46 protein-coding genes, 1 tRNA gene and 1 pseudogene (2 of these 48 only partly in view) are annotated in these 57,671 nt (G+C 33.7%); 42 read left to right on the top strand and 6 right to left on the bottom strand.

The window, feature by feature from the left end:
• On the bottom strand, nucleotides 1-362 hold the 5' portion of the coding sequence (locus C8C84_RS13475) for an RNA polymerase sigma factor (RefSeq protein WP_199717174.1). It extends 235 nt beyond the left edge of the window; the window shows 362 of its 597 coding nt (coding positions 1-362); the start codon lies at nucleotides 360-362; its stop codon lies beyond the left edge, outside the window.
• Nucleotides 363-473: 111 nt separating this feature from the next.
• Between C8C84_RS13475 and C8C84_RS13470 the strand changes: the two genes are divergently transcribed.
• The 13 genes from C8C84_RS13470 to C8C84_RS13410 all read left to right on the top strand — a co-directional run bounded on the left by C8C84_RS13470 (nucleotide 474) and on the right by C8C84_RS13410 (nucleotide 17,859).
• Nucleotides 474-1,625: a FecR family protein gene (locus tag C8C84_RS13470; protein WP_121314139.1), complete on the top strand. Its 1,152-nt coding sequence runs from the start codon at nucleotides 474-476 to the stop codon at nucleotides 1,623-1,625.
• Nucleotides 1,626-1,829: 204 nt separating this feature from the next.
• Nucleotides 1,830-5,084, top strand: a complete 3,255-nt coding sequence (locus C8C84_RS13465; protein WP_233549814.1) for a SusC/RagA family TonB-linked outer membrane protein — start codon at nucleotides 1,830-1,832, stop codon at nucleotides 5,082-5,084.
• A gap of 11 nt (nucleotides 5,085-5,095) precedes the next feature.
• Nucleotides 5,096-6,484: a RagB/SusD family nutrient uptake outer membrane protein gene (locus C8C84_RS13460; RefSeq protein WP_121314138.1), complete on the top strand. Its 1,389-nt coding sequence runs from the start codon at nucleotides 5,096-5,098 to the stop codon at nucleotides 6,482-6,484.
• Nucleotide 6,485: 1 nt separating this feature from the next.
• On the top strand, nucleotides 6,486-9,089 hold the full coding sequence (locus C8C84_RS13455; protein ID WP_121314137.1) for a prolyl oligopeptidase family serine peptidase: 2,604 nt from the start codon (nucleotides 6,486-6,488) through the stop codon (nucleotides 9,087-9,089).
• 754 nt (nucleotides 9,090-9,843) lie between these two features.
• Nucleotides 9,844-10,134, top strand: a complete 291-nt coding sequence (locus C8C84_RS13450; RefSeq protein WP_121314136.1) for a GIY-YIG nuclease family protein — start codon at nucleotides 9,844-9,846, stop codon at nucleotides 10,132-10,134.
• Nucleotides 10,135-10,686: 552 nt separating this feature from the next.
• Nucleotides 10,687-11,805 carry a VWA domain-containing protein gene (locus tag C8C84_RS13445; protein ID WP_121314135.1) on the top strand — a complete coding sequence of 373 codons (1,119 nt, stop codon included), beginning with the start codon at nucleotides 10,687-10,689 and terminating at the stop codon, nucleotides 11,803-11,805.
• Nucleotides 11,806-11,916: 111 nt separating this feature from the next.
• Nucleotides 11,917-13,380, top strand: coding sequence for an AAA family ATPase (locus C8C84_RS13440; RefSeq protein ID WP_121315073.1), 1,464 nt, complete (start codon nucleotides 11,917-11,919; stop codon nucleotides 13,378-13,380).
• Nucleotides 13,381-13,541: 161 nt separating this feature from the next.
• Nucleotides 13,542-13,626 (top strand) — tRNA-Ser (locus C8C84_RS13435).
• A 251-nt stretch (nucleotides 13,627-13,877) separates the two neighbouring features.
• The gene (locus C8C84_RS13430; RefSeq protein WP_121314134.1) at nucleotides 13,878-15,116 is read left to right on the top strand and encodes a site-specific integrase; all 1,239 of its coding nucleotides are present in this window, start codon (nucleotides 13,878-13,880) and stop codon (nucleotides 15,114-15,116) included.
• A gap of 233 nt (nucleotides 15,117-15,349) precedes the next feature.
• Nucleotides 15,350-15,856: a helix-turn-helix domain-containing protein gene (locus C8C84_RS13425; protein ID WP_158592576.1), complete on the top strand. Its 507-nt coding sequence runs from the start codon at nucleotides 15,350-15,352 to the stop codon at nucleotides 15,854-15,856.
• A gap of 100 nt (nucleotides 15,857-15,956) precedes the next feature.
• The gene (locus C8C84_RS13420) at nucleotides 15,957-16,400 is read left to right on the top strand and encodes a MauE/DoxX family redox-associated membrane protein (protein ID WP_121314132.1); all 444 of its coding nucleotides are present in this window, start codon (nucleotides 15,957-15,959) and stop codon (nucleotides 16,398-16,400) included.
• A 4-nt stretch (nucleotides 16,401-16,404) separates the two neighbouring features.
• Entirely contained in the window at nucleotides 16,405-17,505 is a 1,101-nt protein-coding gene (locus tag C8C84_RS13415) for a hypothetical protein (protein WP_121314131.1), read from the top strand.
• 81 nt (nucleotides 17,506-17,586) lie between these two features.
• The gene (locus tag C8C84_RS13410; RefSeq protein ID WP_121314130.1) at nucleotides 17,587-17,859 is read left to right on the top strand and encodes a DUF6520 family protein; all 273 of its coding nucleotides are present in this window, start codon (nucleotides 17,587-17,589) and stop codon (nucleotides 17,857-17,859) included.
• Nucleotides 17,860-17,913: 54 nt separating this feature from the next.
• On the opposite strand, the gene C8C84_RS13405 is transcribed toward C8C84_RS13410, so the two are convergent.
• The 3 genes from C8C84_RS13405 to C8C84_RS13395 are packed head-to-tail and all read right to left on the bottom strand — an operon-like array spanning nucleotide 17,914 to nucleotide 25,093.
• Nucleotides 17,914-20,529, bottom strand: a complete 2,616-nt coding sequence (locus C8C84_RS13405; protein WP_121314129.1) for a S9 family peptidase — start codon at nucleotides 20,527-20,529, stop codon at nucleotides 17,914-17,916.
• Nucleotides 20,529-21,956: a RagB/SusD family nutrient uptake outer membrane protein gene (locus C8C84_RS13400; protein ID WP_121314128.1), complete on the bottom strand. Its 1,428-nt coding sequence runs from the start codon at nucleotides 21,954-21,956 to the stop codon at nucleotides 20,529-20,531. The genes C8C84_RS13405 and C8C84_RS13400 overlap by 1 nt, the downstream gene beginning before the upstream one ends.
• A 17-nt stretch (nucleotides 21,957-21,973) precedes the next feature.
• The gene (locus tag C8C84_RS13395; protein WP_233549808.1) at nucleotides 21,974-25,093 is read right to left on the bottom strand and encodes a SusC/RagA family TonB-linked outer membrane protein; all 3,120 of its coding nucleotides are present in this window, start codon (nucleotides 25,091-25,093) and stop codon (nucleotides 21,974-21,976) included.
• 627 nt (nucleotides 25,094-25,720) lie between these two features.
• Between C8C84_RS13395 and C8C84_RS13390 the strand changes: the two genes are divergently transcribed.
• The 4 genes from C8C84_RS13390 (at nucleotide 25,721) to C8C84_RS13375 (ending at nucleotide 29,363) form a co-directional block, all read left to right on the top strand.
• Nucleotides 25,721-26,044, top strand: coding sequence for a hypothetical protein (locus C8C84_RS13390; protein ID WP_121314127.1), 324 nt, complete (start codon nucleotides 25,721-25,723; stop codon nucleotides 26,042-26,044).
• Between the two features lie 479 nt (nucleotides 26,045-26,523).
• Nucleotides 26,524-27,855 carry a hypothetical protein gene (locus C8C84_RS13385; RefSeq protein WP_121314126.1) on the top strand — a complete coding sequence of 444 codons (1,332 nt, stop codon included), beginning with the start codon at nucleotides 26,524-26,526 and terminating at the stop codon, nucleotides 27,853-27,855.
• 40 nt (nucleotides 27,856-27,895) lie between these two features.
• On the top strand, nucleotides 27,896-28,495 hold the full coding sequence (locus C8C84_RS13380) for a hypothetical protein (RefSeq protein ID WP_121314125.1): 600 nt from the start codon (nucleotides 27,896-27,898) through the stop codon (nucleotides 28,493-28,495).
• A gap of 10 nt (nucleotides 28,496-28,505) precedes the next feature.
• Nucleotides 28,506-29,363: a hypothetical protein gene (locus C8C84_RS13375; protein WP_121314124.1), complete on the top strand. Its 858-nt coding sequence runs from the start codon at nucleotides 28,506-28,508 to the stop codon at nucleotides 29,361-29,363.
• A 19-nt stretch (nucleotides 29,364-29,382) separates the two neighbouring features.
• On the opposite strand, the gene C8C84_RS13370 is transcribed toward C8C84_RS13375, so the two are convergent.
• The gene (locus C8C84_RS13370) at nucleotides 29,383-30,147 is read right to left on the bottom strand and encodes a J domain-containing protein (RefSeq protein WP_121314123.1); all 765 of its coding nucleotides are present in this window, start codon (nucleotides 30,145-30,147) and stop codon (nucleotides 29,383-29,385) included.
• A gap of 141 nt (nucleotides 30,148-30,288) precedes the next feature.
• Between C8C84_RS13370 and C8C84_RS13365 the strand changes: the two genes are divergently transcribed.
• The 8 genes from C8C84_RS13365 to C8C84_RS13325 all read left to right on the top strand — a co-directional run bounded on the left by C8C84_RS13365 (nucleotide 30,289) and on the right by C8C84_RS13325 (nucleotide 40,851).
• On the top strand, nucleotides 30,289-31,932 hold the full coding sequence (locus C8C84_RS13365) for a hypothetical protein (protein ID WP_121314122.1): 1,644 nt from the start codon (nucleotides 30,289-30,291) through the stop codon (nucleotides 31,930-31,932).
• 42 nt (nucleotides 31,933-31,974) lie between these two features.
• Nucleotides 31,975-33,159 carry a Shedu immune nuclease family protein gene (locus C8C84_RS13360; RefSeq protein ID WP_121314121.1) on the top strand — a complete coding sequence of 395 codons (1,185 nt, stop codon included), beginning with the start codon at nucleotides 31,975-31,977 and terminating at the stop codon, nucleotides 33,157-33,159.
• A gap of 23 nt (nucleotides 33,160-33,182) precedes the next feature.
• A complete protein-coding gene (locus C8C84_RS13355) occupies nucleotides 33,183-35,057 on the top strand; it encodes an ATP-dependent endonuclease (protein ID WP_121314120.1) in 1,875 nt (624 codons plus the stop codon).
• A gap of 10 nt (nucleotides 35,058-35,067) precedes the next feature.
• Nucleotides 35,068-36,642, top strand: a complete 1,575-nt coding sequence (locus tag C8C84_RS13350) for a UvrD-helicase domain-containing protein (protein ID WP_121314119.1) — start codon at nucleotides 35,068-35,070, stop codon at nucleotides 36,640-36,642.
• 11 nt (nucleotides 36,643-36,653) lie between these two features.
• Complete coding sequence (locus tag C8C84_RS13345) at nucleotides 36,654-37,538, top strand: DUF5677 domain-containing protein (protein ID WP_121314118.1); 885 nt, start codon at nucleotides 36,654-36,656, stop codon at nucleotides 37,536-37,538.
• A 291-nt stretch (nucleotides 37,539-37,829) separates the two neighbouring features.
• Nucleotides 37,830-38,555 (top strand): DUF6088 family protein, encoded by a 726-nt coding sequence (locus tag C8C84_RS13335; RefSeq protein ID WP_121314116.1) that lies wholly within the window; start codon nucleotides 37,830-37,832, stop codon nucleotides 38,553-38,555.
• Nucleotides 38,552-39,541, top strand: coding sequence for a nucleotidyl transferase AbiEii/AbiGii toxin family protein (locus tag C8C84_RS13330; protein ID WP_121314115.1), 990 nt, complete (start codon nucleotides 38,552-38,554; stop codon nucleotides 39,539-39,541). The genes C8C84_RS13335 and C8C84_RS13330 overlap by 4 nt, the downstream gene beginning before the upstream one ends.
• A gap of 464 nt (nucleotides 39,542-40,005) precedes the next feature.
• Nucleotides 40,006-40,851 (top strand): RteC domain-containing protein, encoded by an 846-nt coding sequence (locus tag C8C84_RS13325; RefSeq protein ID WP_121314114.1) that lies wholly within the window; start codon nucleotides 40,006-40,008, stop codon nucleotides 40,849-40,851.
• An 88-nt stretch (nucleotides 40,852-40,939) separates the two neighbouring features.
• Here C8C84_RS13325 and C8C84_RS13320 read toward each other — a convergent pair whose 3' ends face one another.
• A complete protein-coding gene (locus tag C8C84_RS13320; RefSeq protein WP_121314113.1) occupies nucleotides 40,940-41,656 on the bottom strand; it encodes a hypothetical protein in 717 nt (238 codons plus the stop codon).
• 379 nt (nucleotides 41,657-42,035) lie between these two features.
• Between C8C84_RS13320 and C8C84_RS13315 the strand changes: the two genes are divergently transcribed.
• The 17 genes and pseudogenes from C8C84_RS13315 to C8C84_RS13235 form a co-directional block, all read left to right on the top strand.
• Complete coding sequence (locus C8C84_RS13315) at nucleotides 42,036-43,775, top strand: AraC family transcriptional regulator (RefSeq protein ID WP_121314112.1); 1,740 nt, start codon at nucleotides 42,036-42,038, stop codon at nucleotides 43,773-43,775.
• Nucleotides 43,776-43,870: 95 nt separating this feature from the next.
• The gene (locus tag C8C84_RS13310) at nucleotides 43,871-44,164 is read left to right on the top strand and encodes a helix-turn-helix domain-containing protein (protein WP_121314111.1); all 294 of its coding nucleotides are present in this window, start codon (nucleotides 43,871-43,873) and stop codon (nucleotides 44,162-44,164) included.
• 8 nt (nucleotides 44,165-44,172) lie between these two features.
• Entirely contained in the window at nucleotides 44,173-44,997 is an 825-nt protein-coding gene (locus tag C8C84_RS13305) for a transcriptional regulator (protein ID WP_121314110.1), read from the top strand.
• A 105-nt stretch (nucleotides 44,998-45,102) separates the two neighbouring features.
• Nucleotides 45,103-45,726 carry an AAA family ATPase gene (locus C8C84_RS13300; RefSeq protein WP_121314109.1) on the top strand — a complete coding sequence of 208 codons (624 nt, stop codon included), beginning with the start codon at nucleotides 45,103-45,105 and terminating at the stop codon, nucleotides 45,724-45,726.
• Nucleotides 45,727-45,828: 102 nt separating this feature from the next.
• The gene (locus tag C8C84_RS13295; protein ID WP_121314108.1) at nucleotides 45,829-46,458 is read left to right on the top strand and encodes a hypothetical protein; all 630 of its coding nucleotides are present in this window, start codon (nucleotides 45,829-45,831) and stop codon (nucleotides 46,456-46,458) included.
• A gap of 372 nt (nucleotides 46,459-46,830) precedes the next feature.
• Nucleotides 46,831-47,086: pseudogene (locus C8C84_RS17190) on the top strand (tyrosine-type recombinase/integrase); the annotation flags it as partial.
• 140 nt (nucleotides 47,087-47,226) lie between these two features.
• Nucleotides 47,227-48,123 carry an AraC family transcriptional regulator gene (locus C8C84_RS13285; protein WP_121314107.1) on the top strand — a complete coding sequence of 299 codons (897 nt, stop codon included), beginning with the start codon at nucleotides 47,227-47,229 and terminating at the stop codon, nucleotides 48,121-48,123.
• Nucleotides 48,124-48,232: 109 nt separating this feature from the next.
• Complete coding sequence (locus C8C84_RS13280; RefSeq protein WP_121314106.1) at nucleotides 48,233-48,802, top strand: phosphatase PAP2 family protein; 570 nt, start codon at nucleotides 48,233-48,235, stop codon at nucleotides 48,800-48,802.
• A gap of 362 nt (nucleotides 48,803-49,164) precedes the next feature.
• Nucleotides 49,165-50,217 (top strand): glycosyltransferase family 9 protein, encoded by a 1,053-nt coding sequence (locus tag C8C84_RS13275; RefSeq protein ID WP_121314105.1) that lies wholly within the window; start codon nucleotides 49,165-49,167, stop codon nucleotides 50,215-50,217.
• A gap of 105 nt (nucleotides 50,218-50,322) precedes the next feature.
• Nucleotides 50,323-50,985, top strand: a complete 663-nt coding sequence (locus tag C8C84_RS13270; protein ID WP_121314104.1) for an SDR family NAD(P)-dependent oxidoreductase — start codon at nucleotides 50,323-50,325, stop codon at nucleotides 50,983-50,985.
• Nucleotides 50,986-51,042: 57 nt separating this feature from the next.
• Nucleotides 51,043-51,654 carry a hypothetical protein gene (locus C8C84_RS13265; protein ID WP_121314103.1) on the top strand — a complete coding sequence of 204 codons (612 nt, stop codon included), beginning with the start codon at nucleotides 51,043-51,045 and terminating at the stop codon, nucleotides 51,652-51,654.
• 354 nt (nucleotides 51,655-52,008) lie between these two features.
• Entirely contained in the window at nucleotides 52,009-52,773 is a 765-nt protein-coding gene (locus C8C84_RS13260; RefSeq protein WP_121314102.1) for a patatin-like phospholipase family protein, read from the top strand.
• A 63-nt stretch (nucleotides 52,774-52,836) separates the two neighbouring features.
• Nucleotides 52,837-53,721, top strand: coding sequence for a lysophospholipid acyltransferase family protein (locus tag C8C84_RS13255; protein ID WP_121314101.1), 885 nt, complete (start codon nucleotides 52,837-52,839; stop codon nucleotides 53,719-53,721).
• Nucleotides 53,722-53,976: 255 nt separating this feature from the next.
• Complete coding sequence (locus tag C8C84_RS13250; protein ID WP_158592574.1) at nucleotides 53,977-54,795, top strand: phospholipase A; 819 nt, start codon at nucleotides 53,977-53,979, stop codon at nucleotides 54,793-54,795.
• Between the two features lie 140 nt (nucleotides 54,796-54,935).
• Nucleotides 54,936-55,793, top strand: a complete 858-nt coding sequence (locus C8C84_RS13245) for a helix-turn-helix domain-containing protein (RefSeq protein WP_121314099.1) — start codon at nucleotides 54,936-54,938, stop codon at nucleotides 55,791-55,793.
• Between the two features lie 85 nt (nucleotides 55,794-55,878).
• Nucleotides 55,879-57,201: a TolC family protein gene (locus tag C8C84_RS13240; protein ID WP_121314098.1), complete on the top strand. Its 1,323-nt coding sequence runs from the start codon at nucleotides 55,879-55,881 to the stop codon at nucleotides 57,199-57,201.
• 35 nt (nucleotides 57,202-57,236) lie between these two features.
• On the top strand, nucleotides 57,237-57,671 hold the start of the coding sequence (locus tag C8C84_RS13235) for an HlyD family secretion protein (RefSeq protein ID WP_121314097.1). It continues 708 nt past the right edge of the window; the window shows 435 of its 1,143 coding nt (coding positions 1-435); its start codon is at nucleotides 57,237-57,239; its stop codon lies beyond the right edge, outside the window.

The raw sequence follows: 57,671 nt of genomic DNA, 5'->3' as shown, positions 1-57,671 counted from the left end.
TCGATTACTTCGTTTAATGATTCAGAATCATCGTCGAGTAAAATTTCATTTAGAGTTTTAAAGTGTTTTTTTTCAAGTGACAATAAAGAAATGTTTTTACGATAGTGGTCGATGAATTCATTATATACTGATTTGTATAGGAAGCTTTTTATTGCATAATCAGGATTTAGTCGGTTTCGTTTCTCCCAGACTTTTGCAAAGACATTTTGTACTATGTCTTCAGCACAGTAAACGTCTTTGACTAATGTATTGGCGTAAACACAAAGTTTGTGATGGTAAGTATCTACAAGATATGCAAATGCTTCTTCATTCCCATTTTTGAGGGATTCAGTTAGTATAGTATTATCTGAGTAGTTTTTCATTTTCACAATGACAAATAAAGCAATAATTATTTAGATTTTTTACAGAAAAAAAAAGTTATCAAATTGTTAGGGTATTGTTTTTTTTGTTCGTTATATAATAAAACAACCATAATGAAGCAGAACGAAATAGAACTGTTACTAACAAAGTATTTTACCAACCAAGCTAATCAAGAAGACATTGAGGTATTGACTAAATGGCTTGAGGATGTAAATAATCATACTGCTTTTACGGAGTTTGTAAAAGCCAATTATGCCATTGATTTCAGCTTAAGTAGTTTTAATACTAAGGATGCAAAAATAAGGCTGTTTCAGAAGATTTCAAAAGAGAAAAATATTTTTCATCAAAGAATAGTTGCCTCCTATTTTAAGTATGCTGCTCTACTGGTTCTGTTTTTAGGGTTAGGGTATATTTTTCAAAAGACTTTTGTTACCAAACAAAATACTACAGTACTAGTGGCAAAAGATGAAGCTATAACTTTAAAATTAGCTGATGGAAGCACACAAATCATAAGTGCCAACGGGAACAAAAATATTACTGATAAGTTTGGTAAATTAATTGGAACACAAAATGATAGTATGCTTATATATGGCAAGCAGTTATCGTCGGGTAAATTGGTGTACAATACTTTGACTATTCCTTATGGAAAGCGGTTTAATATACAATTGGAGGATGGGACTATTGTATATCTGAATTCGGGATCAAGTTTAACCTATCCCGTACAATTTTTAAAAAATGGAAATAGACATGTTTCTGTTATAGGGGAAGCATTTTTTGAAGTAACGAAGGATGAGGGCCGTCCTTTCATTGTCAACGCGCAGAAATTGAATGTTAAGGTACTAGGGACTAAATTTAATGTTAATTCTTATGCTGACGAGGCTTCTACCGATGTTGTATTAGTAGAGGGTAAAGTGGGATTGTATAATAGCCTGAATGCTAAAAGCAAAATGGTAAAATTAGTTCCCGGTTTAAAAGGTTCTATAGTGAACGGACAAGATAACATATTTACTGAACAGGTGAATGTTAATCCTTATACTGCATGGGTTAAAGGTAAATTGGTTTTTAGAAATATTTCATTTAATAATATCATTAAAAGACTTGAACGACATTATAATGTGACTTTTATTAACAACAATAAAACTTTAGGGCGAGAGGTATTCAGTGCCAGTTTTAAAGATGAATCAATAGCCGAAGTGCTTGAGTATTTCAGTGAGAGTTATGCTATTGAATATAGAATTAAAGATAACAAGATTATAATAGAATAATAACTTTAAAAAGATGCCTATGGTGTACATCTAATTTTTGAAATCTCTTATCCTTATAAAAAAAACCGGAAAACGCGCTAACATTTCCCGGCGGTTATAAGTGATAAGCTAATTAACTAATCACAAATAAAAACATTTAAAAGTATGAAAAAACTCTTGAACCTACTAAGGTTTGAACAACCTTTTTTTAAACTGGATTTAAAAATGAAACTAACCATTTTATTATTAATGACTTCGCTGTTTGCAATGCATGCCAATGATTCTTATGGGCAAAAGACTAAGCTTTCTTTGGATTTCAAGGAGATGAAAGTCTCTGATGTCATTGAAAAAATAGAAACTGAAACCGACTTTCGCTTTGTTTACAATGTTAAATCTTTGGATTTAGAGCGTAGAGTCAGTATTACTGTAAAGAATGAAAAAATAGAAACCGTTTTGAAAGCTATTTTTAAAAATACGAATACTGATTACAAAATTAATGGCACTCTTATAGTTTTAAAACCCAAAAAAGTGTCAATGGGCTATCAATTAGACTCAATGAAAAATGCAAATCCAATTGTCATAAACGGAAAGGTATCCGATGAGAATGGAAACCCATTAGTCGGTGCATCGGTTACCGTTAAAGCCACTGGTGTAGGAGTAATCACAGATGCTAATGGTTTCTTTAGCCTAGCGGCAGAGGAGAATAGTATACTGATATTTTCATTTATTGGATTTAAAACAATGGAAGAGGCTGTTAATGGAAGAGCTAACATCAATGTCATATTGAAGGAAGATATTGCCTCATTGCAAGAAGTAACAGTTAATGCCGGGTATTATACTGTGAAAGAGAAAGAGAGAACAGGTAGCATAGCAAAGATTACTTCAAAGGATTTAGAAACACAGCCAGTACCAAACATTTTGGCAACTATGCAAGGGCGCATGGCAGGGGTAAACATAGTTCAAGAAACTGGTATTGCCGGCGGAGGATTTAAAATAAATATTAGAGGTGTCAATAGCTTACGTGAGGATGCTAATAGCCCGCTTTATATTATTGATGGGATTCCTTATAGCACCGACGCCATCAGCGATTTACAAACGTCAACCTCAACCATAGGAAATGGTAATCCACTTGCTAGTATAAATCCTAATGATATCGAAAGCATTGAAGTTTTAAAAGATGCTGATGCTACTGCTATTTATGGTTCTCGAGGGGCTAATGGAGTAGTGCTGATTACCACTAAGAAAGGAAAGACAGGTAAAACATCCGTTACGATAACAACTAGCACTGCTGTAGGATCAGTAACTAAAATGATGGACCTCATGAATACGGAACAATATTTAACAATGAGGAGAAAAGCGTTTGTTAATGATGGTATTACAACCTATCCCGCAAACGCCTATGATGTAAACGGTACTTGGGACCAAAACCGATATACCGATTGGCAGAAAGTTTTAATCGGCGGTACATCAGAAGTGAATACTTTACAAGCTAATATTACCGGCGGTAACCAACAAACCAGTTTTTTGGTAAGCGGAAATTACAGAACAGAAAGTAGTGTTTTTCCAGGTGATTTTTTGTACAAGCGAGGAGGTGCTCGTCTAAATTTTAATCATCGTTCTGATGACAACAAATTTTCTATTCAATTTTCTGGAAGTTACATGGTACAAAATAACGATTTACCTTGGATAGACTATGTCTCATTATCCCGTCAATTAGCTCCTAATGCGCCAGCACTTTATGATGCAAACGGAAACTTGAATTGGGAAAATAACACATGGGTCAATCCACTTTCTAATAACGTAAGAAAGTGTTTGACCTTTACAACAGACTTAATTGCAAATACCGTAATGTCTTATAAATTAGCAAATAATTTAGTTTTAAAATCAAGCTTTGGGGTTTCTGATTTAAGTAATGAGGATAGTCGTTCAACTCCTTCGACTACCTATAATCCATCGTTTAATTTAAGTAGTCAATACTCTTCCATTTACGTAAATAATTTACGAAGACGTTCTTGGATTATGGAACCTCAATTGTCATGGAAGAAGGAATTTGGAAATGCTACAGTTGATGTATTGCTAGGAGCTACTTTCCAGAATCAAACTAGTAAAAAACAATTGGCGTATGCCACGGGTTTTTCAAGCAATAGTTTGTTATATGATTTGGCTGCTGCTTCACAAGTTTTAATAAGAAATAATGAAGAAATCGATTATAAATACCAAGCTTTTTTTGGAAGAGCAAATTATACTTACGCTAAAAAATATATACTGAATCTTACTGCTCGAAGAGACGGTTCAAGTCGTTTCGCTTCAGGGAATCAGTTTGCTACTTTTGGTGCTATTGGTGCGGCTTGGTTGTTTCATAAAGAAGAATTTTTAAAGCCTATAGAACGTTTTCTAAGTTTTGGAAAATTGAGAGTGAGTTATGGTACAACAGGTAGTGATCAAATTGGCGATTACCAATATTTAGATACCTATTCTTCCTCTGGAATTAGTTATGGTGGAATCATAGGATTACAACCTTCTCGCTTGTATAACACTAATTTTGGATGGGAGTCTAATAAAAAATTAGAAGTTGCTTTGGAATTAGGTTTTTTAAACGACCGAATTTTGTTTAGTACAGCTACTTACAGAAATCGTTCTTCCAATCAATTGGTTGGTTTACCACTTCCGGGAACTACAGGTTTTCCTTCCATACAAACTAATTTAAATGCTACTGTTGAGAATAAGGGAGTAGAGTTTACTTTGAGAACTGAAAATATAAAAAGTACTAATTTTTCATGGATTTCTAATTTCAATATTACTAAAGCAGGTAATAAATTACTTTCTTTTCCAGGATTAGAAAATTCAGCATACCGTAATCAGTATGTTATTGGACAACCTACAACAATTCAAAAATTGTTTCAATTTACAGGTGTAGATCCGCAAACAGGATTGTATCAGTTTACCGATTTTAATGGTGATGGGGTGATTTCATATGAGTATGATCGTCAAGTAGTCAAAGATTTTAATCCTGATTTTTACGGTGGTTTACAAAATGTGTTCACTTATAAAGGATTTCAGTTGGATTTCCTATTTCAGTTTGTGAAGCAACAGAATTTTAATTTTGCCAATACCCAAAAGTTTGCGGGTCATTTCATCAATCAACCAGTTGCGTATTTGAATAGTTGGCAGGAGGCAGGTGATAATGCACCATATCAATTGTTTGCAACTAATGCCAACTCACAGGCTACACAGCGAAGTGACTTTTTCGGCTTAAGTAGTGGGGCGGTCAATGACGCGTCATTTATCCGATTAAAAAATATTTCTGTAGCGTATACATTGCCTAAAAGTGTTTTGCCTAATGTAAGCTGTCGTTTGGCTTTAGAAGGGCAAAACGTATTAACCTTTACAAAATATCAGGGAGCCGATCCAGAATTTGTACAAGGAGGTTTGTTGCCACCTTTAAAAATGTATTCCATTAATCTTCAACTCACTTTTTAAAGTTATTTACTATGAAAATTCAAATCAAAAAATACAGTAAACTACTAATGATTTTCAATTTAGTAGTAATATTACAGTCATGCGACGATTTCGTTAATGTGGATGCCCCTAGTTCACAACTAACAACCCCTGCAGTTTTTGAAGACGCTTTAACCGCAACTGTGGCACTAACTGATATCTATGCAAAAATGCGTGAAAACGGTTTTCTCTCGGGTAGACCTAATGGATTCACTTGCTTAGCGGGAACTTATTCTGATGATCTTGTTTCTTATGAAATTGGAAATAATACATCAGAAAGTTTTTTTAACAATTCATTATTATCCACCACTGCAAACATCAATACACTTTGGCGAAACAGTTATAGTCAAATTTATGCTGCAAATGCAGTAATTGAAGGAGTTAATAATTCAAACAATTTATCGGAATCGGTTAAAAATCAAGTAAAAGGAGAAGCTTTGTTTATTAGAGCTTTTTTACACTTTCATCTAATGTCTGTTTTTGGAGATATACCTTATATCAAAACTACAGATTATATAGCTAATAGTACTGTTGAGCGAATAAGTACTGAGTTAGTATTTCAACATCTTATTTCTGATTTAGAAGATGCTGCGAATTGGGTAAATACATCTTATATAGATTCGGGAAGAACCCGCCCCAATAAAAACGCTATTCAAGCATTTTTAGCAAGAGTGTATTTGTACCAGGGAGACTATACGGAAGCTTCAAATATGGCTTCCGCTGTTTTAAATGAAACTACACTATATCAATTAGAAAATAATTTAGATGAAGAGTTTTTAAAACAATCTAGTTCTACAATTTGGCAATTATCTCCAGGTGCAGCCGGTGCAAATACTTATGAAGGAAACTCTTTTATTTTCTTCACTGGTCCGCCAACTAGATTTTCTTTGAATCCAAATTTATTTGCTCAATTTGAGAGCAATGATTTAAGAAAGACACATTGGATAAAATCAATTACTAATGGAAGCCAAGTTTGGTATCATTCTTTCAAATACAAGAAAGACATTGCGACATCTACCTCTATGGAACACTCTATTATATTACGATTATCAGAGCAGTATTTAATTCGTGCAGAAGCTAGAGCTAAACAAGGCGACTTAATAGGCGCTATAGAAGATTTAAATGTTATTAGACAACGTGCAGGATTATCAAATACCACTGCTGTTACAACAGATCAAGTGTTAAGTGCCATACTTCAGGAGCGTAGATTAGAATTGTTTACAGAGTTAGGACATCGTTTTCTAGACTTAAAGCGATTGGAGCTATTGGATTCCGTTTTAGGAACAAAACCAGGTTGGTCAACTAACGATAAATTATGGCCATTACCACAAGCAGAAATGGATGCCAATCCATTTTTAGTACCACAAAATCCAGGTTATTAGTATGAAAAAATATATGGTAAAGAGTAAGAATGTAGCGCAAAACACGTTTTTGTTTCTAATTTTAATGGGTTGTTTCTTCTGTCAAGCCCAGTCACAAAAATCAATAACAGCAGCCGATTATAAAAAGTGGGGCGCCTTATTTCAAAATACGATTTCTGATAATGGTGCATGGACAACAGCCTATATGAGTTATGAAGATAGTCCAGACACCTTGCATATTGTTCAAGTAAAAGGAAAAAAAGCGTACAAAGTGGCTCATCCCCGAGAAGGAGATTTTTGGGGCGCTACCAAATATGCTGTTTTGGATGATACCAATACGCTATGTTTGTTAGACTTAAGTACAGGTATTCAAGAAAAAATTCCAGATGTACAAGCTTTTGCCGTTACTACCCAACACAATTATTTGATTACGTTGCACAGTAAAGCGAATCAAAAAGAAGTTTGTATTCGAAATGATAAAGGTCAAATAATGGAATGTTTAAAGGGAATAACATCTTTCAAAATGAGTCCTTCTTCTAATGCAATGGTAGGTATAGGAAATAAGGAAGGTGTCAACCAATTGCGTTTGATTCAACTGGATAATGTAATAACTCAAACGATTATAGACAAAGATTCCCTTCATCAATTTTCAAATTTAAAATGGAGTTCGAGTAATCGTTCTTTTGTGTATTCAAAAAATAAGGTGGACAATTCAGAGGTAAGCGTTTGTTTTTACAATATGTCAACTAAACAAAAAAGACAATTTGATGCAGCATCTTTGAATTTTCCTAAAAATTATTTATTGGATGGAGCTAATCCAAATCTATCGATTTCGCCAGATGATAGACGTATTTTTATGTCACTTCAAAAAAATGTTGCTATTGACCCATCTTCAAAAATTGTGGAGGTATGGAGTGGAGCAGATGGTATGGTTTATCCCAAGAGAAAAAAAATAGCAGCTATAGAAGAAAAGATTCGATATGGGGTATGGTGGCACGAAACCAATACTTTTCGTTTTATAACTTCTGATAGTAAACCTTTTCATTTGTTAAACCCAACAATGGATTTTGCTGTTACGTATAACATTACAAATAAAGAACCTCAATATGTTATGAAGCCTAATGTTGACTATTATCTTAAGAATTTAGAAACAGGACAAGAGCAATTATTAGTTGCGAATCAGTCTAGTGCTGAAGAAATTTTAAGTTTTGCACCAAATGGGCAATACGTTGCTTATTTTAAGGATACCAAATGGTATTTGTATGATGTCAAAAATCAAAAGCAACTGCCACTTTCCAATATTGCTTCAATGAATTGGAATAGTCTAGATTATGGTAAAAAAAGTGCTTTTCGTTTAGGCGGTTGGGGAACAGCTAATGATTGCTTCTTTTTAAATGATGAATATGATGTTTGGAAAGTACCCTTTGATGGTTCTACGCCAATTCGTTTAACAAGGGGAAGAGAGCAAAAAATTATTTTTAGAATACACCATTTTATTAAAAATAATATTGCCGTTTTTTCAGGAAGTGTAGCTGTTGATTTTTCAAGCGATATCGTTTTTTCAGCGAGTAGCGAAAATGCTACGGGCTATTTCATTAGAAAACCAAATGGCACTTTTAAAACAATTGTTTATAATGATTATTCCAATAAAGCAATATTGAAAGCAACTAAAGCGCCATATTATGTGTATCAATCTCAGCATTTTTCACAACCCCATGCGTTAAACTCGTATAATACTAAGACAACAGCATCAAACAGTGTCTTTCAATGCAATCCACATTATGTTAATTATTTGTGGGGTAAGCAAGAACAAATTCAGTACAAAAATTCTAAAAATGAAACGCTTAAAGGAACCTTGTATTATCCTGTAGCTTATGATGCTAATAAAAAGTATCCTATGGTAGTTTCTATCTATGAAGAGCTTAATTTTTTGAAACATAATTACTTTAATCCCACTATGTATAATTCTACCGGTTTTAATGTGACAAATTTGACTACTCAAGGTTATTTTGTTTTATTACCAGACATTAAGTATGAGTTGGGGAATCCAGGTTTATCTGCAACTGATTGTGTTGTTGCCGCAACCAAAGAAGTACTTCGAAAAGACATAGTGTTATCTGATAAAATTGCTTTGGTTGGTCATTCTTTTGGCGGGTATGAAACTAATTTTATTGTCACACAAACCAATATTTTCAAAACTGCAATTTCAGGGGCTTCTGTTTATGATTTACCTAGTTGGTATCTTTCCATAAGCAATAATTCAGGCGATTCAGAAATATGGCGTTTTGAAAATCAACAATGGCGAATGGGTAATTCACTTTATGAAGACAGAGAAGGATATGAGCGTAATTCACCTTCAACTTGGGTTGAAAATGTAACGATGCCAGTACTAATTTGGACAGGTGATAAAGACCCACAAATAAATCCGAATCAGAGCATTGCCTTTTATCTTGCTTTGAGAAGGCTAAACAAAAAAGTAGTATTTCTTAATTATTCTAATGAATCTCATTCTTTGCTAAAAAAAGAAAGTCAAGTAGATTTATACTACCGTTTTAATGATTGGTTAAACTACCATTTAAAAGATGAATCACCTGCGGAGTGGATAGTTAAGGGGTTAAAATATTAAATGAAAGTTATCTAGGTTTTAGTTTACGTAAATTTAATTAGAGAATTACTAAGCTATTCAGCATAGTTATTGTTGTACTCATTTTATCAACTTGGTTGATGAATATCCAAGGGATCTAAATCAAAAAAAATGTATTAAAGTATTCAAAATAATAATAGACATTTGACATCCTTTTTTTTAAGTTATGGATACAAAAGTTTATTTTTTTAGCTTGGTATTTACAGTCTAATCCCCAGCATCGGAACATTTTTATTGAGTTAGATTGGATTTGAAATTCCTATGTTTCGATTAAGCAATCGGAATCTCCATGTGGTAGGGAGAGCCGATTTGTGAATTTGGTTTTTAGTTACCTTGCTTTAACCCGATGGTCTTTATGGCTGTCGGGTTTTTTTCATTCTTGATATAAATCCTTATTTTATGAAATTCAGTCGAACTGACGATCTCGCTATAACCTAGACGTCTTCTTCACGTCACTTCGAGTGATTTTTAAACTTAAAAGCGACAGCTTTTGAGTTTAAAAATTGTATCGAGAAGCCTAGCTAGCACGACTGTTCTCGATTAGCTGCGCTCAATTCGGCTAAAGCCTCGGGTCAATTTTTATTCCACTGCGTTCCATAAAAACCACTCGAACTGACGACAAGTGCAAATAACACCATAAGTCTAAAAACCTCATAACCGTCACTTCGAGTGTCCCGATAGCTATCGGGATGTATAGAGAAGCAATTTTAAATAGATTATTTCTTACTTTTATAAGATGAAGCAATCCTACGTCTACATACTCAAATGTTCCGATGGCACTTATTACACAGGAGTTACAAGTAATTTAACGCAACGGATATTCCAACACGATATAGGTTATTATCCCGATTGTTATACATTTAAAAGAAGACCACTCGAACTAGTTTTTTACTGCGAGTTCATAGATATCAATATAGCTTTTGAAAAGGAAAAGCAAATTAAAAAATGGTCAAGGGTTAAGAAAGAAGCCTTGATAAAAGGGGACTATGACGCTTTACCCAACTTGGCAAAAAAGAAGTTCAGTTGAAACAACGGTTCTCGATACATTTTTTGTTGCGTTACACTCCACAAAAACCACTCGAACTGACGAGCCTCTACTAAACCGCCACCCTGAGTGTTTTTGGCTTTGCCAAAAATGTATCGAAGGACATCACTTCAATTGTCACTAAACATCTCCATACCGCCACCCTGAGTGTTTTTGGCTTTGCCAAAAATGTATCGAAGGGCGTCACTTCGAGTGATTTTATAAACTGAAAACGTTAGTTTTTAGTTTATAAAATTGTATCGAGAAGCCTCTTACACAACGTTTCTATACACTTTTATCCCATTACGTTCCACAAAAACCACTCGAACTGACGTTCTAACAACTAAATACCGTCACCCTGAGTGTTTTGAATGCAATTCAAATTGTATCGAAGGGCGTCACTTCGAGTGATTTTACAAAGCAAAAACGCTAGTTTTTACTTTGTAAAATTGTATCGAGAAGCTCGTTCACTACAAAACATCCTACCCCTCACTTTCACTAAAAATTAACATTCGTTTGGGCGTACGTCTTAACTATAAATGATAATTTTATGCAATGGAAAAGAATACAAAAAAAGGATTTTTCTTTAAGCCCTATGAAGCACCATTTCTTTCGCCATTTGATAAATTGTTTGACCTATTCAAAGAATTAATTACCCACACCTCCGGTGATTTTGAGGAAGCCATTGATTGGTTGCGGCAGTTGGATGTAGAATATAAATTAACAGACGAGCAATACACCATTGATGATTTTGTGGAAGACTTAAAGAAGAAAGGGTACATCCGTGAGGAAGTAAAACCCGATGGCAGCGGTGGTATGGGCATTACCGCTAAGACCGAGAGAGCCATAAGACAAGCCGCCCTAGACCAAATATTTGGCAATCTCAACAAGTCGGGTAGTGGGAATCACAAAACCAAATACTCCGGCAACGGCGATGAAAAAACAGGCGAGTTCAGAGCGTACCACTTTGGCGATGGACTAGAAAACATTTCCCTAACCGAGAGCATACGCAATGCCCAAATCAACAATGGTGTAGGGGAGTTTCAATTAACCGAAAACGATTTGGTTGTTGAAGACAGCCAGTTCAAAGCCCAAATGAGTACTGTCTTGATGATTGACATCAGCCACAGTATGATATTATACGGCGAAGACCGCATTACCCCGGCCAAAAAGGTAGCCATGGCGTTGGCCGAATTAATCACCACCCGTTATCCCAAAGATACGATTGACATCTTGGTTTTTGGTAATGATGCTTGGCCCATTGCCATTAAAGATTTACCCTATTTAACCGTAGGGCCTTACCATACCAATACTGTGGCCGGTTTGCAATTGGCGATGGATATGCTTCGCCGAAAGCGCAATACCAACAAGCAGATTTTTATGATTACCGATGGCAAGCCCAGTTGCGTGCGTGAAAAGGATGGCACCTACTACATGAACAGCAATGGTTTAGACCAATACATCGTGGAGCAGTGTTACAACCAAGCGGCACAAGCCCGTAAATTGCACATTCCTATTACCACGTTTATGATAGCCAATGACCCTTATTTGCAGCAGTTTGTCAACCGATTTACCGAAGCCAATCAAGGGAAAGCTTTTTACACCGGATTGAAAGGTTTAGGAGAAATGATTTTTGAGGATTATGAAACCAATAGGAAGAAGAAGATAAGATAGATAGTTTTGGAGAAAAGAGAATTACGAATTAGGAATTACGAATTAGGAATAGGAGAACCGACAACCGACAACCGTCAACCGACAACCGATAACAGACAACATACACTTAAAATGAAAACAGACAACATAAAAACACTAGGCGAATTAAAAAAAGCAGGGTATAAATCCAAAAGCATTAAAGACGAGTTGCGGGATAATTTGCGTAACAAAATAAAATCGGGGCAACCGGTTTTTGAAGGGGTACACGGATTTGAAAACACCGTTATCCCCGAGTTGGAGCGGGCCATTTTATCACGCCACAACATTAATTTATTGGGACTTCGCGGTCAGGCCAAAACACGCTTGGCACGCAAAATGATTGAATTATTAGACGAGTATATTCCGGTAGTGGCGGGTTCTGAGATTAATGATGATCCTTTGCAACCGTTGTCGCGTTTTGCCCAAGACCTAATAGCCGAACAAGGTGATGCCACACCAGTGAATTGGGTTCACCGCAGCGAACGTTTCTTCGAAAAGTTAGCTACGCCCGATGTTACCGTAGCCGATTTGATAGGCGATATTGACCCGATAAAGGCCGCCAATTTAAAACTTTCCTATGCCGATGATCGCGTCATCCATTTTGGGATGATTCCCCGAGCCAACCGCTGTATCTTTGTGATCAATGAATTACCCGATTTGCAGGCACGCATTCAAGTCGCCTTGTTCAATATCTTACAAGAAGGGGATATTCAAATAAGAGGTTTTAAACTCCGCTTGCCGTTAGACATGCAATTTGTATTCACCGCCAACCCGGAAGATTACACCAATAGAGGTAGTATTGTTACCCCGTTAAAAGATCGTATAGGTTCCCAAATATTGACACATTACCCCGAAACGATAGCCATAGCCCGAACCATTACAGATCAAGAGGCTAAGCTAGATGAACAACAAGCCAATACGGTTTATGTTCCTTCGTTAGCCAAAGACTTGTTGGAGCAGATAAGTTTTGAAGCCCGAGAGAGTGAGTATATTGATTCCAAAAGTGGGGTCAGTGCCCGAATGAGCATTACCGCTTTTGAAAACCTAGTTAGCACAGCCGAGCGTAGGGCACTACTAGCAGGAGCCGACACTACGATGGTGCGTTTGTCTGATTTTATGGGTATTATTCCGGCGATTACCGGTAAAGTAGAATTGGTTTATGAAGGCGAACAAGAAGGCGCTGCCACGGTGGTCCAACATTTAATAGGCGATGCCATTAAAACCTTTTTTCCGGCTTACTTTCCCAAAATTGAGAAACTGGAACGCGATGCCGATGCCAGTCCGTACGCCAAAGTACTCGAATGGTTTTTTACCGAAACAGGTTTCGAATTGCTCGATGACGCCACAGACAATGAGTATCAAAAACAATTAGATGCTATCACTCCATTATCCGATTTAGTTCAGAAATACCAACCCAATTGTTTATCGGAAGATCGCTATTTCCTGAAGGAATTTTTGTTGTGGGGTTTAGTTGAGTATGACAAATTGAGCAAGGATAGAGTGGCAGTAGGATATCAGTTCAAAGATTTGTATAGTAATTATATCAATAAACTATAAAAAGCGTTTAACTTACAAGATAACATTCGTTAAATGGCACAGCATTAATGAAATAGCTTTTTGGTAAAAAAATAAGTTAATTTTTTACCCTAAATCTTTTTGCAAAATGAAAAAGGTTGCTATATTTGCAACCGCATTGAGAAATTAATGCCCGACTTATTGGAGAAATGGCAGAGTGGTCGATTGCGGCAGTCTTGAAAACTGTTGACTGTAACAGGTCCGGGGGTTCGAATCCCTCTTTCTCCGCAAAATACTTTTTAAAGTACTTCAAAACCCCATAAATCTTATGATTTTAGGGGTTTTTTGTTTTAATCCCATATCAAAACATTCATTAATTCGCAATACTAAAGGGGCATAATTCGGGGCACATCTTCATTATTATAAATTGTGCCCCTATTTGACCGCTAATACCAGTATTTACAGCTAGTTCAGAAAATGAACATCTTGTGCCGATTTGACTTTTTAACTAAATTATTAATATTTAAAAGGTCACCAAAATGGATGCAAAAATCACAAATCTTTTTTATCTAAAAAGAGCGAAAGCCAACGTACACGGACTAGTCCCTATTTATCACAGAACAACAATCAACGGAAAGCGCCTAGATAAGAGCACTGGAAAGTTTATTGATCCTACCAAATGGTCGACAGAAGCTGGAAGAATGAAGGGCACTTCAGAAGAAGCTAGAACAATAAATAGCCACCTTGATTCACTAATTGCAAAAAATTCTAACATTGAAAAAAAATTAATTGCAGTTGATAAAGACATTACCGCCGAAATTTTTAATAATGTGCTGACCGGCAAATCAGAAAAACAAAGAAAACTTGTTCCAATCTTTCAAAACCACAACAATCAAATAGAAGCGTTAGTGGCAACTGGCGAATATTCTCCGGGAACATTAGAGCGCTATAAAACATCTCTTAGTCATACTATCGAGTTTATGAAGTGGAAATTTAATATTACTGATATTAATATCAAGGATATTGATTTAGCCTTTATAACTGATTACGATTTTTATCTCAGAACCGAACGAAAATGCAGTAATAATACAACCGTAAAATACATTAAGAATTTTAAAAAAATAATTCAGATTTGCATCGACAACGGCTGGATTAATGAAAATCCATTTACTAAGTACAAAGGAAAAATTAAAGAAATTGATCGAGACTTCTTAACTGAAAATGAAATCGAAATTATTTATAATAAGAAGTTCTCTAGTGAGAGATTAATTCTGGTAAGAGATATATTCGTCTTTTGCTGTTTTACAGGTCTTGCTTACATTGATGTAAAACAATTGACTTATGAGCATATCGGAATTGGAATTGACGGCAACAAATGGATTTTTAAAAACAGACAAAAAACAGATACTAGTTCAAAAATTCCATTGCTCCCTATTGCAGAACTAATATTGACGAAATATGCTTCACATCCAAAATGCTTAAATGAAGAACATTTGTTACCTGTTTTAAGTAATCAAAAAATGAACAGTTATCTGAAAGAAATTGGAGATGTCTGTGGCATAAAAACCGAATTAACCTTTCATCTTGCCAGACATTCATTTGCTACCTCTATAACACTTACAAATGGCGTACCTATTGAAAGCGTAAGCAAAATGCTCGGGCATACTAATATTAGAACCACGCAGCACTATGCAAAGGTAGTTGACAGAAAAGTGAGTGATGATATGGCTATCCTAAAACAAAAATTCACAAGCCAACTTTTAGCTAAAAGCTCTTAATAGTTCAATAATGATAATTTAAGGCATTGCAACTAAACTACAATGCTTTTTTTTATAAAACACCACCAAAATTAAGGTGTTTAATTCCCGAATCACACACTATACTTCTTGATTCGGGAATTGCTTTTATATAGTTTTGTACTCACTTACCACATTCCTTCTCGATACTTCTACACTTATATATACCGATGGACAACCAACAAAACCAACAACGGATAAAATCCATATACCGCATGCTGTTAGAAATCGCTAATGGCAATCTTACCTATCGAATGGTAATAGAGGGTCATGATGCGCAATTTGATGAACTGGCAAACCTGCTCAACCAAGTAGCCGAAAAATTGCAGGAAATCGAATATTCGAGTCCTTACAAGAATAGCAAAATTGATTTAGGTACATCAAATGATACAACAGTCCTCATGGTTCAAAAAGTCCTTGACTACATTCAAAATCATTTAGAAGAACCGCTACCCTCTACAAAAAAACTATCCAAAATGTTCGGAACAAACGAGTTCACTTTAAAAGAGAACTTCCGCAGAATAGTAAAAACTAGCGTCTACCAATTCTATAATGATGAAAGACTCAAAAAGTCCCATACATTAATAGAAAAAACCACCATTCCTCTAAAAGAAATAGCTTTAATAAGTGGTTTTTATAATTATGTCAACTTCTACAAAGCTTTCAAAAAGAAATTCCATTACCCTCCAAGCGAACTCAAGCGCGAGAATAGTGACTTGTAACTTTATTCCGTTTTTTACCTGCAAATATTCCCAAATTGAAATAGTTTAAAGATTTCATTTATAGAATTTTACATAGCCAAAACAAGTAAATCTAATTGCAATGAAACTTTCAACAACAATCCAAAACTACACGGTAAATAGTATATGTTGTCTTTACGCAGTATTATTTTGTTATGCGGCGACTAGCAAATTGCTGGATTTTCAAACTTTTAAAATGCAATTAGGACAATCTCCGCTCTTAAGTCCCTTTGCAGTTTGGGTTTCAGTCATTGTACCAATATCAGAATTCATAATAGCCCTAATGATAATGATACCTAGGTTCAGATTGCTTGGACTTTTTGCAGCTTTTACCCTGATGATAATGTTTACATCCTACATCTACATTATACTCAATTATAGTGCATTTGTTCCTTGCTCATGTGGAGGTATTCTACAAAAGATGTCTTGGAGCCAACACCTTATCTTTAATATAATATTCACAACATTGGCAGCAATAGCCATTATAATAATGCCAATCGAAAAAGTACGCGTAACAAATCTCTAAAATCATGAAAAAGCAAATCAAACTTACATTACTTTTAGTTAGCAGCATTTTAGGAACTTCTGCAGTAGTGGTACTCTATAGTGCTTCCGAAAAGATAATTCATTATAACAATAAATTTACCCGCCGATTCCCACAACACGCAGCCCAAGAAATCCATCAGGCAGACTTACGCTATAACTCCTACTACTTTGCAGGAAGTGGAAATGGTAAAATCTACCTTGGCAATTATACCGCACCATTACAAGTAATGGTATTAGATTCAGCACTTCAAACAAAAAAGGTTTTCCACATTAAACTTACCGAAAATAATTTGCCTTTTAACGGTCCACAAATCAAAATACTCGGCACTAATTTTTATGTTTTTGAAGGCACAGTTCCTTACATCTTTAAAGGAGATACTAAAGATTGGGTAGCTGAATTAAAAATTAAAAAAGGGAATATCTTTTCTCACTTGATACCTATGGATTCAATCAATATGGCTGTGCGTTACATTTCGCCAAAAGGAGGCGAGAATATCATCGGAAACCTAAACTTGACAGACAATACTAAATCAAAATATGGCAATTCATTATTGCAAAAACAATTCGATGGCATTTTCGACACTGATGGTGTGTTGCTGTTTAATAATGCTTTAAATCGTATCGTTTATGTTTACACCTATCGAAATGAATATATAGTGGCAGACCCACAATTAAAACTAGACTATCGGGGTAAAACAATTGATACTGTCAGTCATGCACACATTAAACTAACCAAGATTAAAAATACCAATTTAAAAACATTTGCCGAACCGCCACTGGTAGTAAATAAAACAAGTGCTGTTTCCGGAAATTACCTTTATGTGAATTCACAATTACCGGGTCAATACGAATCCGAAAACATTTGGAAAACGGCAGCTATCATTGATGTTTACGATTTGACCAATAAAACCTATCGCTCCAGTTTTCCAATCTACAATATCGGCACAACAAAGTTGCGCAACATAGTGGTAGAAGGAAATTTATGCTATGCCTTAATTGGTGACAAGATAGTGTGCTACAAATTACAAGACTATATCAACCAAAATAAGGCAGCAAGCCATGTATCAAAATTAAATGTGGATTAAAAACTTACCGGCCGGTATCAGGGATAAGATCGAAAACCTGTAAAAAAGAGTAGATCATAATAATTTTTAATATTTAGTATTATGAAAACAAATTTTTTCAAAAAGCTCATGATGCCATTGGCGGTAATGGTATTGGGCATCGCAACCGCTTTTACAACTACTTCAATGAGTAGCACAAAAGCATTAGTTCCTGTTCAGGGATATAAATTTATTTCTCAGGCAGACCCGTGTCACATCGATGCTATGTGTAGTAACGTGGTATCGGTAAACCTTTGTACATCGGGTTCCTCCCAGCTATGGGGTAAAGTAACACCAAATGCTCCAACGTGTGATGTTAAGCTTTACAGACCTTAGGGTAGTTTAAAAAAGCAATGCAGTTCCGCTAAGTCAGAACTGCATTGCTCTATATTATTGTGGAGAAAACCACTCAGGTCGTTTCCCATCCTTAAGATAATAGTCAAACCACTCCCTCTTTCGATTCGTTAAATCAATCTGATTTTCCTCTTTTTCAATTACATGATCATCTCCCGGATAAAGTACCATAATGTGCGTTTTATTCAATCTTCTTAAGGCAAGGTAAAACTCCATAGTCTGATTCGGCACAACCTGTGTATCCTCCATTCCTGTATACGAAAAAATCGGCTTCGAGACCTGCGATGCATAAGTTATGGGTGAATTGGCCCGATACCTTTCAAAATCCTCAAATAACGATTTACCCATGCGCAATTGCTGGTATTCAAACCTCCAGCAGTCAAACTTAATTTCATTGGGATTCACAGATAAGTAACCACTCACCAAATCAGTTATTGCAGCACCTGCTATGGCCGTTGCAAACACATTGGTCTGCGTCATGATAAAATCGGTTTGATACCCTCCAAAGGAATGTCCTGTTAAGCCAATTTTACTGCGGTCTATCGGCGCAATTCTAACTGCCACTTCAGTAGCTGATAGAACACAATCAGTAGCCGACAAACCCGGTTTACCCAATTCATAAACACTATCAGGATACAACACAAAATACCCTTGACTCGAAAATAAGGTAGCATTCATATCCGACCCATTCAGGAAAGTGGGGTTAACATAAGTATGAAGTCTAAAATTCTGCTTTTCATAAATGTACACTATCATTGGGTATTGCTTTTGAGGATCATAATCAAACGGATAGACCAATACCCCTTTTAAAGCAACTCCCTTAGAATTTTTATAATCAATAAGTCTTGAAGTTCCCCAGTCGTAATTATAGTGTTGTCGATTACTTTGATAGACCGTTTTAGGTGACGCTTTTGCCTCTTTCACAAGCAATGACGGCGGAGCATTAAAATCCTCACTCACATACACATAACAATCTGAAAATGCCGACTTATGGAGACCACTAATCCCCTTATCAGTAAATACAATCGGCTCCAGTTTCCTATTCTGATTCAGACTATAATACCCCGACAATCTGCTATCCGTTGTATTTGACTTAAGAAGTAAAACAGCATCTTCAATAGTATCACGCTTTGCCGTAATCCCATCCGCATAACGACTTACAACAAGGCGAAACACCTGATTGCTTTCCCGTCCATGAGTTACTCTTTTCAGGTTTCCGTCAGCAGTCGTAAGTTGCCAAAGGTCAAACTGGTCATACAGCAGCAGTCCGTTGTCAATACCCCACCAACCGGCAGCACCATATAGTGGTAGTTCCGCCATTCCCGTAGCATCGTCATAAAAGGCAATACCGGTTTTTCTGGTAATATTGGTATGTGTTCCCTTCGCAATAGAATAAAGCCACCAATCACGATCCCTAAAATACGCAATATAGTTTCCGTCCGGCGAAAAGCTTATAGTACCTATCGAACCAGCCTGCTGCTTTAAAAACAACGTCTTTTTACCAGTGCTTATATCATATAAATAGTAATCCCTATCAGCCTCTTGCTTCCAAGAGGGTTTATTGTCATTTGCATTATAAACCAACGCATACTTTTGATTGCCATTGAGTACTGCCGATGGTTGTACACTGTCACCAACAGCCATAAAATTTCCGTTTTTGGGATACCATACAGTAAGCCTTCGATCATCGTCCGAAGCACCATACTTATTCCTAAAGGAATACAAATCCTTGTCGGCAGCAATCCAAACGGCAATTCCACTTGGATTGGATATTCCAACAGCTTCTCTTTTTTTTATCATAAAGAACACCCGCTCTCCATCGTCCGCAATGCCAAGCGACGAAGTAAAGTTGGCATCTAGTACCATATCCTTTGGCCAGTTTAAAGCGGTCTCCGTTTCATAGCTATACAATGCACCACTGCCAATAACATAATACAAAACACTATCCGCAGTAAACGCTTTAGCGTCATTCCTACGGCTCACAAAAGCGATAGCCTTTCCATCATTTTTCCACACAACATTCTCAAACTGCTTGTCTGCACTTGTGGTAACCACGGTTTTGACTAGCTTTTTTCCAAAACGGAGCAACCCCAAACTATTGCCCGAAGGTTCAGTGATACAATAAGCAAGTAAATCATGGCTCTTATTCATCGTATAAGAATTCACATTGGCTACTTGCGCAACCGCAACTCCGGCAAAGTCCCGAATAACGATATCCGTCTTTCCATTTTTCCCTGCACAATAAAGAAGCACATACTTACCATGGTCTATAAAATCAAACTGCTGTACATTTTCAACATCCTGCACTTTATCACTAAGAAGATTTACTAACCTAAAGCGATTATCAGGCAGCATACAGCCAAACCACGAATCACCAAAAAACCTTCCGCCATAACCTTTGGCAAAGGCTACTATTTTGGCAGTAGTAGCGCTTTTTACAAAAAGCGTATCCAAACCCGATTCATACGATAGTGAATAACTAACCCAGCTACCATGACCGGAAATTCCTTCCGCATTCAGAGTACTCCACAAATGATAATCTTCTGCAGTCAGTTGCCGTGTTTTTTTGACCTGTCCGTTTACCGAACAGGCCATCAAAAGCAAAATTAAACTAACCCAAATTATTTTGCAGTTGTTTATCATAGTACCCATTAGTAACCCGGATTTTGAGGCAGTAAATGCGGATTAAGATTCAATTCCGTTTGCGGAATCGGAAACAAATCATCATGTGCATCCCATCCCGGCTTTACAGCAGATAAAACAGGTTGTATGCTGTTAAACCGTTTCAAATCAAAAAAGCGATGCCCAAATTCGGTAAACAACTCCAATCGGCGTTCTTGTAAAATAGCATCTAGAATTTCAGCTTGCGTAAGTGCCACAGTATCTGCCAATCCTGCTGTATGCCGTATAACATTCAAATCTTCTTTGGCGCCTATCAAATCCCCCGAATGCGCTCTGGCTTCGGCACGTATAAGGTAAAGTTCCCCTAATCTAAAAATGATAGAATATTCAGTAGAAGTTCCCGTGCCCGAATCTTTATATTTATATGGATGATACCATGTCGTAGTCCCATCAGTAACCGCTTGTGTCCAATGCACTTTTCGTTGGTCATTGGCAGTAAAGATATTCATAAAATCTGTGGTTAAAGAAGATAGTGGCGGCGGTCCGCTCATAAAATTAAAAGTCATTGCCTCTAATGTATTGCCACTGTTAAAACCCGGTGCCAATTGCCAGATGGTCGAAGTGCATTCTTTTAGAAAAATTTTATCAAGGTCCTCCTCATACACATACACTCCCGTATTATTTAATACCGCCGAGGCTTCATTCGAAGCTTCATTCCACAAACCGGCATACAAATCTACTCGCGCTAGCAGTGCATGAGCAACATCTTTGTTAGGGCGGGTTCTGTCAGCAGTTAAATACCCTGCGGGTAATAATACTATTGCCTGTTCCAAATCAGCTTTAGCATTGGCATATACCGTAGCAACAGGAATACGAACAGCAACACGGTTCACAGCATAATCTGTAGTCGTGATATAAGGCACATTACCATACACATTGGCAAGGTTAAAATGAAGCAACGCCCGCACAAACAGAGCTTCTCCGGTCAATTGCTCGCGGTCAGCAGTAGCTAGATTTACAGAATGTGCTACACCCTCAATCACGGCATTAGCCGCATAAATCTGATTATAAGTAGTATTCCACAAATCCTTTACATCAGCGTTGGAAGCCAGTAACGAATTATTATAAAAAGCTGGTCCGCTGGGTAACGTCCCATAAAAATCCAATTCATCAGTATAAATCCCCAATAAATGCGACAGTCCATTTGGTGAACCTGTCAGTAATCCCGCATCCCTAATTTTCGAATAAATATCAGTCATCGCGGCATTAGCCGTTGCCTTTTCTTCAAAAACAGCGTTAGCAGTAAGCTGTGAGTTCGGCAGGTCAACATCCACAAAAGAATCACAGGCATTCATAATGGCAGCCAAAAACAAAAGCCATACCACCCCAAACCCCAATCTCCAAAGGGTGTTTTTTATATTCCAGGTATATAACGTACCTCTATTTAAGTTTTTCATAATTATAGTTTTTCAGGTTAAAAGCTAAACTGCACTCCGGCAGAAAAAATACGCAAGGGCGGCAAATAACCAGCCGCTTTAAACTCGGGGTCGGCACCATTATAATGCGTTAGGGTCAATACATTTTGTCCCTCAAAAAATAACTTGCATTGCAAATCTTTCAAGGGTAAATCATAAGAGAGTGAAATATTTTTCAGTCGTACATACGAAGCATCACTTATGGCGCCATCACTTTCGTAAAATTTATAGGATGCATCCACGGCAGCGCTATTGGCACCATCAGTATAAATTTGATTAGTGGCAGTATCACCCGGCTGTTGCCAATGGTTCAACACAGTAGTGGGCTGATTGCTTTGTGACCCAGGATAGCCAAAGAAAACAGCAGAGTTATAATTGATTTGTTTCACAAACTGAAAAAGAAAATCCAGTTGCCAATGCTTATATTTCAACGAGTTTTGCAACCCTCCATAATACTTAGGATTAAAATCTTTTATAGTAGTTTTATCTTCAGTACTGGTTAGCATACCATCACCGTTCACATCTTCAAAAGTGTACAATCCTGTTTGTGGGTCTACACCCGTAAAATGATATACTTTTTGAATATTCAGCGGCTGGCCAATTACAAACTGATTGGCATAGGTTGAACTGGCCAATTCAGGGAAAGCCAAAAGCCGGTTCTTTGCCACAGTAAGATTAATGTTGGTGCTCCAAGTAAAATCCTTGCCTTGTACATTCACAGTTCGCAAGGTCAACTCAATACCTTTGTTCTGCACTGTTGCATCTAAGTTCGCCTGTAAAGAAGTAAACCCGGTAGTTCCCGGTAGCGGAATCCCCGTCAATTGGTTTGAAGAACGATTATCATACCATCCTGCGGTAAAAAACACACGGTCTTTCAAAAAACTGGCTTCCAAGGCTACTTCAAACTTTTTATTCGTCTCCCATCCAAAATCAGGATTAAATAAGCGTATAGGTTGTAATCCCACTATCCCGCCATAGTTAACACCCGATGACCCATAAGTATTAAGATACTGATAGTCGCCTATTTGGTCGTTACCCGTAATCCCATAGCTGGCACGTAATTTTCCAAAACTAAATACAGAAGAATCTTTAAACAAATTCTCTTTCGAGAACAACCAAGCAGCACCTATTGCTCCAAAAGTGGCAAACTGCTTTCCGGGTCCAAAACGGCTCGACCCGTCTCGTCGTCCGGTCAAATTCACAATATACTTCTCCTGCAGGTTATAATTCACACGACCAAAAAAGGCTTGGTATTTATATTCCGAAGCTTCGCTTATCAAAGTCAAAATAGTAGCAGCCGAAGCCAAATTATAAATCAGGCTGTTACTCGAAAAGCCATAAGCATACTGCACCAGCTGATTGCTTTTTTGCGTCTGAAAAGTACCTCCTGCCAATGCCTCCAACTTACCTTTACCTATCTTTTTACTCCAGTTAAGTTGCGGCTCAACAATCCACGATTTGCGCTCCGTACTGCCAACTATAAGAACCGAGTATTCCGGTCCAATACCAAAAGACGGATTATACCGTGTCGATGGATTAGCAGTTGTTTCCGTGTTAGTCAGCGCAGTAAAACCAAAATTCGATTTCAATTGCAAAGCATCCGTCAATTGATACATCATTGTAGCATTACCAATAAGGTCATTGGTTTTGGCAAGATACTTTCCTTCAAGGTTGCGTAACGGGTTGTTAAAAGTGTTGCTTTCCCAGTTCAAAGTGCCATCAGCGTTATACAAGGCAGGAGCATTCGGAGCAATCGTTACCGCTTCACGCATAAGGTCGCCTCGCGCTTGGTCATTATCCTGAATCGTATAACCTACAGAGACGTTCGTTTTAAATTTTTTATTGTCTGATTCATGATTCACATTCAAGTGTACATTCCCTTTCTTATACTCAAAATCACCAGGCAACACTGTGGTTTGTTTATTATAATTCCCACTCAATAAAAATTGAGTTTGTGCCGACCCACCCGATAGTGAAGTCTGTATATTGGTAATCTGGGCAGTACCTCCCATTAATTTCTTTTGCCAATCCGTGTAGCGGGTTGGGCTCCAAGTACCATTTACATCATAGGCATAATCCGGAATCGTAGTAATACCGTCATTAGCAAAAGCCTCTTGCCGCATGGCAATATATTGCTCAGTATTCAGCAAATCCATAAACCGTGTAACGGTGCCAACGCCTTGCGAAAGGTTGGCACTAAACCTTGTTTTCCCTGCTTTTCCTTTTTTAGTAGTAATCAGCACCACACCATTAGCACCTCGCGAGCCATAAATGGAAGTAGCATCGGCATCCTTCAACACTTCAATACTCTCAATCTGGTCAGGATTAATACTGTTCAAGGGGCTTGGTAAAAAAGGTAGTCCTGCAGAGTTAATTCCGGCACCAATAGGATCCGAGGCATACGGAACTCCGTCAATAATATACAAAGGTTGGTTACCATTAGCCCGCAAACTGTTCTGTCCGCGTATCTCAATTTCAAAACCACCTCCGGGAGTTCCTGTATTTTGAGTAATGTTCACTCCTGCCATTCGTCCCTGCATCGTGGCAAGCACATTAGTCACAGGCTGTTTTTCAATGTCTTTATAGGTGATTTTAGAAATACTCCCGGTGCGTTCCTTTTCTTTTACATTGTAATATCCGGCATTAACGGTTACCTCCTTTAGGGCAGTAGTATCTTCTTGCATGGCAATATCCAATATACTGCGATTGTCAACTGTGACCTCAACAGTTTTAAATCCCGTAAAACTAAAAAGCAACACATCGCCACTTTCAGCTTCAATGCTATACTTTCCGTCAGTACCCGAAAAAGCAGTTATATTTTTTCCTTTTACTGTAATGGTAACACCCTCCATGGGCATTTTGTCATAAGTAACCGTTCCTATGATTTTGTGTTGTTCTTTTGTCATTCCGACAAAGGAGGGCACGAGAGATAGCGAACTGGCGAAGCAATCTCCTGTAGATTCAGCAGATTCAACAGCAAAAAAAGTCTTGCTTCTTGTCTCTTGCTTCTTGCTTCTGAAGTCGTTTCCAAGAGGGAAAGCCATTTGAATACAAAGACAACACATAATAATAATAATAATAATAATGCACCTGTCCTTGTATAATGAAAAATTATTCATAATATTGGTTTAGTTAAATGAAACATTAGTTTTGTTTGTCTAACGGTCCTCTGTTCACCGCCAAGTAGATTCAGAGGGCCTTTTTTTGTGGGTTTGTTTGAAGTTTAGTTTTCGTTTGTTATACCATAGGCGTAGATGTGTTTAGTTGTTTATTTATCTTAAAGAAAGCTGCCCCAACAATTCTAATTCTAACTTAACCCAAACTAATTTGTCATTCCCGCAGGCGGGAACCATATGGCGTTGAGGCGTGCTTTCTAATTTCGGTAAAATAGTTTACGATTATTCAGGATATAAAGTGAAGAGTAGCGCAAAGAATCTGTTGAGTTCTAGCCATAAAAAAGGCGCGGAACTCAGCTTATTGCCATTGAGGTACTGGTATACCGTGCAACAATAAGTGAGCCCACGCCCAAGGAGCGTGAGCATCTGACTTATCATCTCGTTGCAAAAATTACCAGTTTTCAATGGCGAGATTCAAAGCGAATGCTTCAATATTGTATTTGAAGAATCGCAAAATTACAATCCAATTATGGATTATAAGCAAATGTAGGAAAAAATATTTATTGTTCGCGATAGCGAACACTTTTTTTGTTCCAATAATTTTATTTTGCCCTTTATACTTTACGAAAATTGGAAAATAATAAATCTAAAAATGATGCTGAAAGAAACATGCTTGTCAATAAGTATGTCTGCAATTTTATTGCAAAAAAGTGGATAATTAATAGATTAGATTCAAATGGAAAAGTAGTAACGATGAGACAATACGCTAAAGATTGTAATTTAGCTACTTCAACAATTACCAAGATTTTAACTCCTGACGGGTACAATATTCCATTAACTACAATAAATAATATTTGTCAAAAAGAAAAAACACCATTATCTCAGTTTTTTACAGCTTTTGAAAAAGAGTATGGAATTTCAATTATAGATGAGTTTTTAAAAAAGAAAAAATAGGATGATGAAATGCATTTTTTGTATCTGTAGTATCATCAATTAGCAGAACTTTTAAAATTTGCGAAAGGTTTAAATGTTAATCCAAAGGAACTATTTGACTTTAGACTTGATTTAGGTAAAGAATAATCAACCAAATACCACTAGGGAAAGATGATGAGAGGCATCTTTTTTATTCCCAAAATACACTGACTAATATTCCCAAATTGCATACTTCATAACCTTAAAAGGTAATATTTTGAACTTCTTTAAATTCAAAATATGAATTGGTATGAAATTCTAATGGCTATTCCAATAATTATTCTTGGTGCTTACATTCGTGGCAAAATCTACGAGAATAGAAAGAATATACATTGTAACAATAGTTGGAAAAAAAGGAAAAAGTAAAGAATTCTGAGTGGCATTTTTTAAAACTTTGTCTTAAATCTTGTATATCTTTGATTTAACTCAGCTTAAAAGAAGCCTACTTTAACCTTCCAGATATGAAACCAAAATTCCGCAAAAAAATTCCTAAATGGAAAATTTTCCCAAGTGTTGGCACATTAGGTTATTTTCATCCACTTGGTAATTATATTTACTTAGATCAATATACAGATAAAGCTGAATTTGAAAAAGCTTTATCTAATCCTGCATTAGACAGAAACCGGTTCAGTGTATTTGTACACGAATACCAGCATTACATTGATCACGTTAGTACATTATGGGGTGCTAAATGTATTTTCAAAATATTCGAATCTTTTGACGCAGTATTGCAAAATGATGAATATAAATTTTACAAACATCGTGCGCTAACATTAAATTTTAAAAGGGATTACCATTTAGACTATTATACAATAAAGTACAATCATATTGTAGGAGATTATCAAAACCGTTGGAAATTTCAAATTACCAGTGGTTTAAGGTTCGATAACAACGGGTATATTAATGAAGATTGGCCGATTCCATTTCTCTCATTTGCATCAAACAAGGATGAAAAAATCAGTAGAGTTCCTATCAGTGTTGCCTCGTTGCTTGAAACCACAGCTACACATGCAGAATATTCTTTTCAACTAGGTGAAATTCTTAAACTAGAGTCTCCACACAAAGAAACGCAGTTTAAGGCACTTTCAAAAAAATTCGAAGACAAATTATACCATCCCGAATTGACGCTATATTCAGCTGCGGTGCATCTGGTTTCGGTATACCTTGAAATTAATGATCCTATGATGGCGTACAAGGTATCATCTACTTTTGCTAAAATTGCTTTAAACATTCCTTCTAAACTTTTTGAGAGCCTATCTTTCCCTGCAGAAATCGGGCAATCAGAAGAATGGAATAAACGGGCAAAGAGAATGCTTTCAAATTTTGATCGCGGATTTGCTTTCTATCTTTTAGTAAGAAGTTATGTTTTAAAGCATGGTACATTAAAAACTGAAGAAGTTAATGTAGAAGACATATTAAGCGCTGCAAATCTTCCTAATGAGGCAAAATTGGAAGAATTAATTCAGGAAGAAATAGTAGCACTAGACATGGAGATTATGTTAGGAAAAAATAATTTTAACCGTTTTATAGTAGACAAGATTTTCTATGGTAAAAAGTTTCGAGAATCAACCGGAATAGGTCAGCAAAGAAGCCCTGTTGATATTGAAAAGTTTATGAAGGAAGCTCCGCATCTAATATTTAACAGCACCTACTTTGACTACGAAGATTTGGATTTGCAGCTTATTTTTTCTAAAGCATCTAAGCAAGAAATTTTGTCGCGAGAGGAATGGTTTAGGTTACATACTTTTTGTGAGAAGAAAATAGACGATTTCAATGATATTTGCGGCATCTAAGAAGTTTGTATGCATCTATTTAACCTTTTTAATTTAGAACATGATGAATGATAAACATACCTGGGAATTAATTGAAGGCCATGAAGATTGGAAAATTTACCCTGTTTACCGAATTTTTTACTTTGAGTGCATAAATACTGCAACCGTCTCCGCCATTGCTAGTTGGGAAGATATTAATCACATTGTGACTAATCAGGAAGCCTATGACGAACATCATTTAATGTTGATTGATTTAGCAGAAAACATTGTGAATCAGGCAGGGATAATTTCACGCTATTTCTTCCCAACCAAAGACAATAGAAATCCTGTGAAAAATAAAATCCATCAGTTAAGGGGAGAGAAATTAAGAAGCCTGTTTTCAATTGATCAGAATAATATATTAACTGACCGGAAGTTTAGGAACCACATAGAACACTTTGATGAAAACCTGGATAAATTTTTAAATCAGCCTGTCGTAGGTGATATTTATCCCAAAACAGTCTTCCAAAATTCAGAGCAAATTAATTCAATAATGCACCTTTTTAAGGCCTATGTGGTGAGTGAATTTAAATATATATCTTTAAGTCAGGAAATAGAATTACCGGCTTTGGTAGAGGAAATATATAGGATTTATAATTTAACTATTGACCAACCTAATTAAGAAGTATTACATGACTAAGCATGAAAACATACAAATGGAAATTGTTGCGACATGCCGGAATATAGGTGTTGAAGCAATTCAGGAATACAGAGGCCTAGATTGGCGAGCTGATGTCTATATTCCAAATAATGGCAAACCAATTGCATTTGAGATACAGTTAAGTCCGCAGTCACTTGCAAAAACTCTTGAAAGACAGACAAAATATATCCGTGATGGAGTGATTGGATGTTGGCTTTTTGAAAATCCGGTTCCTAAATTAATTGAAGAAAGACCAGACCTTCCGGTATTTTATGTTCAGGAAAACGAGGCCTCTAATTTAATTGTCAACTTGGGCGACCGTCGTAAAGTTGATTTACAATCATTCCTAGAGAATTTTATTTCAGATAACATCCAGTTTAAAACTTTAGCAAATACAAAAAAGACACAAGTTGTCAATCTGGTATTTTATGATATGTCATGTTGGAAATGTGGTGAATTAAATCATTTATTTTTTGTAGACACGCCTTTTTATTCAGCTTGCAATGCAAAGATAGAGCCTGACGAAGCAATATGGGAATCAAACAATATGGAATACAGACCTGAAATAATCGAGCTTGCTCAAAAATATGTAGCTAACAATAAGGACTTAAATTTAAACCTTGCGCAAATTAAAATGCGACATAGTAAAACAGTAAATAAGTCTTATATGTCATTTGGATGCTGTAAATGCGACAGCATCTTTGGCGACTTTTTTGTTATGGAAGCAAAACTTGAATTAATCTATGGACCAAAAGAATTGGTTTTTCAGGGTGAAATCGAATTATTGGAAACTATACAACTTCCTATTCCCCATTGGTGTTTTCCCAATAATGATCATTTTTGCGAATAGAAGACCCCAAAGAAACAATTTAAGAAAAACTAAACTTATTTTTTGCCGCTTTTCTATGATTTATAATTATTTCATAAGCCTCATTAATGCTGACTGTCATTTTATTTCTTATTTCTTTATCCTCCTTACTCATGTCTGGATGAAACTCTAAAATCATTCTATTTCGGGCCTTTTTAACATCCTCATCACTTGCAGATTTCGATACTTTTAAAAATGCATAAGCTTTGTCTACTTCAGTAAGGAAAACTACCTTTTGTTTTCTTCGTAAGTCTAATTCATCTTTTGATTCTAGGACTTCTTTAAAAAATTTGAAAATATTCATACCGGTAGATGCATCCATCACTGCTGAAAATGTAAGCAACGCTGAAGCAAAACTTTTAGTTGCAATCCCAGAAAGTAGTCCGGCAGCAAAACCAAACCATAAAGATGCTTTTTGAACTTCCGGATCCAATTTTGAAATATCAAAAGTTCCGGGGTGATATCCAACTAATCTCGACTCCTTAAACAAATAATAACCTGGCAACACCGAATCAGAACTCTCCAGCCCTATGTTGATCATTTTTTCACTAATTAAGGATTGAATAAAAGAATCGCTGTAATTCAAGCTACCAATATTTATTAAACCAATAGAAATGCTGGTCTTAAAAAATTGATTTAATTGGCTGTTAAGTGTTGCATTAAAGTCTGTAGTTTCTTCAAGGCCTGCCTTTACTACGCAAAGTTTGTTATCACTTATGAATTTTGATAAATCCGCAGGAACGAGTTGTATTGGTTCGGTTTTCATAATTAATTGGTTTTCTTAAAAAATGCTAAAATCATTCCAAAAAAAAATATTGAAGTTATGACTGACAAATTAGCAGACTGTATTTATACTCACAACCAACAAATTATATTTTATATTTGATAAATATTTAATTCTTGATTGATGCCTGGATATGTAATTGATAAAAAAAGAACTGTAATTTCAGACGATAAATACAAAGATATTTATTGGCCTGAACTTACTGAGTACATAAAGGAAAAGTATTTTAAGGATACCATCAAAATTACTGAGCCTGAAAAAGCCCGGGAAATTTTAAAAGATAGTTTTAGTTTTTTATGTGAGAAGCTTGGTCAACTGATAGATAATGAACAGAGGTTTTCATTCTACTTATTCTGCCATAATTTGCATGAAGATTCCATAGATATTTATATTAAACTATTAGAGGGTTATACCCTGCCTTTTAATGAAGAGAAATTTGCCGGATCAAGAAGAATTTTAAAGATAATCTTGGAGCAGTCAACAAGATATGATTTAAAAGGTTGCCCTAATTTTTTTGAGGAAATGAAAAGCAACTTACTCGAATACGGCGAACTACTTGAGAAGATGCTGTACGTTGGGGAGTGGGCATTTATAAGCAGCGAATATGTAGCAAGAAACCAGTTGTTCCCAAAATCAATTGCGGTTTCAATTGAAAACAAGGAACTCACTTACCTAACCAATCAACCATATGACCTTTTCTTTTCACATATTTTCAAGGAATTACCAAAACATGATTCACACGTTGCGCTGTCCGATTGCATAGATGAATTCAAGGAATTGGTTGAAGAAAAGTACAACATTACGTATGACAATTTATGTTATTTCATTGCCGAGATTATTAATAAACCGGCTAATAAATTAGGGGTTACTATTCTACCCGATATAATCGACAATATTAAAGCGAATACTACGGTAGATAATGATTTCATTGATAGTTTTTATAAAGGACTCACAGTATCTAAGGAAAATGCACTTGATATTGAGAAGTGTTTTTACAACAATCAGTATTTAAACCGGCACATGTACAGGCCAATTTTAGAATTCACAATCGACAAAAAAACATTCCATGTTATTGGGCCAAATAAATGGAAGGAAAGTATTTCGCAGCTGTCAACAAATTGTTTTCCGTTTGGCTTATTCCCAGAAGAATGGAAAACCAATAAGGATTTAAAGAAATTCATAGAAAACATGGATAATACCCATGATAAGGTCCTGCAAAAACCAATAATTAAAATGCTTGATAAGAATTCTTTTCCCTACGAAGTGGACATCAAAAGTTACCAAACCCATAAAAAACAGTTCATTAACATCAGTAATAACATTGGTGATATCGATATTTTGTTTTTAGACCCTTGGAATATGTTAATTTATGTTTGCGAATGCAAACACAACCGGTCTCGGTTCGATTATAACAACTGGAAAAGGGATTATTCCAATTTCAAAGATAAGTATGAAAAACAGTTAGAAAGAAAGGTCAATTGGGCATCGCAGAATGTTGATGTGATTGAAGATCATTTTAAGTTGAGAAAAGAAAGTCCAATACATAAGCTTGACTTATCTGATTATACGGTCCAAGGGATTTTTATAATAAATGCCCCGACCTTATACATGTTCAATAGTAAATACAAGTGTTATACAATATATGATTTCACAAAATTAATAAAAGGTCAGCCAGTCTTTATGGACTTTCATTTAACCGTTGAAGACCAAAATAAAACCTATGTTATAAAACATCCTTATTTCGAGAGCATTGATAAGATGAGGTAATAATGTATGTTTAGTATTAATCGATAACTTAATAAAGACACTGTGATAAATATAGAAAAAGACAAGAAACGATTAATTCTTAGATATTATTCAGATTTTCAGCCAACAGTTTGGCTTGATAAGTTATTAAAAACGGATAAGCAGTTTACTTTGGCAGGAGTTTTCCATCTTGATAAATCAAAATTTTATAAGAAGATTGATGACGAATTTGACGAACCTGACTTTATGTTTGTGATAGGAAACCTGGTTGGCGAATATTATAAGATTGACAAGTCAGTTTTTGGGCTAAAAAATGATTTTTATTTTTATAAAAATCTCAACCTAAACGAAACAACTTTCGTAGCCAAATCAAAAATATCTTTATTATACCAAATTGATTTACTCTTAAATAATGATTTGTATATTGGTGGTACATCTGGTAAAAATTTGCCATATACTGATTTTATTAATTTGATTAAAATCTTTCCAACAACTCATGAAATAAAACTTTATCGTCAAGCAAAAGTTACTTCAATTTTAAAGAACTACTTTGAGAATGTTGATGATAAGGAGCTAGCATACAATGATTATCTAAATAAAAAGATTCCACTCATTGAAAGCAAAATTAGAAAGACCTTTAAGGAATCCGAAATTATTAAATATCAAACCTTGGTCGAGCGTTTAGAGTCAATGCTTAATAATGAGATAAATTATAACGAAAACCAATGGCAATCTGAAATAATCCAAATCATACTTTTGCTTTTTCCTAAGTACATAGCAGTATTTAAAGAAATTCATTTTCTTGATATTTACAGTAATAAAAATCGTAGATTAGACTATGGTTTGATAGATTTTATGGGTAATCTGGATATTGTTGAAATTAAAATCCCGTTCGAGAAAAATATTGTTTCAGATATAACGTATAGAGATAATCATATCCCTAACAGAGATTTGTCCGGTACTATAATGCAAATTGAAAAATATATTTTTTACTTAAATAAATCTGGAAAGGAAATAGAAAACAAGCTTACTAAAAAATATAAAGATGAATTGCCTGATAATTTGGAAGTTCGGATAACAAATCCAAATGCAATAATAATTATGGGACGCGATAACAAAATGGATAAAAATCAACTTCATGATTTTGAAATCATTAAGAGGAAATATAAAAATGTAATTGATATATTTACTTACGATGATTTAATCAGAAGGCTAAGAATGATTATTACTCAACTCAAAAAAATTTAACTACATTAAAATTTATCTTTAGAATGTATATATCAGAACTTACAATAAAAAACTATAGAAGTTTTAGGGACTTTACAATCGAACTAAAACCCCTCACTCTTATAATTGGTGAAAACAACATTGGCAAATCTAATTTGTTGGATTCAATTGGTTTAATTTTTGGACAGGATATATCGTTTTTTAAAAAACGGTTTCTGGAGGTTGCTGATTTTAATTATGACACCCTTTTAGATTTTAAAAGACAAGTACTCGATTTCAACATCCCTATTGATTCTATTCAATTTCCAGAAATCATTATTGAAGCTACTTTAAAAGATTGGAACGATGATCAAGAGTCCGTTATATCTGACTGGTACAGTAATGCCGAGTTTAGTGAAGCTACTATATCTTATGTATTTGCGCCTGTAACGAATTTTAATAAACAAGATGAACTTCAGCAGCAACGAAATTTTATAACAAAATTCAAAAATGAAATTACTGAACCTGAATATGAAAAACTTCCCGAGAGTGCCAAATTAGATTTAATCAACTTTCCTATTTCAAAATACCATTATAGCATTTACGGTGGTATAGGTAAAAATACCCAGGCCAATACTTATCATTTAAATCAGTTACGATTTGAGCTTCTGGATGCGCTTAGGGATGCTTGTACAGAATTGGTAGCAAGTCATAGTAACAAATTACTTTTCAGGATATTAAATTCAAAGGAAGAAAAAGAATACCAAGATTTAAAAGGACAGCTTGTAGGATTACAGCAGGCAATAAATGAAAACAAAGCACTACAAGAAATCAAACAAGGAATTTCTGTTCAATTAGATAAAATATCATTAGCAACCGACGACTCAACAAATATCGTTGACTTAATCTTTACACTTCCTGATGTTTCAGATTTACTCAAAAAAATCAGTTTAATTTATGGTGATAATCCAATAAAAATAGAGCGAAATGGAACTGGCAGAAATAATCTCTTATTTATTTCTCTAGTTTTATCATACATTGAAGATGTAACTAGAGCGCAAAGCTCTTATTTCAGAGTCGTTGGTCTTGAAGAACCTGAATCACATTTGCATCCAAACCTTCAAGACCACTTAGCACATAATATTGAATCCTTGATTAAAACAGCAAATCAAAAAGAGTATAGAAAAGATATTCAATTACTTATAACTTCTCATTCAACACATATTACTACTAAAATTGATTTTGAAAATACAGTCGTACTTTACAAGAAAGATAATCAGATAGTCTCACATTATATTCTTGACGGATTCAGTGCTGATGCTCTGGGCAAAAAGCAAATTAAATATTTAAATAAATATTTGGATGCAGTTAATACTAATTTCTTTTATTCGAGAAAAGTGATTTTGGTAGAAGGCATATCTGAAAAACTATTAATACCTGTGTTTTTTGAAAAAATAGTTAAGCATTCAACTGAAAAATCTAGTTGTTGTGTAATTAGTGTAAACGGTTTAGCATTCAGTTATTTTTTAGAAATTATTAAAAATGGTTTCTTTCAAAAATGTTTGGTCTTAACGGATCGTGACTCAGATACAAAAGCAAAAGATCGCGCTGATAATTTGGCATCTAAATATTCTGGAGTTTCAGAAATACATGTTGGAATAACTACCGAAACAACTTTTGAAAAAGATTTAATTTCGGTTAATACAACTGGTAAAGGAAGAGATATTCTATTAAAAGTCATTCAGGAAGTTAGACCTAACAGCGGCAAAGCTTTTTTTACTAATATTGGCACTAATCCTATAGTAATAGATGAATATTTTGCTCTTATCGAACAATATAAATCAGAATTCGCATACAGCCTAATGCTCAATCTAATCGAATCTAATGATGAATTTGTAATACCAACATATATAAGCGATGGGATAAAATTCCTAGCATAAACCAGCAACAATGGCAATAAAAAAAGTTTCGGGTGAATTAATTATAGCTGGTCCAGGTGCCGGTAAAACATACAACATGGTTGAATCTATAATTGAAGCACTTCAGGACTTATCTTCTAGTAGATATTTGGTTGTTATAACCTATACAAATTCCGCAACAAATAATATTTACAGCAGGCTTTCTAAAAGAATAACTATCCCTGAAAATTTATTTATAGGAACAATGCACTCTTTCTTAAATCGTTTCATTATAATACCTTTTTCTTCTTATGGAGCCGAAGAAATCGGGCGTGAAAAATTATTTATGCAGTGTGGACTTGACGATGTTTTTAAAAAGGTCGAAAAAATGAAAGAAAAGGATAAGAGAAGTAATACCAATCAAGCTTCTGCAATTATTAAGTCAAATATCAAAAAGAGACTTAATAAACTTGGATATATAACGTATGACCAAACTTTATCTATTTCAAAAGAATGCATGTCGAAAAATTCAATAAGCAGGATAATAAGTAATAGATTGCAGTACTTATTTATAGATGAATTTCAAGATACAGGAAATGAAGTGTTTAGCATAATAGAAAATATTCGAAAAGTAAATAAAACAAAAATTTATTGTGTCGGCGATCCTGAACAATACATACAAAGTTTTGATTCTTCGATTAGGGAATTTAAATACATTCCTATACTTAAGGCATCCGAAAGTAATAGTTACAATATAAATATCAATGATAAAAATTACAGGTCGACAACAAAGATAGTTGGATTCTTAAATCATTTCAATGGAAGGAATTTTAAAAATCTAAAGTTTGAGCAAAAAGCTGTATCGAAAAACCCTGATTCAGTAACAGAACTTGACACTGATGAAGAAATAGTATTTATTACGCAATGGGAAACAGTAACACCAATAATCGAGAAATTCTACAGTAAATGTGAAAGCATCTCAATTAGCATATCGAACAGATGCATATTGGCGAAGAAAAACGACGTTATTAAGCGTGTTAAGTCCTCCGTAAATAATCAATATATGGATCCAAAAAAGAATTCCATTGTCCTCCCTATAAATGTCATTCAGGATACTTTACTTTCTACTTTACAAATGAATCAGACGCAATTCTGTACTAAGTATGAAACAAATATATTTACACTTAGAAAACATGCCGTTGCAATATTCAAGGCTATAAATTCTGGGGTTATAACTAATGAAAACACTTTTGGATTATTTGTTAAAAATGTTCTTAAATTAGAAATGAAGGAGGGATTACCTGTGAAAATTGAAAATCTGAAATTCGATTTTAATAATAAAGAAGTAGGTAATTATGTTACAGTTTCTAATATACATACTATTAAAGGTTTGGAATCAGAAGCTGTACTCGCGATCGCTAAAACTGAAGAAGAGCTTTTATTATGGATAGAAACTGACCACTCAATAAGAGAAAGTAAACGTGACAATGAAAAAACTGACTATCCACGCTTGGGATATGTTGCATTTAGTCGCGCAGAGCGGTTATTATGTATAGCGTGTCTTGAAAAGATATCTGAGACAACAATAACAAAACTGGACAGTTTAGGCGTAGTCTTGATGTCTTAAAATATGGTTTTATGGACATTCAGAAACTATTATATCAAAACCCTTTAACCTTTTATGAATACATCTTATTAGGTCCGTTAGCCCAGGTTTATGTTGCTAAAAAGAAAACCAATGTGCCAAATTGGATGAATTATTCGAATTTGCTAATCGATAAATTTGCTATTCACTCTTCATCTTTCTTCCATCTTTCATCAGGTATCATAGAGCATAAAAGCTCAACACCTGATATCAAAGTTACAGGCTACGATTTATTTAGTGTAAATTCAATGTTTAGGGTAATGATGGAAACATATATTACTTTCAATCACATCTTCGTTGAACCCAAATCAGAAGATGAAAAACAATTTCGATTTTACCTTTGGAAAATAGATGGATTGTTGGAAAAAAAGAAATTCAAAATCGACTATGAAAACCTACCTAAGCTAAAGCCTGTACAAGAAAAAGACAAACAAGAACTTCAAGAAATGTTTGAATTAATAAAGACGAACTCATTTTATAATTCATTAGAGACTACAGAGCTTGTGAAAATATATGACCCAGAAAAAAGAAAATCTTTATGGAAATTCTCAATCAATGAAAATTATAAAGTAAGACCTTTAAAAATCATCGAACTTGTTGAGCAAGTTTGTAAAACAGATGCTTTTATCAATGCTTACAAATACGCTTCAGTTCATACCCATTCCAATTATATTTCAATAGAACATTTTGAAAAAACAAGAAGCAAACCAATTTCAGAAGAGTATACAGATCCTTTAACAAGACTAGCAATATATTTAACAGCACTAATAATTGAAGATATTTGTAAAATAGATGAAAATGCAGGAAGCCAATTTACATCATTACCGGCTTTTTTTCAAGATTTTATAACAGGTATAAATAAAAGTATTAGGAGTTAAATTATTTTACACCTTCGCAACTATAAGTTTAAAACTACCACAATCCACTACAAAAAACTGATAGCGCTGTTGTAAAACAACAGCGCTATCGCTCGCACAATTTATTACTTTAATAAATTGCTGTAAAGTTAGGCTGCCTTTTTCGACAAAGTCAAGCCTATAGTATCCAATATAGTTTAGTAACAGTCTGTAAAACAAAGCATATTCAAACATTTTGTCAAGTATATTGCTTCGTTTACTTGACAATTTAAAAAAATAATAGTATGTTTGTCTTCTATAAAAAGATAGAGCATGACGATTTCAAAAAAAATAGAAGACAAGGTTAAGAAACTGCCAATAGGCACTACATTCACTTATCAAACGCTTTCTGTTAAATCGGATGAGTATGCGGCTACTGCAAAAACATTAGAGCGTTTAATAAAAAAGGGCGTGTTGAAGCGAGTTTCAACTGGGGTATTTTATAAACCAAAGCAAACCGTTTTTGGCGAATTAAAGCCCAGAGAAGAAGAACTTTTAAAAAACTATCTATTCGAAAATGATAAAAGAATTGCCTACATAACAGGAGTAAGTTTATACAATAGGCTTGGTTTAACAACACAAATACCTAAAGTCATTAAAATTGCCAGCCGCGACAAACGAATTTCTGCATCAATCGGTAGTTTAAAAGGAAAACCGGTAAAAAGTTATATTGATGTTTCGGATAAAAATTACTATTTATTAGAAATTTTAGATGCACTGAAAGATTTCAAACAAATCCCCGATATGGATAAAAGGTCAGGGCTGTTACTTTTGGCAAATGAGATAAAAAAATGGGATAATAAAGATAAAAAATTACTGTTAAAGTATGCCTTGAAATACCCTCCAAGGGTTCGTGCAATTTTAGGAGCAATAGTCGAAGTTTTTATGGATAATGACGAAATAAAGCCATTAAAAAAAAGTCTTAATCCACTTTCACAATATGAATACAAAATTACAGAGGATATTTTACCCAATGCTAAAAACTGGAACATAGTATGACACTACACGAAAACAAAGAACTATACAATGATGCGATACTGGCAACAGCGCAACAAAAAGGAATTAAGGAAATCTATGTTGAAAAAGATTATTGGGTAACACTGGCCTTAAACCGCATTTTTACTTCAAATATAGGAAAAGAAGCAGTCTTTAAAGGAGGAACAGCATTGTCAAAATGCTACAAAATAATTGAACGCTTTTCAGAAGATATTGATATGGTCATTCTCAGAAATGAACAAGAAACGGGGAATCAGTTAAAAGCAAAAATCAAGAAAATTTCAAATGTTGTTGCCGAAATTTTGCCCGAGATTGAAGTCGAAGGAATTACAAACAAAATGGGAATGATTCGAAAAACAGCTCATAGCTACGAAAAAACCTTTGAAGGCGACTTTGGTCAGGTTCGTGATATCATTATAGTAGAATCAACTTGGTTAGGAAGTTTTGAACCATATACTAACGCAATGGTTACATCTTTTGTAGCCGAAATGATGAAAGCTAATAATCAGGAAGCGCTAATCGAAGAATACAACCTCAACGCATTTGAAGTCCTCGTACTTAGTTTAGAGCGTACACTTTGTGAAAAAATAATGAGCTTAATGCGATTTTCATTTACCGAAGATCCTATTACCGATTTGAATAACAAAATCCGTCATATCTATGATATTCATAAATTATTGGAAAACAAGGAAGTTAATGCTTTTTTTAATTCCCCAGGTTTTGATAAACTATTACTCATAGTTGCCAATGATGATGTCATAAGTTTTAAGAGCAATAACGGTTGGCTCGATAATCATCCTGCAACAGCTATGATTTATGCAGATATTGAAAACACATGGAGTCAGATGCGGAATACATACAATACAACTTTTAAAGACTTAGTATACGGCGAACTGCCTACCGAAGAACAGATTTTGGAAAGTTTAAACAAAGTGAATGAAAGACTAAAAATGGTAAGCTGGAAAATCGACAGGCAAACAACAACTTGATAGTCTTTAGCTAATAAAATTGTTTAATTTATTACAATTAACCTTTTTCAAAAACCGCTCAACTTCCCTTAAAATATGTTCATCTCCTAATCGGTCAGCTTCAAGAAACCTTTTACGTTCAAGTTTTATTTCCCTAAAAAAGAGATATATAAACAGAACAAATAATAGTGCAGACGGAAGAATAACAATCATTTTTATAGGTTTTAATTAATTACATTTGATATTAAGAATTTAAAATTAAGAGGAAAACCAATACCGCAGATTTAATTACATGGTTCGATAGCGGAATAAATGCCCAGTATACATTCGGTATCAATTATTGTCTCAAGTAATATTTTTTTCTAGAACATATATTGCAATTCGGGAATTCGGAGTATTCAATTCGGGAATTACACACCACACCATTTGCACTCAATACAGCACTCCAATAGATTTGCCCATACCAACCAACAAACTGCCGGCAAATGAAATTGTTTTCTGAATCCTTACTATCTGAATTAGAGCATCAATTAAAAAGCATCCATTCTGAAACGGAAGAACCAATTCTCTATGCGGAGCAAGCAATAAAGCGACTAATTACAATACTGGAAAAATTAAAAACTGCGTTTTTAAACCACCAATTCAAAAACAAATCAGAAGAGATTGATTTTTTCAGGAATATAAAACCGCAATTTGCGGCCAAACTGATTTACTACAATGACATCTATAATATAGAGACCAACAAACCTTTCGGTTCTAAAAAAGCAATCCGCAAATACTACAATGCCGAAGTAATAAAACTAGAAACCTACTTCACCGAAAATGCTGAGTTCTACAAATACTACCGCACGGGCAACCGCAACCTCGACAACAAATATTTCATTCGCGGCAAACACGATGTTCGGCATACACTCGATAGCTTTTACTTTCAGGCAGACCATCGATTTTCTACTTCACACGATTATAAAGTAGCGAGGATTTTAGCAAACGATAGGATTAAAATCTACTTAGAAACAGAGATTTCCAAATTGGAAAACAAGGAGAATCCTAACACAGTTACGATACCTTTACGCAAAACACAAAAATGGACCGGTTCAAAAGTAGCTTTAGTCGAACTGATATATGCATTGCACACTGAAGGCGTTTTCAATAACGGTGCATCAGAACTCAAAGAAGTTACCACATTTTTCGAAGCTGCCTTTGGTGTTGACCTCGGACAATTCAACAGAACGTTTCTTGAAATCCGCACCAGAAAATCCGAAAGAACCAAGTTCCTAAATGTCCTAAAAGAAAAACTAATACTTCGCATGGATGATGCCGACGAAAATTAATAAGGGCTGCCATATCTCGACAGCCCTTACTCTTAAAACGTCAGTTCTAGTATCTCGATACAATCGGGATGTATCGAGAACTTTGCTTCTAATTTGTTGCTATACCACAAACCAAGCCTTCTACTAAACTCTCAGCAGTTCCAAATTCTGCTCCATAAACTGCTCCAATTACATTAACTATGAGGATTGTCCAATCAGGGTCAGTATTCTTCTTAGGTTTCTTTTTAGCTAAATAAGCCGAATGCCTTGCAATCGATGTGGTAGTCAAAATAATCTGTTTATCTTTTGCAGTGAGTAGTGTATCGTTGAGAATTTCTTTTTCATAATCAACTACAAACTGATAAAGAACGTCACAATTGGTCTCGGTATCAAAGACAACAACCAATGAATTAATAAAAGAGCTGAAGCTTAATTTTGCTCTTGATGACATACTCGAAGCTGAAAGAACTTCGGCTACACAAGTGTTTTTATGATCCAAAAGATACTGAATCCTTGTTACAGAAACTGGGTGATAAGAGGTCGTCTTTAGCGGCTGAAATCCGGTATTGGCATCGGCTAAGGTTTCAACTTTGGTAATAATCCCTGACAATGTCGTGGGCTTATTACCGCTTTCATAATACGATTCAAAAATTTCGTTGTGAATCCAACCAGCATCATCATAAGGATTAGCGGCATTACCCGGAAGTTCGGTTGCTGTTCTACTGAATAATTCACTACTGCTTGTAGCAGCCTTTGTAATGTCAGAGGCATTATCACAAGAAATAAAAAAAGCCAAAATGATCAAACATGAATATAATGTTTTCATGGTTGTTAATGTGTTAAATGTTACTGATTACTTTTTTTTCATCAGTTCATTTCGCCCGGGGTAATCTGAACAGTGGTTCGATTTTGCTCATAACAAAACCATTTGAATTCAGGGCAAAACTAATGGGCATTTTTACGCTCCACAAGTCATTAACTACACCATTCGGGAATCAAAAATGTATCATTCCCGAATGGAACACTTCAGATTTTTAAATAAGGAACGACGGTTCAGAGACTTACATACCAATCAGTATAATTCTCAATTTGCGACTATATTTCGTACAGTTTTAGAATATTTTTTTTACATTTATTCGCAATAAATAGACCTCAAGACGCATTATTTTTGTGTTTTTTAATTGTTTAAGTTCCAATTCCTTAAAATGATTCAAAAAAAATACTTGCCCATTTTATTGCTATTGCTTTCACATCATGTGAAGGCGCAGCTGACGGTTAGCAAAATTCCAGACAGCCTATTAGTTAAGAATTACAATTACCTAAGTAATGCCACTTTAAAATATAAAAATGATAAAATCAAGTCATGGCTATATGCTCAAACTTGGCTAAGAAAGTCAAAGGCAGATGCTGACTTTGGGCAAATGGTATTGGCATATAAATCGGTATTATATCTTTCTGAAAAAAAATCTTGGGGTTCCTATGCAGACAGTATGCTTATTGCAGCAAAGCAAACAAAAGACGAAGTCACGATTGGCTCAGCTTATATGACTAAAGCGACAGTTTATTATGGACAAAAGGATAATAAAAATGCCTTAGACAATTTTTTATTGGCTGACGAGCATATTTCTAAAACAGATGACAGCTATTCCATTTATAAAGTAAAATTTGGTATTGCTCAGACCAAATACTACTTAGGATTCTATGATGAAGCAATAAGCCTATTTCGGGAATGCATTAACTATTTTAAGGAAGAAAATGACCGCGCCTATCTCAACTCCATTCATGGATTAGGCGTGTGCTACAGCAAAATTGGTAAGTATGACTTAAGTTCAGCCACAAATCAATTAGGAATTAATGAAGGACGAAAGCTGGAAAACCTTGATATGGAATCCTACTTTATACATTCCGAAGGAATTAATCAATACTTCAAGAATAATTATAGCAAGGCAATCAAAGATTTGAATAGTACTATACCAAGTATGCAAAGTAATAAAGACTTTGCCAATGAGACAGTCGCATATTTTTATTTAGGCAAGTGCTTTTGGTCTCTTAAGGAACAAGAAAAGGCAATTGAATATTTTAAAAAAGTCGATAAAGCATTTGAGCAGCAAAAATACATTCGTCCCGATTTACGAGAAAACTATGAATTACTGATAGATTACTATAAAAACCAGGGAGACACTAAGTCCCAATTATATTACATCAACCAGTTGCTAAAAGTTGATAATGTACTTAGTCAGAACTATAAATATCTGTTGAGAAAAATAGTCAAGGAATATGACACAAAAGAATTACTAAAATCAAAACAGGATATCGAAAATGCAATGACATTCCGAACGGTGATCGGTTTTAGTATCATTTTCCTAATGGCGCTTGCTATAATCTATTTAATTTATAGGCATTTCAAAAACAAAAGGCTCTTTGAAGAAGTAATGAAACGCGATACCGCCCAACCAAGAACTCTTGATATTTCTAAAGAGGTAATGGTATTGGAGGTGACCACAAAACAGGAAGTAAACAATTCGCTAATTCCGGAAACCAACAATAAACAAACAACTCAGGAAATAAGCCCGGATATTGAAGCCGGTATTCTCAAAAAGCTTGACAAGTTTGAAGGAACTAAAAAGTATTTAGAAAAAGACATGACACTGGTAAAAATGGCTTCGTTACTAAATACAAATACAAAATATGTGACCAAGATTATTGCCAAACACCGCGGAAAAGGCACCATCGAATACATAACCGATTTAAAAATAGATTACATAATTGATATCCTAAAAAAAGAAAGCAAGTACCGCAACTACACTAACAAAGCATTAGGAGAAGAAGCCGGTTTCGGTTCCACCCAAAACTTCACTCGGGCATTCAAAGTCCGAACGGGAATTACACCAACTTATTTTATTTACAAATTGAAAAAGTCAATGACAGCAAGTAATTTCGAATAAATTTTATTTTTTTCTTTCACAACTTGTGATTGACTTGTGAAATAAAAATTCCCAAATCATACAATTTTGTGCCATAACAATGTAAAACATAAATTATGGCAGTTGAAATTCTAACTAAGGAAGATCTAAACGATTTCCGCACATTACTTTTGAATGATATTAGAGAAATCATCCAAGGCAAAACCGAACAAACAAAACAATGGTTGAAATCAAAAGAGGTTCGCAAACTTCTCAATATCTCTCCGGGAACTCTACAAACCTTGCGCATTAACAAAACCTTGTCGTACACTAAAATTGGAGGCATAATCTATTATGCACACAAGGATATTGAAAAATTACTCGATGACAATAAGGTAAGTTCAGAAAGAACACTTTTTAACTCAAAGTAATTCAAATCATGAATTACATAAAGCACCTCACAGGCTTTTTTGATAAGGTGGCCAAAGACAGAGCTTTGAATCCAACCCACGTAAGTCTATACATGTCGTTGTTTCAGTTCTGGAATTGCAACCGGTTTAAAAATCCGATAAGCATTTCGCGTGACGAAGTAATGAGAATAAGTAAGATTAGTTCAAAAGCCACGTACCACAAATGCCTCAAAGCTTTGCATGCGCAGGGCTATATCAAATACGAACCCTCATACAATCCATTCAAAGGAAGTCATGTTTTTTTATTCAATTTTTCAGATGATCTAAAGCCTTTACCTAAAAGTGCTAGTTCAAATTTTAAACCAGTCAATGAACAACTATTGAACAAGTCCTGTACTGGTTCTGAAACAAGTACTGAACAGGTTGATGAACAAGTCGTAGTACCTTATATAAACAATACAAACATTACAAACAATTTAAACAATTCAAACAGTTTAAACTTGGGCGAGCAATCCAAAAAAAATGAAAATGATGATTCTATTTTTAAAAATGAAAAAGATTTAAAAGAAGAAAAAAGTTCCGCTAAAAAAGAAGAAAAAGAAATTGTTCCAAAAATTGAAGAAGTTAGATCCTATTTCTTAGAGCAAAACTTTCCGGAAATGGAAGCCCAAAAATTCTACAACTACTTTTCAAGCATCGGCTGGCTAGTCGGTGGAAAAATACCAATGGTTGACTGGAAAGCAGCAGCCAATAACTGGATGTTTAACGCCCCAAAATTCATTTCAAATGAACGAACAGATAGAACAAAACAACTCGACACCTCAGCAAACAAAGATTACTCAGAGCCACTTTAAGCTGAACTTGTTTCAGCTTCTCTCAAACTGTCATCCTGAGCCTGTCGAAGGACTTTGCGAACCTTGCGTCAAAACTTCGCGCACTTTGCGGTAAAACACTAAACTATGGAAACAGAAATAAAAACCCATTACAACTATCACGAAATAGTTACTTGGTTAGAACAGAAAGGCATCGAATTATACGGCAATCATTTCAAAATCCTTGAAATCGATTACCCAATCATATACAAACTCATCGCTTATTTTCTCAAGGACGAGGCATCATGTTTTCAATACAACATCAGTATCAATAAAGGAATTCTACTTTCTGGACCTATCGGCTGCGGCAAAACGACACTAATGAGCATCATGAAATACCTAACACCTGCAGAACACAAATTTTTCGTGAAACCGTGCCGGGAAATAAGCTTCGAATTCATTCAAGACGGCTACCAAATCATACACAAATACAGCAAGGGAAAATTATATGAGTCAGAACCTAAAATAATCTGTTTTGACGATTTAGGAACAGAGAACAACTTAAAATACTACGGTAACGAATGTAACGTGATGGCAGAAATACTATTAAGTCGCTATGATATTTTTATTGCAAAAAAAATTCCAACGCACATCACTACAAATCTATCAGCATCAGAAATTGAAACCCATTACGGCAAGAGAGTAAGAAGCAGAATGCGGGAACTATTCAATTTAATAGCTTACGACAACAATACTAAAGACAAACGTTAGGGACGAGCGTTAAAAAACAGTACAGTGAACTGTTTTAGCGAAGTAGCCAGGCGGAGCGATCGCATTAGAAATCAAATCAAACACTTTAAACAAAATTTTATTATGAAAACAATAGAACACTTTTGGTCCTGGTTCAGTGGCCACCAATCAAAATTAAAAAACCTAATCACACTAAGCGCAAAAGAAAAAAAGTACTATGTATATTGGCTTGATTGGCACCTGCATTTTTACGCTCCGGGAGTAGATTTTATCTTAATATTCCCTAACCGCAAAAATGAAAAAACAAAAATGATTATATCAGCCAACGGGAATCCTGATTTTTTTACTAAAGTGGAAGAAGTCATTAAACCAGCACCTAAATTTAAAGATTGGGAATTTAAAGCATTTGTTCAGCCTTCCAAAGACATTGACGAAATGGAAGCAGGGCTTGATAAGCCCTATATCTTCAAAGATATTAATCTCAAAGCTAGCGAACTTAAATTCATTCCTTTTGAATATGAAGATTCAAAAAAGATTGACATGATTGTCTACCTAAAGAATTTTACGGTGCATTGCAATAATAAAAATCTACTTGAAGCAGTATTCATTATCATGCAGGACATTATCGGAGAAAAATCATTATACAAAAACATCAATTTTGTTGAATTAGCTCAAATGCCAGAAGATGATAACATTGAGCTGATTTATCTCTACGATTTACAATGTTATCTTGACGAAATAAATACTAAATAAGCAATAGATTTGGAACTATTCTTAATAAAAAACAACATTTTAACAAATATTTGGTTAAACAGTAATTTAGTTTGGTTAATTATGTATTGTTTAGTTTTTAAAATAAAAAACACCACCACAAGCATACAAAGACAATTGTTGTGATAGTAACAGTCATTCTAAATCAAAAGACCTGGTGCTTGGACAGGTAGTAATGGACAAATGTTTATAAATAATGAATACGGACAATCTATTTCTGTAATTAATGTTGCTACAAATGCAGTTGACCAAACTATTGCTTTAGATTTTATACCGGGTATAAACCAAACGACATAGTTTTAAAATGTAATTATAAATACGAAAATCATCTACAATTGTATTAACGAAGATTAATTACTACTTCTGTCAAATCAAAAGATGAATGCTTATTTAAAAGAAATTGCAGTAGTTTGAGAAATTGAAAAAAAGAATTGACTTTCCATATTCCTAGACATGCTTTTGCAACAACTGTAACTCTTACTAACGGAGTTCCTAATGAAAGTGTTAGCAAAATGTTAGACATAAAAACTAGAGAACAACTCAACATTATGCTAAAGTATTGGATAGAAAAGTTAGCGGTGATATGAAAATTTTAATGCTAAGTTTTTAAAGTGTTGATAATAATATGTTAAAATAATTGGAAAAAGGATAAATAACAGTTGGTTTTATAAACGAAAAACAACTTTTAAGTACTCCTTTCTTTAAACTATTTGAATTTGATTAATTTTGTATCGTTATAAACTCAACAAGTTGGATAAAAGCACAATTAAATTACACACAATAAGTGATATTTTAAAAATCTTAGACGAGAAACCTCAATCTGACGGATTGCATGTGTATTCAAACAAAGATATTATTACAGAAAATCCGTTTTCTTATCCATTTAGATCAGATAATTTTTCTGTAATGTTAGTTGTTTCAGGCAAATTAAGCATTCAATTAAACCTTATAAACTATACTCTTGAGGCAAACGATTTTATAATTGTTTCTCCTAAAACGGTCATACACATTTTAGATATACATGAGGGAATACAATTAATTGGGATAAGCTTTACAATTGATTTTGCACTTAAAAGTAATATCAATAAAAATAATATTGAAGCATTCGATTTTTTTACCTCTAAAATAATTCCTAAACTTTCTTTCGGTTATCAAGAAATGGAATCCTTTTTATTTATGGTAAACCTTTTACAGAAAAAAAATATCGAAAGGAAAAATAACTTTTTTGGAAGTGAAATGATTAGTCATACATTCAGTTTATTAATGCTTGAAATAGCAATAATATACAAGAAAAATTATTCTGAATTAAAAATAGAAGCCTCTCGTAAAGAAGAACTTATGATGAAATTTTTTAAACTTCTTGAAAATAATTTTAAAAGAGAACGTAGTCTACAATTTTATGCAGACAAACTTTTTGTTACTACAGGTCATTTAACCAAAGTATTAAAAGACGTTGCTGGAAAAACTGCGGGTGAATTAATTGATGATGCTGTGATTATGGAAGCTCGAATTTTATTAGCAAATCCATCCTTAACAATTTCCCAAATAGCAGATGAATTACAATTCAGCGATCAATCTTTTTTTGGAAAATTCTTTAAAAAAAAGATAGGAGCTTCTCCTTCAGAGTATCGCAAAGGCAAAACTTAATTTTTCTAATATGATTGGTTTTGACCAAAAATGGATTCAAAAAACTCTTTTTATCATATTGTTTAACATCTAGTTTTGCTAAAATTAAATTGTTAGAAAAATAAAATATATGTTAGAAAAGATCAAAGAACTTGACACACATTTATTTCTTTACTTAAACGGAATTCACAATCCTTTTTTTGATCAAATTATGTATTGGGCGAGCGATAAAATATTTTGGGCGCCATTTTATTTATTAATAGTTTACATAATCATCAAACAATATAAAAGGCAAAGTATTTCAGTTTTTATTGCGATAGGTCTAGTAATAACATTTTGCGACCAAACCGCATCGCATCTTATTAAAAATATTGTCAAAAGATTAAGACCATCTCACGAACCAGCTTTGCAAAAGTTTATCCACTTAAGCGAAGCAGGACCTGGTGGACAATACGGTTTTATTTCTTCACATTCAGCTAATGCTTTTGGTTTTGCTACTTTTCTCATTCTACTATTGCCTAATAAATACAATTGGTTAAAAGGCATATTGTTGTTTTGGGCTATTTTAGTTGCCTACAGCCGTATTTATAATGGTGTACACTATCCTACAGATGTAATTGTAGCTATGTTTTTGGGAATAATTTATGGATATCTTGCTAAAACAATATTAGTAAAACATGACCTCTCTTATAAATACTAAAATTACTATCAATATCGCGGATTAACTCTGCTAATCCAAAAAAATATTCTAGGCAGAATTCATTATTTGATATTTCAAACCTCATCTATTGGGTTCAAAATCCACTCTCATATCTAAAACTTAATAATTAGTCTTCTAGTTTTCGATTCCGAAATCATATAATAATAGTTAAATTTAATCACTTGAATAATTTAAAAATTAATTAGGTGTCAACTTCGCTATGATTTAAAACCTTTTTTGACCAACTACTGCCTTAAACAGACCTATTAAAATATGAACTAATTACCAACTTTGTTGCTGCAATTGTTAATCCAATAAACAATAAAAAACAACACTAATCTGTCTAATTCTTTTACCAAAATATGGATTTTTTTAATGAAATTAACATAATTAGAAGAAGAATAACACATCGAGTGACCAAGAATATTAGCAATTCTTCTGACAATAACTTTCCTTCAATTGATAATAGAGAAGATATCAAAAAAATACTAATCTGTAGACCCAATCACAGGTTAGGAAATCAATTATTAATGACTCCATTAGTACAAGAAGTAATTAATACTTTTCCAAATAGCAAAATTGATTTATTTGTAAAAGGAAATTTATCTACAATTATATATAAAAATTATCCAAACATTGATAAAATAATTCAACTACCCAAAAAACCGTTTAAAAACTTGATTCAATATCTTTTCACGTGGTTATCTATTAGAAAAAAGCGATATGATATTGTAATTAATGTTGATAAAGATTCATCATCTGGTAGACTTTCAACCAAATTTGCTAATTCAGCGTACAGGATTTTTGATGATGAAAATGAATATTTCAACTTAAAATATAAAGATTATAAACATCTGGCTAAACATCCTGTATATAGTTTAAGGATTTTTTTGTCAACGATTGGAGTTGCCAATGTTAAAAAGGTAATACCATCATTAGATCTCAAATTAAATTCTGAAGAGATTGCTGAGGGTAAAAAAATACTAAATCAACTTATTGTAAATAAAGAACAAAAAACAATTTGCTTATTTACTTACGCAACTGGAAATAAATGCTATTCAGAATTATGGTGGATGGAATTACTTGAAAAATTAAAAAAAGAATTTGAAAATTTTAATATCATAGAAGTTTTACCTGTTGAAAACGTTTCCCAAATTGCTTTTAAAGCACCTACGTTTTATAGTAACGATATACGTCAAATGGGATCACTAATTGCAAATACGGCTATTTTTATTAGTGCCGATAGCGGAATTATGCACTTAGCAAGTTCTGTACAAACACCTACGGTCGGATTATTTTCAGTTACTGATTTGGATAAATACCAACCTTATAATAAAAATAGTTTAGGACTAAATACTAACATTCTTAGCACAAATGAAATCGTCAAAAAAATTGATGCAATTATCAGAAAGTAATTCACTAATCGGATACCCTCTTTTTGACCAATTCCAACCTTTTGTAGACCTTTCTTAATATCCTATCTATACTAATATTTGTCTAATCATTTAACAATACCAATAATGAGTAAAAGATTAAACCATAAAAACACTTTCGTTATTGACGGAACAAGTGAGTTAGGCAAAGAGATTGTAAAATCTTTTCTCTTGGAAAATGCAACTGTGATTGTGCCAGCAAAGAGTGCGGATGAATTAGATATACTAAAGAAGCATGTTGAAGAAATAAAAACGGGTCATCTGATTACTTTTTTGACTGATATTTCAGACTTCAACAAGGCAACTGATGTTTCAGAAATAATAAGAGAAATTTATGGTCAAATAGACTTAACAGTCGCAGTAATGGAAAATGAAGATGATAATGATTTATTTTTAACAGGATTAAAAATAAGTGAAATACAAAAAACTATTCAAAATAATATCACGACTTGTTTAATCTGTTCTCAAATTTTTCTTAACCACTTGGGTAATCCCAAATGTACTTTCATAACAATTACTAACGAAAGTAAACTAAAAACTAATCCTATAAGCAAATTACTTTCAAATATTCAAGATTGTATAGCTAAAATGATTGGAGAAGAAACTTCCAAAATAAAAGCTAGATATTTTCACCTATTCATTAACAAACATAAAAACTGCAATGCTAACACTAGTCTTATTAGTCAACAAATCATTACTATTTTTTTAAACAATAAAACAGCAAAAAATGAAACAATCATTCATATTTAACCATAAATTCAAATCCCAATTGTAATCGATATCTAATCTAAATTAACAATTATGACAATGAAAACAAAAAAACCAATCTTAATCTTAGTAAAGATTGCAGGTCAATTGCTAAAAGACCAACAAGAATTAGATTATTTAGCATTTCAATTATCTCTTGGAGAAGCTGAAGCAAAGGAAGAGTTTGAAAAAACTAAATCAAAAATCAAAAATAGCCTTCATAAATTTAGAGTAGAACTAAATTCTCAAATTGATGAGGAATATGCTTTTCTTGATAATTCTCTAACTGATTTAGAAAATGAATTAGATGAAGGAGAGGCAAAAACTAAAGAATTATTTTTAAAGCAAAAGAAAAATATTTTACAAAAATTGGAAGTTGTTAAAATTGAAATTGAAAACACCCCAGTCTTTTTAAAATTAGCTGACTTTTTTACTCCGTTATTAATTAAAACAAAATTACAATTAGAAATTTTAGAAAAAAACTTTGATGGAAAGAAAGCAGAATTAACAACAGGGTATAATGAAGAAATGATAACTGCACACGAAAAAATAAATGTTATAATCTCAACATTAAAAGAAAAGCAAGACGATGCTAATTTAAAATGGGAAAATTTTAAAGATGAAATTCACATTTCTTACGAACATTTAAGAAAAGCCATTCATGCTTTGTAAATTATAGAATTATTAAAAAGAACAACTTTAAAATTAAAATTTTACAATTGCTGGTTATGGCAATTAGCAAATTATTTAAAAAAATGTACGAAAAACTAAAAAGTTGCATGAGAAGTTAAAGAAACTGTCAAATAAGACAAAACAAGAGGTAAATGATGCAGCTAAAATGCTTCGAAAAAGTAAAATCATAAGAAACTACAGATAGACAAAAATTCAAACAGGAATCCAAAAAACATTGTCAATTTAAAGAACAATCAAATGAATTAAAACTAAAAATTGAACGGTATATAGATCAAAAACAATGTTAAATGACAAATCTGTTAAACTTAAAAAAATCAAATTCAAAAAAAAATTATGTCTAGAATAGGATTAGCATTATCAGGTGGTGGAATCAAAGGTATAGCTCATCTTGGTGTACTACAATATCTAACAGAGTTAGGTATAAAACCAAACGTGATTGCGGGTACTAGTGCAGGATCATTAGTTGGTGTGTTTTACGCATCTGGTTTCAGCCCAGAAGAAATATTAAAAATTGGTAAAGTTGAAAAATTTTTCAATTATTCTAATTTATTGGTTAGAAGTGGCGGGTTGTTTACACCAGATGTTTTTGAAAAAATTACAAAAAAATACATTACACACGATAAACTTGAATTATTACAAATACCTACCTATGTCACAGCCACAGATTTAACCAACGCTAAATTACACGTTTTTAGTACAGGATCACTATCTACTGCTGTAAAAGCTTCTTGCTGCGTGCCGTTAGTTTTTCATCCAGTATTTCATGAAGGTGTCTATCTTTCAGACGGTGGTATTTTAAACAATTTTCCAACTGATATTATCGAAAATAAATGTGATAAAATTATTGGAATAAATGTTAATGCTATAAATAAAATGGAAGGCAAAATGGGATATAAAAGAATGATTGAAAGAACACTTCACATTTCATTGAACAATAGTATTGATAGTAAAATGAATAAATGTGATGTTTATATTGAACCACCTAACATGGGAAATTATGGAACTTTTGAGTTTAAAAAAATTGATGAGATTTATCAAATAGGGTATAATCATGCTCAAAATTTGAAATCACAATTAATAAATCTAATAGAAAAATAAGAAGATTACTATTTTAATGAAAATTACACTTTTCATTTTTTATAAACTATAAAATTTCTTCCAATGATTTTTGCTTTCCTATATCCTATTTCACTATTCCCTTTAAGAATATTATATGTTATTTCTGACTTCGCATATTATATTCTCTATTACCTAATAAAATATCGTAGAAAAGTTGTCTCTGAAAATATAAAAATAACTTTCAGATCATTATCTGAAAAAGAACAAATAAATATTGAGAAACAATTTTATAAAAATTTTTGTGACAACTTTATTGAAACAATAAAATTATTATCAATATCTAAAAAAGACCTTCAGTCGCATATATCCGCAGATTATTCAGAGCTTGAAAAAATTATTTCTGAAAACAAAAATTGTCATATTTACTTAGGTCATCAATTTAATTGGGAGTGGGCGAATGCACATATTGCATCCATGTTTCATAAAGCAGACGTACTAGTTGTTTATAAACAATTAAGTAGTAAAGCAGCAAATAATTTTATGTTAAGACTGAGAAGTCGATTCGGTTCTAAAATGATTCCGTCAAAATTCATGAAAAGAGATATAAAACCATTTGATCAAAAAAATCATATATTAATTTTAGCCGCTGATCAAAATCCAAATATCTCGGAAAGAAGCTTTTGGGCATCTTTTTTATCTCAAAAGACTGCCTTTATGAGTGGTGCTGAACTCTATACAGCTTCAAATAAAACTACTTCTTTATTTGCTAATATTATTAAGACAAAGAGAGGACACTATAAATTCATCATTACACCAATTTTTGATTTTTCAAAACCCTATCAAGTTGGTAAAATAACACATCTTTTTATAAGAAATCTTGAGAGTGCTATTATTGCAAATCCCGAAAATTATCTATGGAGTCATAGACGCTGGAAACATATTTATAAAAACGAATATAAAAAAAGGTGGATAGGTAATATACAATAAAAATAATATAAAAATATTTTCAGATGAAAAAACACAGGCAGCTTAAACTATGATTTTCAGATGTATATGATCTTCGTGGTAAATCAACTTTGTATGATTTATTAAAAAAAACTGCACTTTTAATTCCATAACGAATCCTTTTTTATAAGAATTTCTCTGTGCTATCTAAACAAAATGAGAACATAAAAAAATTTAAAAATAACTTTATACTGCTTATTTTTAAGAGAACCTAGAAAAAATATTTAAAAGATGATTATGAAAAAGGAAATAGTAATAGTGGTGAGTATATTAATAGGATGTAATAGCATTTTGGGACAAACAAATACACGAGATTCTATAAATAACTTGCTAAAAGAAGCACCTCAATTTACGATATTTAAAGACAACTATTTTATCACTGGATTCCAAGTAAATGAACCTATCAATTCAAATAATTCAGACGCTAAGTTTCAAATCAGCATTAAGGACCGATTAACCAATGCTGTACTGCCTTTCAATTCTTTCCTGTATTTTACATATACTCAAAAGTCATTTTGGAACATTTATAAAAATTCAAGCCCTTTTTCTGAAAACAATTATAATCCCGGCATGGGTCTAGGAAAATTTTATTTAAACAAGCACAGATTGTTAAATATGGTAGGTATTGGACTGGACCATGAATCCAATGGTAAAGACAGTATAGATTCCCGTTCCTGGAACAAAGTAAGTTTTCATTATAGGATTGCCTTTCCTGGCTCTATTACATTAGCAATAAGTACATGGATTCCATTTGCTTATAAAAGTGATAATCCCGATTTAATAAAATACATTGGTTATTTTGAAGCAAATCTTATAAAAAAATCTAGAGATAACCGATTCGTAGTTGAAATAACGGCAAAGAAGGGAGCAACTTGGGACAATAGAGGCTCATTTCAAACACAATTTTATTATCGAATTGGAAAAAACAACAATCAATATCTATCCTTACAATATTATACAGGTTATGCTGAAAGTTTGTTGCATTATTCAGAGAGTACCAACAGCATACGTATTGGGTTAGTATTTAGGCCATCTAATTTTTTTTTACACGAATAAAAAGCTAACCACTTAAAATAACGTAAATAAAATCGTATTGAAACCATAGGAATGCACCGGGCCAACGGCTCAACTTATAAAAATCTTGCGCATCAATTTGCTAAAAACAATACCTTAGACTTCTTTAAAATTTGTTATAAATGCCATTGATAAAAATACTCACCGAAAAAGACTTCTTTAAAAATGCTAAAGAAGGCTATCTTTTGCGCCCATCAGGCAACATCGTCATTTTTTTAGTAAAAGGACTTATGCAGATGGAAATAAATGGAAAGCCTGTATCTTATGAAAACGAACATATTATATTGATTTCAAAAAAAAATATTTATAAAATCATCCGTTTTACTGAAACGCTGAAAATGTATATTTTAATACACAACAGAGAAATTACTAGAGAAAAAATCTATTTTAATTTCAGCAGATATGATGTTTACCAAATTATAAATGCAGAAAAAAATCAAAACATCTTTAAACTAGAAAAAAAGGCTTTTAGTCAAACCGTAGGATTGGTTAAATTATTGAATTATCACGTCAATCAGAACACAAAAGAGTCTTCTTTTCAGGAACAAATTATCATTGCATTATTCACAACCATTATCTATACTTTAATGGATTCATTAGCAGAAAAACTGCAATCTGAAACGATACTAAATACCCGAAAAGAAGAAATCACACTGCAATTTATCGAATTGGTTTCTTTTCATTTTAAAACAGAAAAAGAGTTGCTTTTTTATGCCAAACAACTAAATATATCTATCAAATATCTTTTTATCTGTGTCAAAGAAACAACTAAAACACCACCTACAGAATTTATTGCAAATGCCTTACTTAATGAGGCAAAAACATTACTACTCAGTACCAAAAACACAATCTATATCATTGCATCAGAACTTCAATTTTCAGACCAATATGCCTTTGGTAAATTTTTTAAAAAGCATACAGGTTTAAGTCCGAAGAAGTATAGAAACAAAAATGAAATTGTATTTTTAGATACCATTTAAACTTCTTTTAATCCTTTTTCAACCTTTTATAAAGCTATTTTATTTTTAAATTTGCACTTTGAAAATATAAATACACTAAATTAGTATGAAATCATACCCTTTCAAGATTTTTTTTTGGATAACTTGCCTATTCTTAAGTTCATTTGTTTATGCCCAAGATTCAATACAAAAGAAAAAAATTACCATTGATGAACTTTTTTCTTTAGTTACAGAAAACAACCCTTCATTAGCTGTTTCTAAAGCGGGCATCAACATCGCTAAACAAGACATAAAGGTTGCTAAAAACCAGCGACTTCCTGATTTTAATGCGAATGTAAGTGTAACTTATATTGGTGATGTATCTGTTTTAGATGAAAATTTCTCTAATTTTTCAAAAGTAGATATGCCTCATTTTGGAAACGTATATGCTATAGAAGCTACTCAATTAATTTGGAGAGGAAATGCAGTAAACAATGCTATTCAGGCAAAATCGTTACATGAAAATATAGCTTCTCTTAGTTATCTGTCTAATGAACAAAATATCAAATTACTCGCATTAGGATACTATTTGGACTTGTATAAATTGCAAAATCAAGCAAGTGTTTATCGAAAAAATATTGAACTTGCAGAAAAGCGATTAAAGAACAGTAACCAATTTTTCAAACAAGGAATGGTAACCCGAAATGATGTTATCCGTGGCGAATTGCAAATTTCAAATCTTAATTTGTCTTTGCAAGTGATAGAAAATAACATTCAAATTTTAAACAAACAACTCACTGTAGCTTTGGGATTGCCAGAAGAAACACAGATTATAGCAGAAGAAACGATATTAAATGAAAATCCCGAAATTTCGCTTTTAGAAACCTATCAAAACAATATACAAGACCATCCCATCTTAATGATGACCAAAAAGGCAGTTGAACTATATGAAGTTTCTGAAAAAATAACCAAAGCAGAGCGTATGCCTGTTTTATCTGCTTTTGCAAGAAATACACTTCAACGTCCCATTACTACTATTTCACCTGCTTTGGATATGTATTCAAATGGATGGAATGTAGGTTTATCGCTTAGTTATAATATCAGTTCACTTTATAAAACGCCGAAAAAAATCCAACTTAACAAATATGAAACAGAACGAGCTCAAGCACAAGCAAACGAAGCTGAACAGTTGATAAGCGTAGCTGTGAAAGCGGCATACATCAAATACAACGAATCTGTTACCCAAAATAAAACATTTGAAAAAAATAAAGATTTAGCCAATGAAAATTACAGAATTATGGAAAGCAAGTACAACAATCAATTAGCTATTTTACTTGATTTAATTGATGCTAGCAACACCAAACTAGACGCAGAGTTGCAATACACCAATTCAGAAATCAACCTCATTTTTGCTTATTACAAGTTAGTAAAAGAAAGCGGAAAACTATAATTATTTCATTTGCTCATATATAAAAGATAAAAGATATGTCACAAAATCAAGATAAAGTTCAAGAAACAGTTTCAAAAGAAACTACTCCAAAGCCAAAACCGCCTGTTAAGAAGAAAAATACTGGAAAAATCATTAGTATGACTATATTGGTGTTTGTGTTGGTAGGGTTGTATTGGGTCATAACCTCTTACTTAAACATAGGAAATGATCGATACACCAATGCGGCACAAGTAGAATCATTCATCAATCCTATAAATACTCGTGTTTCGGCTTATATTAAAGAAATACGGTTTGTAGAACACCAATACGTAAAAAAGGGAGATACACTCGTCATTTTAGACGACAGGGAAATACAAACCCAGTTAGGACAGGCAGAAGCGGCTTATATGGCTGCATTGGCATCCAAAAATGTAACTTCAAATTCTGTTAAAACCGCTTCAAACAATATCAATACCGCACAAGCAAATATT

Source organism: Flavobacterium sp. 102, assembly GCF_003634615.1.
Taxonomy (GTDB): domain Bacteria; phylum Bacteroidota; class Bacteroidia; order Flavobacteriales; family Flavobacteriaceae; genus Flavobacterium.
This window is presented reverse-complemented; position numbering and strand designations above follow the sequence as displayed.

Excerpts from the sequence above, each read along its gene's own strand:
- C8C84_RS13470 (WP_121314139.1), top strand. The coding sequence starts at position 474 with ATGAAGCAGAACGAAATAGAACTGTTACTAACAAAGTATTTTACCAAC.
- C8C84_RS13465 (WP_233549814.1), top strand. The coding sequence starts at position 1,830 with ATGAAACTAACCATTTTATTATTAATGACTTCGCTGTTTGCAATGCAT.
- C8C84_RS13460 (WP_121314138.1), top strand. The coding sequence starts at position 5,096 with ATGAAAATTCAAATCAAAAAATACAGTAAACTACTAATGATTTTCAAT.
- C8C84_RS13455 (WP_121314137.1), top strand. The coding sequence starts at position 6,486 with ATGAAAAAATATATGGTAAAGAGTAAGAATGTAGCGCAAAACACGTTT.
- C8C84_RS13450 (WP_121314136.1), top strand. The coding sequence starts at position 9,844 with ATGAAGCAATCCTACGTCTACATACTCAAATGTTCCGATGGCACTTAT.
- C8C84_RS13445 (WP_121314135.1), top strand. The coding sequence starts at position 10,687 with ATGGAAAAGAATACAAAAAAAGGATTTTTCTTTAAGCCCTATGAAGCA.
- C8C84_RS13440 (WP_121315073.1), top strand. The coding sequence starts at position 11,917 with ATGAAAACAGACAACATAAAAACACTAGGCGAATTAAAAAAAGCAGGG.
- C8C84_RS13430 (WP_121314134.1), top strand. The coding sequence starts at position 13,878 with ATGGATGCAAAAATCACAAATCTTTTTTATCTAAAAAGAGCGAAAGCC.
- C8C84_RS13425 (WP_158592576.1), top strand. The coding sequence starts at position 15,350 with ATGCTGTTAGAAATCGCTAATGGCAATCTTACCTATCGAATGGTAATA.
- C8C84_RS13420 (WP_121314132.1), top strand. The coding sequence starts at position 15,957 with ATGAAACTTTCAACAACAATCCAAAACTACACGGTAAATAGTATATGT.
- C8C84_RS13415 (WP_121314131.1), top strand. The coding sequence starts at position 16,405 with ATGAAAAAGCAAATCAAACTTACATTACTTTTAGTTAGCAGCATTTTA.
- C8C84_RS13410 (WP_121314130.1), top strand. The coding sequence starts at position 17,587 with ATGAAAACAAATTTTTTCAAAAAGCTCATGATGCCATTGGCGGTAATG.
- C8C84_RS13405 (WP_121314129.1), bottom strand. The coding sequence starts at position 20,529 with ATGGGTACTATGATAAACAACTGCAAAATAATTTGGGTTAGTTTAATT.
- C8C84_RS13400 (WP_121314128.1), bottom strand. The coding sequence starts at position 21,956 with ATGAAAAACTTAAATAGAGGTACGTTATATACCTGGAATATAAAAAAC.
- C8C84_RS13395 (WP_233549808.1), bottom strand. The coding sequence starts at position 25,093 with ATGAATAATTTTTCATTATACAAGGACAGGTGCATTATTATTATTATT.
- C8C84_RS13385 (WP_121314126.1), top strand. The coding sequence starts at position 26,524 with ATGAAACCAAAATTCCGCAAAAAAATTCCTAAATGGAAAATTTTCCCA.
- C8C84_RS13380 (WP_121314125.1), top strand. The coding sequence starts at position 27,896 with ATGATGAATGATAAACATACCTGGGAATTAATTGAAGGCCATGAAGAT.
- C8C84_RS13375 (WP_121314124.1), top strand. The coding sequence starts at position 28,506 with ATGACTAAGCATGAAAACATACAAATGGAAATTGTTGCGACATGCCGG.
- C8C84_RS13370 (WP_121314123.1), bottom strand. The coding sequence starts at position 30,147 with ATGAAAACCGAACCAATACAACTCGTTCCTGCGGATTTATCAAAATTC.
- C8C84_RS13365 (WP_121314122.1), top strand. The coding sequence starts at position 30,289 with ATGCCTGGATATGTAATTGATAAAAAAAGAACTGTAATTTCAGACGAT.
- C8C84_RS13355 (WP_121314120.1), top strand. The coding sequence starts at position 33,183 with ATGTATATATCAGAACTTACAATAAAAAACTATAGAAGTTTTAGGGAC.
- C8C84_RS13350 (WP_121314119.1), top strand. The coding sequence starts at position 35,068 with ATGGCAATAAAAAAAGTTTCGGGTGAATTAATTATAGCTGGTCCAGGT.
- C8C84_RS13345 (WP_121314118.1), top strand. The coding sequence starts at position 36,654 with ATGGACATTCAGAAACTATTATATCAAAACCCTTTAACCTTTTATGAA.
- C8C84_RS13335 (WP_121314116.1), top strand. The coding sequence starts at position 37,830 with ATGACGATTTCAAAAAAAATAGAAGACAAGGTTAAGAAACTGCCAATA.
- C8C84_RS13330 (WP_121314115.1), top strand. The coding sequence starts at position 38,552 with ATGACACTACACGAAAACAAAGAACTATACAATGATGCGATACTGGCA.
- C8C84_RS13325 (WP_121314114.1), top strand. The coding sequence starts at position 40,006 with ATGAAATTGTTTTCTGAATCCTTACTATCTGAATTAGAGCATCAATTA.
- C8C84_RS13320 (WP_121314113.1), bottom strand. The coding sequence starts at position 41,656 with ATGAAAACATTATATTCATGTTTGATCATTTTGGCTTTTTTTATTTCT.
- C8C84_RS13315 (WP_121314112.1), top strand. The coding sequence starts at position 42,036 with ATGATTCAAAAAAAATACTTGCCCATTTTATTGCTATTGCTTTCACAT.
- C8C84_RS13310 (WP_121314111.1), top strand. The coding sequence starts at position 43,871 with ATGGCAGTTGAAATTCTAACTAAGGAAGATCTAAACGATTTCCGCACA.
- C8C84_RS13305 (WP_121314110.1), top strand. The coding sequence starts at position 44,173 with ATGAATTACATAAAGCACCTCACAGGCTTTTTTGATAAGGTGGCCAAA.
- C8C84_RS13300 (WP_121314109.1), top strand. The coding sequence starts at position 45,103 with ATGGAAACAGAAATAAAAACCCATTACAACTATCACGAAATAGTTACT.
- C8C84_RS13295 (WP_121314108.1), top strand. The coding sequence starts at position 45,829 with ATGAAAACAATAGAACACTTTTGGTCCTGGTTCAGTGGCCACCAATCA.
- C8C84_RS13280 (WP_121314106.1), top strand. The coding sequence starts at position 48,233 with ATGTTAGAAAAGATCAAAGAACTTGACACACATTTATTTCTTTACTTA.
- C8C84_RS13275 (WP_121314105.1), top strand. The coding sequence starts at position 49,165 with ATGGATTTTTTTAATGAAATTAACATAATTAGAAGAAGAATAACACAT.
- C8C84_RS13270 (WP_121314104.1), top strand. The coding sequence starts at position 50,323 with ATGAGTAAAAGATTAAACCATAAAAACACTTTCGTTATTGACGGAACA.
- C8C84_RS13265 (WP_121314103.1), top strand. The coding sequence starts at position 51,043 with ATGAAAACAAAAAAACCAATCTTAATCTTAGTAAAGATTGCAGGTCAA.
- C8C84_RS13260 (WP_121314102.1), top strand. The coding sequence starts at position 52,009 with ATGTCTAGAATAGGATTAGCATTATCAGGTGGTGGAATCAAAGGTATA.
- C8C84_RS13255 (WP_121314101.1), top strand. The coding sequence starts at position 52,837 with ATGATTTTTGCTTTCCTATATCCTATTTCACTATTCCCTTTAAGAATA.
- C8C84_RS13250 (WP_158592574.1), top strand. The coding sequence starts at position 53,977 with ATGAAAAAGGAAATAGTAATAGTGGTGAGTATATTAATAGGATGTAAT.
- C8C84_RS13245 (WP_121314099.1), top strand. The coding sequence starts at position 54,936 with ATGCCATTGATAAAAATACTCACCGAAAAAGACTTCTTTAAAAATGCT.
- C8C84_RS13240 (WP_121314098.1), top strand. The coding sequence starts at position 55,879 with ATGAAATCATACCCTTTCAAGATTTTTTTTTGGATAACTTGCCTATTC.